Below are 56,167 nucleotides of genomic sequence, written 5' to 3' on the forward strand. Positions count from 1 at the left end.
AATTTTCGCGCCTTCGGTACCCGGATGTGCGTAACGCATGGTGTGTCTCCTGGCTCTAGCGTGTAGGGATTGCGAGTGTCGTGTCGTTGTGCGCCGCTCAACAGGCTTGCGGTGTTTCACCCCGGGCCAGACGCTGGTTGATGTCGTCGATCACCCCTGGCAAATCGGCGATGGTGTCGATCAGGTAGTGGGGACGGGACGGCTCGAACATCTTGACGATGCGCGCGCGCTCCTCGGCCAGTTTGTCCGCTGCCAGCGACTTGTAGGCCTGGTAAGACAGGCCCAGGGCATTGCCCGAGCAGGTAAGGGCCACGGTCCACATGCCGGCGCGACGACCTTCGAGGATGCCCGGCCAGGTGTCGTCGACCTTGACGCAGGCGGCGACGTCATCGATGCCCAAGGCAATCACGTTGGCAAGGGCCTGGGCCGGCCAAGGACGGCCGTTCGGGGTTTCGTCGGTGGCCACCACATGGTCGGCGACATACCCATTCTGCTTGGCCAGCTCCACCACCTTGTCCATCACCACTTTCGGGTAGCCGGAACAGGAGCCGACCTTGAGCCCTTTGTCACGCACCGTTGCGATGGCCTCCAGGGCACCCGGGATCAGCGCCGAATGCACGGCGATCTTCTCGATCTGCAGGGGCATGAAGCGCTCATAGATGGCAGTGACATCGTCGTCGGTCGGCGTACGACCGAACACCTTGCGGTAGCGCTCGGCAATTTCGGGCACATCGCACAGGGTACGGATGTGATCCCACTTGCCCATGCCCATCGGGCCGCGGGCTTCGTCCAGGGAAACACTCACACCGAACTCAGCGAAGGCTTCGACGAAGATCTGGGTCGGCGCGAACGAGCCGAAATCGACGACGGTACCGGCCCAGTCGAGAATCGCGGCTTGCAACGAGGAAGGCTGTTCGTAGTGCATCGTAGGGGCTCCGAAAATCGCTAAAAGGCACCTGCAATCCGCGCACGGATCCAGGTTCAACGGTAAGGGGAGTGTCGAGGCAGTAAGGCCTGGCGCCTCGACAGGGCCGGCTCAGGCAGTTGGACGTTGCATGTCCACGTCCATCGCCAGAAGGGTGTCGGCGATGGCACGCAGCAGTTGGTGAACGATGTGTTCGTCGATCTGGCCGATGCAGCCGATGCGGAAGCTTTCGGCCACGGTCAGCTTGCCGGGGTAGATGATGAACTGGCGGGCCTTGAGTTCGTCGTAGAAACGCTTGAAGTCGAAGTTCGGATGTTCAGGGCTGAAGAACGTGGTGATGATCGGCGACAACCAGCAATCTTCAAGCAACGTCTTGAAACCCAGTTCGCGCATGCCGGCCACCAGCACATCGCGATTGCGCGTGTAGCGCGCCTGCCGGCCCGCCACGCCACCTTCGGCACGGTGCTGCTCCAAAGCTTTGTGGAAGGCCACCACGCTGTGGGTCGGCGGGGTGAAGCGCCATTGTCCGGTGCGCTCCATGTAGGCCCACTGCTCGAACAAGTCCAGGCTCAGGGAGTTGGCGCGGCCCTTGGCGGCCTCCAGCACACTGCGACGGATGATCACGAAACCGAAGCCCGGGATGCCTTCGATGCATTTATTGGCAGACGAGACCAGCACATCGAAGGCGATGTCCTGAACGGTCAGGGGCACGGCGCCGAAGGAGCTCATGGCATCGACGATCAGGCTCTTGCCGTGGGCCTTGACCACGTCGGCAATGGCACGCAGCGGGTTGAGGATGCCAGAGCTGGTTTCGCAGTGGACGATGAAGACGTTGGTGACGTCCGGGTTGGCCTTGAGCAACGCATCGACTTCATCTGGCTGGGGCGGCAGGTAGTCGCCCTTGTCCAGGGTGATGTAGGCGCGATGGAGGTATTCGAGGGTCTTGCTGGCGCGCTGGCCGTAGGCGCCATTCATCAGTACCAGGGCCTTGCCGTCCTTGGGGATGGCCGTGGCCAGGGCCGCCTCGACCGAATAACTGCCGCTGCCTTGCAGCGGGACGCAGGCGAAGCTGTCATCCGTCACGCCGGCCATGCTCAGCAGTTGCTGGCGAACCTCGGCCGTGACCCGGTTGAAATCACCGTCCCATGAACCCCAGTCACGCAGCATGGCCTCCTTGGTGGCCTTGGAGGTGGTAAGCGGGCCTGGCGTCAGCAGGTAGGGCTCACCCTGGGCAGGTGGGGCGAGAGGGAGGGCTTCGGCTTTGGTCATGATCTTCTCCGGCGGTTTTGTTTTTGTGAAGGAGTGATGCATGAGCGCATGGAAGCAATTTGCACTGGATAAGAAAAATCGATTTATCGTATTTCACAAATAAGCTTTATTTATTCATCGCAGTTTCCAATGCCTTCAGCGCCTAGACCCATCGCATTTCACGATCATCGCCAGGCACATTCTCGATTGCTCGCAGCGCCAGCCTCCTGCAAGCTGCCCTGCCCGCCTTCGCAACGAGGAACCCGAACGTGTCCGCCTGGCTTCCGATGCCGCTACGTCATTTCAAGCAGCGCTTGCGCAACGAGTCGCCCGCTGACAACAGGCTCCTGGCGTTCTTTCAGGACAAGGCCGACAGCCGCGGCTACCAGCTGAGCGAGGGGCAACGTCGCGTCATCCAGGCCATGGCCGAACAACTGGCCCTGCTGGAACAGGGCCAGGCGCACAGCCTCTACCTGCATGGTTCGGTGGGGCGTGGCAAGAGCTGGCTGCTCGACGGGTTCTTCCAGGCCGTGCCGGTCGAGGCAAAGCGCCGCCTGCACTTTCATGATTTCTTCGCCCGCTTGCACCAGGGCATGCACCGCAACCGGGCGCTGAATGATGCCTTGGGCGCAACGCTGGACGAACTGCTCGATCACTGCCAAGTGCTGTGCTTCGATGAATTCCATGTCCATGACATCGGCGATGCCATGCTCCTCACCCGCCTGTTCAACGCGCTGTTCGACCGGGGCGTGTGCCTGCTGGTGACCTCCAACTATGCCCCCGAGGGGCTGCTGCCCAACCCGCTGTATCACGAGCGCTTCCTGCCGGTGATCCGCCTGATCCACAGCCGCATGCAGGTACTGGAAGTCGACGGCGACACAGACTTTCGCAGCCTGCCGGCGAACCGCGCGCATCAGCGCTTCACCCAAGGGCATTACCTGTGGCCAGGGGATGCCGACCAGCGCCAGGGCTTGGCGCTACCGGTCACGCAGCCAGTCCTGCTGGAGGTGAACAAACGCAACCTGCGCGCCCTGGCCAGCCAGGGGCGAACGGTGATGTTCGCCTTTGCTGACCTGTGCGAGCAGGCCACGGCGGTGATCGACTACCTGGCGTTGGCCGAGCATTTCGACGAGTGGATCATCGATGGGCTGGATGACCTGTCCGAATGCTCGCTGGCCGCGCAGCAACGCTTCGTCAATCTGGTGGATGTGCTGTACGACCAGGACAAGACCGTGACGGTGATCGGCAAGCGGCCGCTGGCAGAGAGCCTGGGCGGACCACTCGCCGACCTGATGCGTACCCGCAGCCGACTCGGGCAACTGCATCAGGTCGGGCCTGACTGAGCGCAACCTTCGGGCTGCCCAGTCAACTCGCCCTGGGCAGATCCGCCAACACCCCTTCGATTTCAATGAGCACCGCCGGATCGTCCAGCGTCGAAGGCGGCACGTAGTCCTGGCCATCGGCGATCTTGCGCAGCACCGCGCGCAGGATCTTGCCCGAACGGGTCTTGGGCAGGCGCTTGACCAGACGCACGCGATTGAAACACGCCAAGGCGCCAATCTGCTCGCGCACGCTGGCCACCAGCTCTGCCTGCAACTGCTGCTCGCCGATCCCATCGCCGTCCTTGAGCACTACCAGCGCCAGCGGTACCTGGCCCTTGATCTCGTCATGAACGCCGATCACTGCGCACTCGGCCACCGCCGGATGGCGGGCGACCAAGTCTTCCATTTCACCCGTGGACAGGCGATGGCCCGAGACGTTTATGACATCGTCAGTGCGCCCCATGATGTAGACGAAGCCGTCATCGTCCAGGTAGCCGCCGTCACCGGTGTGGTAGTAGCCCGGGTGGGGCTGCAGGTAGGCCTGCAGGTAACGCTCGTGATCCCCCCAAAGGGTCTGGCTGCAACCGGGCGGCAAGGGCAAGGCAATGACGATCGCGCCCTGCTCGTTCGGCCCCAAGAGCCGGCCTTCGTCATCGAGCACCTGCACGTTATACCCCGGCACTGCGCGGTTGCTCGAGCCTGGCCGCGCCGCGCTGCCCTCCAGGCCCACGCAGGGCGCGGTGACCGGCCAGCCCGTCTCGGTCTGCCACCAGTGGTCGTGCACGGGTTTTCCGCTGACACGCTCCAGCCATTGGTGGGTGCTCGAATCCAGTTTCTCCCCGGCCAGGAACAACTGGCGCAGCGAGCTCAAATCATGACGACGGATCAGCGCCCCGTCCGGGTCTTCCTTGCGGATCGCCCGCATGGCGGTGGGGGCGCAGAACAGGCCATTGACCTGGTACTGCTCAACCACGCGCCAATAGGCCGAGGCGTCCGGGGTGCGAATGGGCTTGCCCTCGTAGAAGACCGTGGTGCAGCCGTTCATCAACGGCCCGTAGACGATCAGCGAGTGCCCGACCACCCAGCCCACATCGGAGATGCCCCACCACACATCGCCGGCCTGCATGCCGTAGATATGCCGCATGGCATAGCACAGGGCGACTGCGTTACCGCCGTTCTCGCGCACGATGCCCTTGGGTTTTCCGGTGGTGCCGGAGGTGTACATGATGTAGAGCGGATCACCCGCCTCCAGCTCCACCGGGGGCACCGGGTCGACACCGGCCAGCGCCTGCTGCCAGTCCAGATCGCGCCCCGGCTGCAGGGTGGCATGGGCCTGCGGGCGTTGCAGCACCAGGACATGGCGCGGCTGGTGCCTGGCCAGTTGCAAGGCGCGATCGACCAGCGGCTTGTATTCGATCACCCGGTCGAACTCCAGGCCGCAGGAGGCGGTGAGCAGCAGCGTGGGTCGGGCGTCATCGATGCGCAGGGCCAGTTCGTTGGCGGCAAAGCCGCCGAACACCACCGAGTGCACGGCACCGATCCGCGCGCAGGCCAGCATGGCCATGGCGGCCTGGGGCACCATGGGCATGTAGATGATCACCCCATCGCCCTTGCCCACGCCCAACTGCCGCAGGAGGCCGGCCAGGCGGGCCACTTCATCTCGCAACTGGTGGTAGGTGAAGGTCTGTTGCACGCCGGTCACCGGCGAGTCGTAGATCAACGCCAGCTGGTCGCCGCGCCCCTGCTCGATCTGATGGTCCAGGGCCAGGTGGCAGCTGTTCAGGCGGCCATCGGCGAACCAGCGGTGGGTGCCGTCAGGGTTGTTCTGCAGGGTCAGGGAAGGCTTGCGATGCCAGGCCAGGTGTTCGGCCTGTTCGGCCCAAAAGGCGGCGGGGTCGGCGATGGAGCGGGCATAGCTGTGCTGGTAGGTCATGGCGATTTGCAACCCGGTACTTGTTGTTATTGAAGGGCGAACCCCGAGTATGGACCGGTACCCCGCGCCCGCCATCGGACTTAAGTCGCAACCGATATGCAAGATTGCACGGGGTTGTCGCCCCGCTACAGCGCGGGGCCTAGAATAGGGCTTCTCGTCAGCCAAAGAGCCGTTTCAATGGATATCGACCAGGCCCGTACCTTCCTGGAAATCGTGCGCTGCGGCAGCCTTGTCGCCGCCGCCGAACGCCTGTTCGTATCGCAGACGGCCATCACCGCGCGGGTACAACGCCTGGAGCAGCAACTGGGCTGCCAGTTGTTCATCCGCAGCCGCAACGGCGCAACCCTCACCAGCGACGGCGAGGCGTTCATCGTCTACGCCAACCAGATGGTGCAGACTTGGGAGGCTGCCCGCCGCGACCTGCCGCTGCCCCAAGGGTGCCAGCAAGTGCTGCATGTGGGGGGCGAGGTAAGCCTGGCCAACCCGATGATGCTCGACTGGGTCAGCGCCCTGCACCGTGAACTGCCCAGCCACGCCATCCGCAGCGAGGTGAGCGATGGCGAGTCGTTGCTGCGCAAGGTGGAAATGGGCCTGCTTGATGCCGCGCTGGTGTACCAGCCGACCTACGGCCCGGGGCTGCAGGTGGAGCAATTGATGGAGGAAAAGCTGATCCGCGTGCGCCGGGTCGGTCAACCCGAGCCCTATATCTACATCGACTGGGGCGAGGCCTTCCGCCGCCAGCATGATGCCGCCCTGCCCGATTGCGCGCGCCCGGCTTTGAGCTTCAACCTGGGCCCCTTGGCGTTGCAGTTCATTCTCGAGCAAGGGGGTAGTGGCTACTTCCGTACACGGGTGGTGCAGGCCTACCTGGAAAAAGGAGTGGTCGAGCGGGTGCCACAGGCGCCGGAATTCACCTACCCGACCTTCCTTATCTACGCCCGCAAGCGCGACAGCGAGGCCTTGCAGCAAGCCTTCAGCGTGCTGCGCCGGCTGGTGGCCGCCGGCGACAGCGATTGGTCACAGCGCTGGGACCCGATCCTCTGAGCGCTGCGCGCCGGCGTTGAGCAGGTGTCGCTTGAGGCCGGCGATAAGATCGGTCTGGGTGATCACACCGACCAACTTGTCATCCTCGAGCACCGGCAGGCAATGCAGGCCCTGCTCGCTGAGCAACGGCAACAGGCGATCGAGCGGATGCTGGCTGCTGACGCTGATGACCCGGCGGCTCATCACCTGCTCCAGGCGCACCACCGGGCGACCGAACAGCCCACGCCAGCTCAAGCGTGCTCGGGCCATGGCCGGGCCGAGCAAGTCGCTGAGGCTGACAATGCCCACCAAACGCCCCCCTTCCAGTACAGGCAAGGTCTTGAGCTGGTGGTTGGAAAGCATCTTCCAGGCCTGCTCCAAGGTGGTGGCCGGCGACGCGAACTGCACGTCACGGGACATCACCGAGGCCGCGGTGATACCGCCCAGGCTGCGTTGCAGGGCGTGCTGCTCGGTGGCCAGGATGATGCGTTCGAGTTCATCGCGCGTGACGTCGACGAACTCGCCCAATTCTTCCAGGGCGACATCCAGGTCGTCGCTGTTCACCCCGATCCGCTCGCTGGGCAGCGGATCGTGGGTGTGGTGCAGATCCTTGCGCGGCAGCAGGCCCTTGGGGTAGCGCACGCCGGTGAGACGGTTGTAGAGCACTGCCACGATAACCAGGATCAAGGCATCGAGCACAATCGGCTCGAGCAGATGATTGCCCAGCGCCGTCAGCCCCGGGTCCGCCAGCACGGCACCTGCTGCCACCCCGCCCCCAGGAGGGTGCAGGCAGCGCAACAGGCACATCATCACAATCGACAGGCCCAGGGCGCTGGCTGCGACCCACAGTTCAGTGCCCAGGTAATGCCGCATCACCAGGCCCACGATACAGGCCACGGCATAGCTGCCCAGCACCGGCCACGGCTGGGCCAACGGCCCGGAATGCACCGCGAACACCAGCACTGCCGAGGCGGCCAGGGGGCCGAGCAGGTGCAGGGCGACCGAGGGGCCATAGGCCAGGCTGACGAGGGTTCCGGCGAGCAATAGGCCAAGCAGCGCGCCAAGGCTGGCACGCAACCATTCTTTGGGAGGGATGTTCAGGGGCGCAGGCAGCAAGCGCTGCAGACGGCTTTCGAGACGCGAGGCAGACATCAGGGCAGTCGATCGTGTTCTTCTTGATTTGAAAAGAAAGCCCAGCCGAACTGGCATGGGCTGTATTGCCAATGCAATAGCTTAATGGCTCCGTCCTTGGAGATGGAAACACGAAGTTTCATGGCAGCGATTGTGCCGGGTGTGATAGCAAGCGGGCCAATTCAAAAAAGTGCCGCTGAACTGCACTTTTTTTGCAGTGCTGGGCGCTACGGTAACCTTGTGAAAGTGGATTTACCGGCGAATACAGGGCTGGCGGTGATCCTCGTGGAAGCTGGCGAAGCCTGCGATGGGCCGCAAGGCGGCCCCGAACCCCAGACGCCACGATGTGCCAATCGAGGTGCCGCCCCTTCAACGCCCCTTGCGCGGCAGCGCGATACTCACCCGCAAACCGCCCAACGGGCTTTCCAACAGCGCCAGCGTCCCGCCCCAGGCCTCGACGATATCGCGCACGATGCCCAGCCCCAGGCCATGACCATCGACCTGCTCGTCCAGCCGCGAGCCTCGCTCCAACACCTGCAATCGCGCAGGTTCCGGGATGCCGGGGCCGTCATCGTCCACCCACAGGTGGTACCCCTCGACCGTCGGCACGATGCCCAGGCGTACCTCGCTGTCAGCCCATTTGCAGGCGTTGTCCAGCAGGTTGCCGAGCAGCTCCAACAGGTCTTCGCGGTCCCATGGCAACAACAGTCCCTGTGGCACGTCGCGCTCGAGTAGCAGCCCTTCGCCATGGATCATGCCCAGGGTGCCGAGCAAGCCCGGCAGTTCGGCGTCGCAGTCGAACTGTGCACCGGGCAGCGCGTCGCCGGCCAGACGCGCGCGGTTGAGTTCACGGGCCAGGCGTTGCTGGATCTGCTCGAGTTGCTCGCGCAGTTGCTCACGTACGTCCGGCAAGTCCTTCAGGCGTTCACTGGCCGCCAGGCTCAGCAGGACCGCCAGCGGCGTCTTCAGGGCATGGCCGAGATTACCCAAGGCGTTACGCGAGCGGCGCAGGCTGTCCTCGGTGTGCGCCAGCAGGTGGTTGATCTGGTCCACCAAAGGTTGCAGCTCACTGGGTACCTGGGCATCGAGCTGGGAGCGCTGGCCTTGCTGCAACTGAGCGATCTGCTGGCGTGCCCGCTCCAGCGGGCGTAGCGAGCGGGTCACGGTCAGGCGCTGCAACACCAGCACCAGCACCAACGCCACCAGCCCCATGCCAAGACCGATCTGCTGCATGCGCCTGAAGCCCTCGCGCACCGGAGAGTAATCCTGGGCCACGCTGATCGAGATGTCCTGACCCAGGCGTCGGTAGTCCGCACGCAAGGTCAGCAGTTGCTGCCCCTCCGGCCCTAGCTCAAGGCCATCCTCGAGCCCTGGCGCCGCAGGCTTGGGCATTTCCAGGTCCCACAGCGAACGTGAGCGCCAGGTGCCCTGGTCGAAGTCGATGCGAAAGTAATAGCCCGAAAAAGGGCGCTGATAGGCCGCCGATATGCGTCGCTCGTCCAACTGCAGCCCTGACGGCCCGCGCACCAGGGCCACCAGCAGGTTTTCGCTCTCCTTGCGCAGGCCGGCCTCCAGGTAACGCTGCAAGCCGACTTCGAACAACCACAGGCTCAGCTGGGCCAGGACCAGGCCGACCACCACCAGCACAGCCACCAGCCCGAGGCTCAAGCGTGCCTGGATCGACCTCACGCCGCGCTCCCGGCATACACGTAACCCTGGCCGCGGCGAGTCTCGATCACGCTGCGACCGAGCTTGCGGCGCAGGTGGTTGACATGCACTTCCAGCACGTTGGAGTCCCGCTCGGTCTCGCCGTCATACAAGTGCTCGGCCAAGTGACTCTTGGACAACACCTGTTGCGGATGCAGCATGAAATAGCGCAACAAGCGAAACTCCGCAGCGGTCAGTTGAATGTCGACACCTTCACGGATCACGCATTGACGGCCTTCATCCAGGTGCAGGCCGGCGGCCTCCAGCGTCGGCTGGTTGGCCAGCCCTCGGGCGCGACGCAACAGCGACTGGATACGCAGTTGCAGCTCCTCGGGGTGGAAAGGTTTGGTCAGATAGTCATCGGCGCCGGCCTTGAGCCCTTCGATCCGCTCGGCCCAGGAGCCGCGCGCGGTGAGGATCAGCACCGGCGTGGCTAGATTGGCGGCGCGCCACTGGCTCAATACCTCAAGCCCTGGCAGGCCGGGCAGCCCCAGGTCGAGGATGATCAGATCGTAAGGTTCGCTCTGGCCCTGGTACACCGCGTCACGGCCATCGGCCAGCCAGTCCACGGCATACCCCTGGCGCTGCAGGCCGGCGATCAATTCGTCGGCCAGGGGGACATTGTCCTCGACAAGCAGCAGGCGCATTCAGTCGTCTTCCTCGTCTTTGAGCAACTCACCGGTGCGGGCGTCGAGCTTGATCTCGCGGACCACGCCAGCCGGAGTCAGTAATTCGACCTCGTAGGCGTAGCGGTCGTGCTTTTCTTCCAGCTCCGCCTCCAGCAGGCGCGCCCCGGGATAACGTCCCAGGGCGATGTCGAGCAGGTGTTCCAATGGCAGGATGATGCCCTTCTGGCGCAGCTCGAGGGCTTCATCCTGGTCCAAGTCACGGGCACCGGCCAGCGAACAGGCGGCCATCAGGACCAGGGCCAGGTAGCGCGCCGTTCGCCGTAGATCACGCATCAGTTGTCTCGTTCGTCCTTGAGGACTTCACCGGTCTTGGCGTCCAGGTCCACGTCCCATTCGACGTTCTGGGTGTCGCGCAGCTCGACCTTGTAGATGTAGCGACCGTACTCGTTCTCAAGCTCGGAGTCGGTCACGGTGGCGCCCGGGTGCTTGGCCACGGCGGCAGCCTTGAGCTCGTCCAGGGACTTGATGGTCTTGGCATTGACCAGCTTCACCACTTCATCGGGCTGAACGTCCTTGGCGAAGGCAGCATTGGCACCGAAAGCGAGGGCGGCGGCAGTGAACAGGGCAGTCAAAGTTTTCATGGATTCTCTCTCCATCGAGATCAGTAAGTTGTCTACGGGGTTAAGATTACCCCGCGGTCCTTAATCCAACCTGAAAACAGCTGGCGGCATGATAGCGCAGCTTCACCTCCCGCTCGCGGGTAAACCCGTTCCCGCCTACCACACCTGTAGGCGCGTGCTTACCCGCGAAAAGGCCGACACAGACAATCCCCTCTATAATGACCCGCTTGTTGCCTGCGAGATCTGTCATGAGCGCCATCCACATCAAGTACCCCGCCCTGACCTTCAAGGCAGGCCAACGCGCCTTGCGCCAGATCCGCGAACGCGGCCTGCGGGCAGCCGATGTGGGCGTACTGCCAGGTGCCGCCGGCGGGCCCAAGCCGCTGGGCATCCAAGGGCTGGACCTGGCGCTGTTTGGTGAGTGGCTGCCCTCGGCACCGCGTCAACGGGCACTGATCGGCGCCTCGATCGGTGCCTGGCGCTTCGCCAGTGCCTGCCTGAACGACCCCGTCGATGGACTGCGCCGCCTGGGTGAGTTGTACACCGAACAGGATTTTGCCAAAGGCGTGACGCCGACCGAGATCAGCCAGAGCTGTACGCGCATGCTCGATGAACTGCTGCAAGGCCGCGATGGGCAGATTCTCGCTAACCCGCACTACCGCTTGAACATCATGGTGGTCAAAAGCCACGGCCTACTGGCCGACGACCATCGCGGTCGCCTGGGCATGGGGTTGTCCTCGGTGATCGCCAACAACCTGCTGGGCCGCTCGCGCCTGGCGCGGCACTTCGAGCGGGTCATCCTGCACGACGGGCGTGCCGCGCCGCCACTGGACGCCCTGACCGACTTCCCGTCGCGCTGCCTGCCACTGGACCTGGCCAACTTGCGCCAAGCCCTGCTCGCCTCGGGCTCGATCCCCATGGTGATGGAAGGCGTACGTGACATTCCCGGCGCAGGTGCCGGCACCTACCGCGACGGCGGCCTGCTCGACTATCACCTGGACCTGCCGTATCAAGGCGACGACCTGGTGCTCTACCCGCACTTCACCGACAAAGTGGTGCCCGGCTGGTTCGACAAAGCCCTGCCTTGGCGCCGCGGCGATGCCACACGCTTGCAGAACGTGCTGCTGATGACGCCATCCCCCCAGTACCTGGCCGCCCTGCCCTACGGCAAGCTGCCGGACCGCAACGACTTCAAGCGCTTCATGGGCGATGCGCCCGCGCGCAAACGCTACTGGTACAAGGCCATTGCCGAGAGCCAGCGCCTGGGCGATGAACTGCTGGAACTGATCACCACCGGGCGGCTGCACGAACAGCTGCAAGCCTTGTAACGGGCATGCTGATAAACTGCACGCCAGCATTGTTTTCAAGAGTCTCTACAGCGTGGAAATCTTCAAGGAATTTACTTTCGAATCGGCCCACCGCCTGCCCAACGTTCCCGCCGGGCATAAATGCGGTCGCCTGCACGGCCACTCGTTCAAGGTCGGTCTGCACCTGACCGGCCCACTTGACCCTCACACCGGCTGGATCCGCGACTTCGCCGAGATCAAGGCGATCTTCAAGCCGATCTACGAACAGTTGGATCACAACTACCTGAACGACATTCCGGGCCTGGAGAACCCCACCAGCGAAGTGATCGCCAAGTGGATCTGGGACCAGGTCAAGCCCCTGCTGCCGGAGCTGTCGAAGGTCCGCATCCACGAAACCTGCACCAGCGGCTGCGAGTACAGCGGCGACTGAGTTCGCTGAACGGGCGCCTGCGCGGCGCCCCTGGGCGAAGCCGACGGGCTAGCCCAGGGCCTGCTTGAGGAAGGACGGCGCGATGTAGCGTTGATAGTGCGCTTCGGAAAGCAGGAAGAACTCCCGATCGATGGCATCGCGCAACTGCGGCAGCTCCCAGTCGCGAAACTCCGGCAGCAAGGCCATGCCGTAGGCTTCCAGGTCCCGGATCATGCGCGCGCCGCGGGCGATCAACTGATAGGCCCAGCAATACTCGGACTGGTGCGCCAGAAAACGAATCGAACGTTGCTCCAGTTGCTGGCGCAGACGTTGTTTGTCGAACACTTCCAGCTTGGCCATCATCACCTGCACCAGCAGTTGCTCCAGGCGCTGCCAGACGGCACGTTTTTCGTCCTCGTCGTAGCTGTTCCAGTGGATCACTTCATGATGGAAGCGCTTGCAGCCTCGGCACACCAGGTCGCCATAGACCGTGGAGCAGAGCCCTACGCAAGGGGTTTTGATGGACTGGTTGGACATGTACAGACAACGGCCTGGCGGTGGAACACTCGGCAATGTTAGCCCTTTGTCTAACCAGGGTCACTCGTTAAAGTCGTGTGTGCCGCCTTACGTTCGCCCTTTTTTTGCCGTAGAATCACACCGCCTTTTCAAGGCACCAATGTCCGTTGGAAGCTGTTTTCAAAGCGTCACGAGCACAGTTCATCCGGTAGAACGGCGTTGGCCGGGGCATGCCACCGTGCATGGCCCGCGCCAGCCCTCATCAGCTCACCGTTCTACAGGCGTAAAACTTTGAAAGCAGCTTCTGTAAGGATTCTCTGCGACCCTGGCTGGGCGGCCCAAAAAGCCGTCATTGCGCATGGGTGCAAAGAATGCTGGATGAGCGTCCCGGACTCCCCTTTAGGGACCACTGATGAGGGTAATAACTGTGCTTGAAGCCTACCGCAAACACATCGAAGAGCGTGCCGCCCTGGGCATCGTGCCCCAGCCGCTTAACGCCGAACAAACTGCAGGCCTGGTCGAGCTGCTGAAAAACCCGCCGGCCGGCGAAGAAGCCTTCCTCGTAGACCTGATCACCCACCGCGTTCCCCCAGGAGTCGACGAAGCCGCCTATGTCAAGGCCGCTTTCCTCTCCGCCATCGCCAAGGGCGAAGCCAAATCCCCGCTGATCGACCGCAAGCACGCCACCGAGCTGCTGGGCACCATGCAGGGCGGCTACAACATCGAGACGCTGGTCGCGCTGCTGGATGACGCCGAACTGGGCGCCGTCGCGGCCGAACAGCTCAAGCACACCCTGCTGATGTTCGATGCCTTCCACGACGTGGCTGAAAAAGCCAAGGCTGGCAACGCTCACGCCAAGGCCGTCCTGGAATCCTGGGCTGCCGGCGAGTGGTTCACCGCCCGCCCGGCCATCGCCGACAAGTACACCCTGACCGTGTTCAAGGTGCCTGGCGAAACCAACACCGACGACCTGTCCCCTGCCCCGGACGCCTGGTCGCGCCCTGACATCCCATTGCACGCCTTGGCCATGCTGAAAATGGCCCGTGACGGCATCGAGCCGCAGCAGCCTGGCTCGGTCGGCCCACTGGCCCAGATCGAAGCGGTCAAAGCCAAGGGCTTCCCGGTCGCCTACGTCGGTGACGTGGTCGGTACCGGTTCCTCGCGTAAATCGGCCACCAACTCGGTGCTGTGGTTCTTTGGCGACGACATCCCGTACGTGCCGAACAAGCGCGCCGGTGGCTTCTGCTTCGGCACCAAGATCGCCCCGATCTTCTACAACACCATGGAAGACGCCGGCGCCCTGCCGATCGAATTCGACTGCACCAACCTGGCCATGGGCGACGTCATCGACGTCTATCCATTCAAAGGTGAAGTGCGCCGCCATGGCAGCGACGAGCTGGTCACCACCTTCGAGCTGAAAACCGAAGTCCTGCTGGATGAAGTCCGCGCTGGCGGCCGTATTCCGCTGATCGTCGGCCGTGGCCTGACCGAGAAAGCACGTGCCGAACTGGGCCTGGGTGCTTCGGATCTGTTCAAGAAGCCAGAGCAGCCTGCCGACACCGGCAAGGGCTTCACCCTGGCGCAGAAGATGGTCGGCCGCGCTTGCGGTCTGCCAGAAGGCCAGGGCGTGCGCCCAGGTGCCTACTGCGAGCCGAAGATGACCACCGTCGGTTCCCAGGACACCACCGGCCCGATGACCCGCGACGAGCTCAAAGACCTCGCCTGCCTGGGCTTCTCCGCCGATCTGGTCATGCAGTCGTTCTGCCACACCGCGGCCTATCCGAAGCCGATCGACGTCAACACCCACCACACCCTGCCGGATTTCATCCGCACCCGTGGCGGCGTATCCCTGCGTCCGGGCGACGGCATCATCCACAGCTGGCTGAACCGCATGCTGCTGCCTGACACCGTCGGCACCGGTGGCGACTCGCACACCCGCTTCCCGATCGGCATTTCCTTCCCGGCCGGTTCCGGCCTGGTCGCCTTCGCCGCTGCCACCGGCGTCATGCCACTGGACATGCCGGAGTCGGTACTGGTTCGCTTCAAGGGCAAGCTGCAGCCTGGCATCACCCTGCGTGACCTGGTCCACGCCATCCCTTACTACGCCATCCAGCAGGGCCTGCTGACTGTCGAGAAGAAGGGCAAGAAGAACATCTTCTCCGGCCGCATCCTGGAGATCGAAGGCCTCAACGAGCTGACCGTCGAACAAGCCTTCGAGCTGTCCGACGCCTCGGCCGAGCGTTCCGCCGCCGGCTGCACCATCAAGCTGCCGGAAGAGTCGATCGCCGAGTACCTGAAGTCCAACATCACCCTGCTGCGCTGGATGATCAGCGAAGGCTACGGTGACGCCCGTACCCTGGAGCGCCGCGCCCAGGCGATGGAAGCCTGGCTGGCCAAGCCTCAGCTGCTGTCCGCCGATGCCGACGCCGAGTACGCTGCGGTCATCGAGATCGACCTGGCCGACGTCAAGGAGCCTGTGCTCTGTGCGCCGAACGACCCGGACGACGCCCGTCTGCTGTCGACCGTTGCCGGCGACAAGATCGACGAAGTGTTCATCGGTTCGTGCATGACCAACATCGGTCACTTCCGCGCTGCCGGCAAGCTGCTGGACAAGGTCAAGGGTGGCATTCCAACCCGTCTGTGGCTGGCCCCGCCAACCAAGATGGACGCCCACCAGCTGACCGAGGAAGGCTACTACGGCATCTACGGCAAAGCCGGTGCGCGCATGGAAATGCCAGGCTGCTCGCTGTGCATGGGTAACCAGGCTCGCGTACAGACCGGTTCGACCGTGGTCTCCACCTCGACCCGTAACTTCCCGAACCGCCTGGGCGACGCCACCAACGTCTACCTGGCTTCGGCCGAACTGGCCGCAGTTGCCTCGATCATCGGCAAGCTGCCGACCGTCGAAGAGTACCTGCAGTACGCCAAGGACATCGACAGCATGGCTGCCGACGTCTACCGCTACCTGAGCTTCGACCAGATCGCCGAGTTCCGCGAAGCGGCGGCCAACGCCAAGATCCCAGTGGTCCAGGCGTAATAAGCGGCAAGCTGTAAGAAGAAGCCCCGGCAGAGATGCCGGGGCTTTTTTGTGGGCCTTGCATTGACGGCCCTGGATACTTGGCAGGTACAGGGCGATGAAACATCGTCTCTGCGGGAACGGGTTTACCCGCGAAGAGGCCGGCAAAGCACGTTCAAATCACAAAGAGATCGACAAACCGCTGCACCGCCGTGCCTTCCAGCCTCGCCTGATCCTTGCACAAGGCAAAGATCTCATCACAGCGCTGACGCACGAACCGCGTCGCCAGGTTCTCCCTGAACTTGGCCTCCAACAGCGGTATGCCCTCCCCGCGCCGCCGCCGATGACCGATCGGGTACTCCACCACCACCTGGGCGGTATGGGTTCCGTCCTTGAAAAACACCTGCAACCCATTGGCAATGGAGCGCTTGTCCGCCTCCAGGTATTCCCGGCTGAAGCGCGGCTCCTCGACCACTTCCATCTTCTCGCGCAAGCGATCGATGCTGGGATGGGCCGCATGGAACGCATCCTCGTAGTGCTCGGCCACCAGGTTGCCGAAGATCAGCGGCACTGCGGTCATGTACTGCAGGCAGTGGTCACGATCGGCCGCATTGGCCAGGGGGCCGACCTTGGAGATGATGCGAATCGCCGACTCATTGGTGGCGATGACGATGCGATCGACCTCGTGCAGCCGATTGCGCACCTGCGGGTGCAGCGTCACAGCAGCCTCACAGGCCGTCTGCGCATGGAACTCCGCCGGGAAGCTGATCTTGAACAGCACGTTCTCCATGACATAGCTGCCGAACGCTTGAGGCAGGCGCAACGTGCGCTGGTCGGCGGGCTTGAGCGCCAAGTCCTTGTTGGTATGGCTGAACGATACGTCGTAGAAACCCCACTGCGGCGCCGTGAGCACGCCCGGTACGCCCATCTCGCCACGCAGCGCGATATCGGCCAGGCGCACCCCCCGACTGGAAGCGTCGCCCGCCGCCCAGGACTTGCGCGAGCCGGCATTGGGTGCATGACGGTACGTACGCAGCGCCTGGCCATCGACGAAGGCATGGGACAAGGCCGAGAGCAATTGCGCCCGATTGGCACCCATCAGTTTGGCGCACACTGCCGTGGAGGCAACCTTGACCAGTGCCACGTGATCAAGGCCGACGCGGTTGAAGGCGTTTTCCAGGGCAAGCACCCCTTGGATCTCGTGGGCCATGACCATGGCTTCGAGCACGGTGCGCATAGTCAGCGGCGACTCGCCGTTGGCCACGCGTTTTTGCGAAAGGTGGTCGGCAATCGCAAGGATGCCGCCCAGGTTATCGGAGGGATGGGCCCATTCGGCGGCCAACCAGGTGTCGTTGTAGTCCAGCCAACGCACGATACAGCCGATGTCCCAGGCAGCCTTTACGGGGTCCAACCGGTAGGCGGTACCGGGCACCCTTGCGCCATAAGGGACCACTGTACCCTCCACCAACGGGCCAAGGTGCTTGGTGCATTCGGGAAAGCGCAACGCCAGCAAGCCACAGCCCAAGGTATCCATCAGGCAGTTGCGGGCGGTATCCAGGGCTTCGGCCGACTCGACTTGGTAATCGAGTACATAGTCGGCGATGGTCTGCAGGACCTGGTCGTAGTCCGGGCGTTCGTTGAGGTCTACGTTGGCGCTCATTGTCTGCTCCCTTGAATAGGGGACCCGCATTGAGGTCTACCGCAGGCTTCGCCAATTCCTACAGATGTATCGTGACAAGTCTGTAGGAGCTGGCGAAGCCTGCGATGAGCTGCAACCCAGGCCCTCTCAACAAGCCGAGCGCCGACTGCGTGTCAGAAGCTGTCGCCAGGCACGCGCACCCAGCCTTCCATCAACACGCGAGCACTGCGGCTCATGATCGCTTTGGTCACGGTCCATTCTCCCTCCACCTTGCGCGCCTCGGCACCAACCCGCAAGGTGCCGGAGGGATGACCGAACCGCACGGCGCTGCGCTCACCGCCGCCAGCGGCGAGATTGACCAGCGTGCCCGGGATGGCCGCGGCAGTGCCAATCGCCACCGCGGCGGTCCCCATCATGGCGTGGTGCAGCTTGCCCATCGACAGCGCACGCACCAGCAGGTCGACATCGCCCGCCTCGACGGCCTTGCCACTGGAGGCGGTGTACGACACCGGCGGCGCGACGAAGGCGACCTTCGGCGTGTGCTGGCGCCCCGCCGCCTGGTCGACATGCTCGATCAGCCCCATGCGCACTGCGCCATAGGCGCGGAGGGTCTCGAAGCGCGTCAGCGCGGCAGGATCGCCGTTGATCGCATCCTGCAGCTCGGTGCCGGTGTAACCGATGTCGCCAGCATTGACGAAGATGGTCGGGATCCCGGCATTGATCAAGGTCGCCTTGAAGGTCCCGACACCCGGCACCTCCAGATCATCCACCAGATTACCGGTGGGGAACATCGAACCACCGCCACCCTCCTCGTCGGCAGCCGGATCGAGGAACTCCAGCTGCACCTCGGCGGCCGGGAAGGTCACGCCGTCGAGCTCGAAATCACCGGTCTCCTGCACCTCGCCGTCAGTGATCGGCACATGGGCGATGATGGTCTTGCCGATGTTGGCCTGCCAGATGCGCACGGTGGCGATGCCGTTGCGCGGAATGCGCGCCGCATCCACCAGGCCAGCGCTGATGGCGAAGGAACCCACGGCGGCTGACAGGTTGCCGCAATTGCCGCTCCAGTCGACGAACGCCTTGTCGATGGAGACCTGGCCGAACAGGTAGTCGACGTCATGCTCAGGGCGAGTGCTACGCGCGAGGATCACGGTCTTGCTGGTGCTGGAGGTGGCGCCGCCCATGCCATCGATCTGCTTGCCGTAGGGGTCGGGGCTACCGATCACCCGCAGCAGCAGCGCATCGCGCGCCGGGCCCGGTTGCTGGGCACGCTCGGGCAGGTCCTGCAGACGGAAGAACACGCCTTTGCTGGTGCCGCCACGGATGTACGTGGCGGGAATCTTGACTTGCGGTACATGTGCCATATTCGAATTCCTGTTTGCACGCCGCCGTAGGAGCACGTTTACTCGCGAAAGCATGAGCACAAGCAACAGTGTTGCCTGATCGAACGCATTCGCGGGTAAACCCGCCCCCACAAGGGCCGTGCTGCTCCTGTTTAGGCGGTCGCTTCCAGGAAGTCCTGGGCAAAGCGCTGCAACACACCACCGGCCTCGTAGATCGACACTTCCTCGGCAGTATCCAGACGGCAGGTCACCGGCACCTCGAGGCGCTCGCCGTTACGACGGGTCACCACCAGGGTCAGGGTCGCACGCGGGGTACGCGCGCCAAGCACGTCATAGGTCTCGCTGCCATCCAGGTCCAGGGTCTTGCGGTTGGTGCCCGGCAGGAACTCCAGCGGCAACACGCCCATACCCACCAGGTTGGTGCGGTGGATGCGCTCGAAGCCTTCGGCGACGATCGCCTCGACCCCGGCCAGTCGCACGCCCTTGGCCGCCCAGTCACGGGATGAGCCCTGGCCGTAGTCGGCGCCAGCGACGATGATCAACGGCTGCTTGCGCTCCATGTAGGTTTCGATGGCTTCCCACATACGGGTCACCTTGCCTTCCGGCTCGATGCGCGCCAGCGAACCCTGCTTCACGCTGCCGTCTTCCTTGCGCACCATCTCGTTGAACAGCTTGGGGTTGGCGAAGGTGGCGCGCTGGGCGGTCAGGTGGTCACCGCGGTGGGTGGCGTAGGAGTTGAAGTCCTCTTCCGGCAGGCCCATTTTCGCCAGGTACTCACCCGCAGCACTGTCGAGCATGATGGCGTTGGACGGCGACAGGTGGTCGGTGGTGATGTTGTCCGGCAGCAGCGCCAGCGGACGCATGCCACGCAGCGTACGCTCGCCAGCCAGGGCACCTTCCCAGTACGGCGGGCGACGGATGTAGGTGCTCATCGGACGCCAGTCGTACAGCGGCGCAACCTTCGGCCCGGTGTCCTGCTCGATGGCGAACATCGGGATATAGACCTTGCGGAACTGCTCCGGCTTGACCGCCGCCTGGACCACGGCGTCGATTTCCGCATCGCTCGGCCAGATATCCTTCAGGCGGATTTCCTTGCCATCGACCACACCCAGCACGTCCTTCTCGATGTCGAAGCGGATGGTGCCGGCGATGGCATAGGCCACGACCAGGGGCGGCGAAGCCAGGAACGCCTGCTTGGCATACGGGTGGATGCGCCCGTCGAAGTTGCGGTTGCCGGACAGCACGGCAGTGGCATACAGGTCGCGGTCGATGATTTCCTGCTGGATCTTCGGGTCCAGCGCACCGGACATGCCGTTGCAGGTGGTGCAAGCGAAGGCGACGATGCCAAAGCCCAGTTGCTCCAGCTCTTTCTCGAGCCCGGCTTCTTCCAGGTACAGCTGCACGGCCTTGGAGCCTGGCGCCAGGGAGGACTTGACCCACGGCTTGCGGGCCAGGCCCAGCTTGTTGGCATTGCGCGCCAGCAGACCTGCAGCGATCACGTTGCGTGGGTTGCTGGTGTTGGTGCAACTGGTGATGGCAGCGATGATCACTGCACCGTCAGGCATCTGCCCGGGGACTTGCTCCCAGGCACCGGCGATCCCCTTGGCGGCCAGGTCGCTGGTCGCGACGCGGGCGTGGGGGTTGGACGGGCCAGCCATGTTGCGCACCACGCTCGAGAGATCAAAGCTCAGGACACGCTCGTATTCGGCCTTGGCCAGGCTGTCGGCCCAAAGGCCGGCGGTCTTGGCATAGGTTTCCACCAGCTTGACCTGTTGCTCTTCACGGCCGGTCAACTTCAGGTAGTCGATGGTCTGTTGGTCGATGGCGAACATCGCTGCCGTCGCGCCATACTCCGGCGCCATGTTGGAAATGGTGGCGCGATCACCCAGGGTCAGGGCGCGGGCACCTTCACCATGGAACTCCAGGTAGGCACCGACCACCTTCTGCTTGCGCAGGAACTCGGTCAGCGCCAGGACCAGGTCGGTAGCAGTGATGTTCGGTTGCAGCTTGCCGGTCAGCTCGACACCGACGATTTCCGGCAAACGCATCCAGGAGGCGCGGCCGAGCATGACGTTCTCGGCTTCCAGGCCACCGACACCGATGGCGATCACACCCAGCGCATCGACGTGCGGGGTGTGGCTGTCGGTACCGACACAGGTGTCCGGGTAGGCCACGCCATGGTCGTTGTGGATGACCGGGGACATCTTCTCCAGGTTGATCTGGTGCATGATGCCGTTGCCCGGCTGGATCACATCGACGTTCTTGAACGCCTTCTTGGTCCAGTTGATGAAGTGGAAACGGTCTTCGTTGCGGCGATCTTCGATGGCGCGGTTCTTTTCGAACGCCTGCGGGTCGAAGCCACCGCATTCCACCGCCAGGGAGTGGTCGACGATCAATTGCACCGGCACCACCGGATTGACCTGGGCCGGGTCACCACCTTTTTCGGCGATGGCATCACGCAGGCCCGCCAGGTCGACCAGGGCGGTCTGTCCGAGAATGTCGTGGCAGACCACGCGCGCCGGGAACCACGGGAAGTCCAGATCGCGCTTGCGCTCGATCAGCTGTTCCAGGGAAGCATTCAGGGTGGCCGGATCGCAACGGCGTACCAAGTTCTCGGCGAGCACGCGGGAAGTGTATGGCAGGCCATCGTAGGCGCCGGGCTTGATCGCCTCGACTGCCGCGCGGGCGTCGAAGTAGTCCAGGTCGGTGCCTGGCAGGTTCTTGCGAAATGCGGTGTTCATATCGTTATCAGGCTCGGTCACGGTTTACCTAAGCGGGCACCACCCCTGCAGGAGTGGGTTTGCCCCTCTCCTACAGGGAACGCGGAGCGCGCTGTTTCAACGCTGCTCGATCGGCACGAACTTGCGCTGCTCGACGCCAACGTACTCGGCGCTCGGGCGGATGATGCGGTTGTTGGCGCGCTGTTCGAAGACGTGCGCGGCCCAGCCGGTCAGGCGCGAGCAAACGAAGATCGGAGTGAACAGCTTGGTCGGGATGCCCATGAAGTGGTACGCCGAGGCATGGTAGAAGTCGGCGTTCGGGAACAGGCGCTTCTGCTCCCACATGGTCTTGTCGATCGCTTCGGAGACCGGGTACAGCACGGTGTCACCCACTTCGTCGGCCAACTGCTTCGACCAGCCTTTGATGACCTCGTTGCGCGGATCGGACTCTTTGTAGATCGCATGGCCAAAGCCCATGATCTTGTCCTTGCGCTCAAGCATACGCAGCAGCTCGGCAACGGCATCCTGCGGGCTCTGGAAGCGCTCGATCAGCTCCATGGCCGCTTCGTTGGCGCCGCCATGCAGCGGGCCGCGCAGCGAACCGATGGCCGCAGTGATGCACGAATACAGGTCCGACAGAGTCGAGGCGCAGACACGGGCGGTGAAGGTCGAGGCGTTGAACTCGTGCTCGGCGTAGAGGATCAGCGAGACATTCATCACCTTGACGTGCAGCTCGCTCGGCTTCTTGCCGTGCAGCAGGTGCAGGAAGTGGCCGCCCAGGGTGTCTTCGTCGCTGGTGCAGTCGATGCGCACGCCCTGGTGGGTGAAGCGGTACCAGTAGCACATGATCGCCGGGAAGACAGCCAGCAGGCGGTCGGTCTTCTCGCGCTGGGCCTCGAAGGTCAGCTCAGGCTCCAGGGTGCCCAGCACCGAGCAGCCGGTGCGCATCACATCCATCGGGTGGGCGTCGCGCGGAATGCGTTCGAGCACTTCCTTGAGGGCTTGGGGCAGGTCGCGCAGGCCTTTGAGCTTGCGTTTGTAATCAGCCAGCTCCGCCTTGCTCGGCAGCTCGCCGTACAGCAGCAGGTAGGCGACCTCTTCGAATTCGGCACCGGCCGCCAGATCGCGGACATCGTAGCCACGGTAGGTCAGGCCGGCACCGGCCTGGCCAACGGTCGACAGCGCGGTCTGGCCGGCCACCTGGCCACGCAGGCCTGCGCCACTGAGTACTTTTGCTTCGGCCATGGTGTGTTCTCCTTTCTTGAATTTGTTATCGAAATTTTGCTGGCTAGTTCGGTTGCCTGTGCCGGCCTCATTCGCGGGGTAAAACCCGCTCCTACAAGTCCGGCGCATCATTGAGCATCAGCGAAAACCCTGTGGGAGCGGGTTTACCTGCGAACAGGCCACTCGCTCCTGCACAGACTCGAACCTTCAACCTTTCTTCTGGGCGAACAGCGCATCGAGGCTTTGCTCGAAGGCGTGATAGCCGATGGCATCGTAGAGCTCCATGCGCGTTTGCATGGTGTCGACAACGTTCTTCTGGGTACCGTCGCGGCGCAGCGCGGTATAGACGTTCTCGGCCGCCTTGTTCATGGCGCGGAAGGCCGACAGCGGATACAGCACCAGCGAGACATCGACCGAGGCCAACTCTTCGGTGGTGTACAGCGGCGTGGCGCCGAATTCGGTGATGTTGGCCAGGATCGGCGCCTTCACACGGTCAGCGAAGGTCTTGTACATCGAAAGCTCGGTGATCGCCTCGGGGAAGATCATGTCGGCACCGGCCTCGATGCAGGCGGCGGCGCGGTCCAGGGCGGCGTTCAGACCTTCGACGGCCAGGGCGTCGGTACGGGCCATGATCACGAAGCTGTCATCGGTGCGGGCATCCACCGCGGCCTTGATGCGGTCGACCATCTCCTGCTGGGTGACGATTTCCTTGTTCGGGCGGTGGCCGCAGCGCTTGGCACCGACCTGGTCCTCGATATGAATGGCCGCCGCGCCGAACTTGATCATCGAGCGCACGGTACGGGCCACGTTGAAGGCCGAGGCACCGAAACCGGTGTCGACATCCACCAGCAGCGGCAGGTCGCACACATCGGTGATTCGGCGTACGTCGGTCAGCACATCATCCAGGCCGCTGATGCCCAGGTCAGGCAGGCCCAGGGAGCCTGCCGCGACACCGCCGCCGGAGAGGTAGATGGCCTTGAAGCCGGCACGCTTGGCCAGCAGGGCATGGTTGGCATTGATGGTCCCGACCACCTGCAACGGATGTTCGGCGGCGACCGCGTCACGGAAACGCTGGCCGGGCGTGCTCTTCAAAGTCATGACTCACCTCGTGGGCTATTGTTGTCGGCGCCTTGGTAGTGACGCTCGATGTTGCGCTTGGATGCGCCGATGTGGCGACGCATCAGGAGTTCGGCCAGCTCGCCGTCACGGTCGGCAATGGCATCGAGAATGCGGTGGTGTTCGGCAAACGCCTGGCGTGGGCGATTGGGCGTGGCGGAGAACTGGATGCGGTACATGCGCACCAGTTGGTACAGCTCGCCGCAAAGCATCTTGACCAGGGTCTGGTTGCCGCTGCCCTGGATGATCCGGTAGTGGAAGTCGAAGTCGCCTTCCTGCTGGTAGTAGCCCACCCCGGCCTGGAACGCCGCGTCGCGCTCGTGGGTATCCAGTACCCGGCGCAACTCATCGATCTCGGCTAGGCTCATACGCTCGGCAGCCAGGCGACAGGCCATGCCTTCAAGCGATTCGCGGATTTCGTACAGCTCGATGAGTTCAGCGTGGTTGAGCGACACCACCCGGGCGCCGACATGGGGAACCCGAACCAGCAGACGCTGGCCTTCCAGACGGTGGATGGCCTCGCGCAACGGGCCACGGCTGATCCCGTAGGTGCGCGCCAGTTCCGGTTCGGAGATCTTGCTGCCCGGGGCGATCTCGCCTTTGACGATGGCCGCCTGGATACGCCGGAAGACGTTCTCCGAGAGCGTTTCCGACTCATCCGACACAGATAGGAGCGCTTGGCTTGCATCCAACATATTGTCGACACCTTGCGTTTCAATAGCGCCAAAGCTAGCTAAACAGCGCAATGGAGTCAAAGACAAAATCAATATTGTCGACAATTGTCTAAGAACGAACTTACCCGACACACCCGCTGTCAGATCGCGGCGCGCTGGCGTCCAACTGTCGGCGTGATAGAATGCCGCGCCTCCCAAGGGAGTATGGATAGTGTGTCTGCCAACCTTTTCAGCGTGTTGACAGATGAACGAGGAAGCTTGCGCAGTACTTGCCAGTCGCCTTGCCCCGAACCCGCACAGCACCGCGCCAGGATTTATGAGACTTACACCTGCTTCATTGCTGTTCTGCCTCGCCCTGCTGCCGGCCCTTGGCCAGGCGGGAGAAAAGACCGTGTACGGCCTGAACGAGTATGCCCGCCTTTCCGATCTTGACCTCGAGGTGGCGGCCAAACTCGACACCGGCGCCAAGACCGCGTCCCTGAGTGCCCGTGACATCAAACGTTTCAAGCGCAACGGCGAAAGCTGGGTACGTTTCTACCTGGCCATCGATGCTGCCCATTCGCATCCTATCGAGCGCCCCTTGGCCCGCGTCAGCAAGATCAAGCGCCGGGCCGGCGACTACAACCCCGACGAAGGCAAGGCCTACACCGCCCGCCCGGTCATCGAACTGGACATTTGCATGGGTAAAGCCAGGCGCACCATCGAGGTGAACCTCACTGACCGCAGTGCCTTCCAGTTCCCGTTGCTCATTGGTTCCGAGGCGCTCAAGCACTTTGACGCGCTGGTCGACCCAAGCCTTAAATACGCGGCCGGCAAACCTGCCTGCGCCACCAAAGCTCCCACCGCAGAGTAATTCCGATGCGCTCTCTTACCCTTCACCTGAAAGTCCTGATCACCGTCCTGGTGCTCCTGGGCGTGCTGGTCACGGCCTATCAGATCTTCATCCTTGGCATCCCGGTGACCGAGGATGAAACCGACGATTTGTGGAACATCGACGCCAAGGTCGAGTTCGTCGCCAACCCGAAGGACCCGGTCAAGGTGCAGATGTTCGTGCCCCCCCTGAACCGTGACTATGTCAGCCTCAACGAGAGCTTCATCTCCAACAACTATGGGGTAAGCGTCAACCGCGCCGACGGCAACCGCAAGGTGACCTGGTCGGCCCGCCGCGCCAGCGGCAACCAGACCCTCTACTACCGCCTGGTGCTGACCAAGCGCTACAGCAACGAGAAGACCACGGTCAAAGGCCCGACCTTCCGTGACAGCCTGGCGGTCGAAGGCCCTGAGAAGATCGCCGCCGAAGCGCTGATGGCGCCGATCCGCCAGCATTCGGCCGATGTCGAGACCTTCGTCAGCGAGACCATCAAGCGGGTCAACAACCTCAACGACGACAACGTCAAGCTGCTGCTGGCAGGCGATACCTCGTCGATGAAGAAAGCCCAGGTCATCGACCTGCTGCTGTCCATCGCCCACGTGCCGATGGAGAAGGTCCACACCATCCGCCTGGTTGCCGACACCCCGCAAACGCCCGAACTGTGGCTGCGCAGCTTCAACGGCAACGACTGGCTGTACTTCAATCCCGATACCGGCGAACAGGGCCTGCCTAGCGATCGCCTACTGTGGTGGACCGGTGACGACAACCTGATCACCGTCGATGGCGGCAAGAAGGCCAACGTCACCTTCAGCATGAACAACAGCGAGATGAACGCCATCCGCCTGGCCAAGCTGACCGACGAGAACACCGACGCCGACTTCCTGGAATATTCCCTGTACGGCCTGCCGCTGCAGACCCAGCAGACCTTCATGATCATGGTGATGATCCCGATCGGCGTGCTGGTGATCTTGGTGCTGCGCAACCTGATCGGCATCCAGACCCTCGGCACCTTCACCCCGGTGCTGATCGCCCTGGCCTTCCGCGAAACCCAGCTGGGCTTTGGCATCATGCTGTTCACGGTGATCACCGCCCTGGGCCTGTCGCTGCGCTCGTACCTCGAACACCTGAAGCTGCAGATGCTGCCGCGCCTGTCGGTGGTGCTGACCTTCGTCGTGGTCCTGATCGCCGCCATCAGCCTGTTCAGCCACAAGCTGGGTCTGGAACGCGGCCTCTCGGTGGCCCTGTTCCCGATGGTGATCCTGACCATGACCATCGAACGCCTGTCGATCACCTGGGAAGAGCGTGGCGGCGGCCATGCCATGAAGGTGGCCATCGGCACCCTGTTCGCCGCTTCGCTGGCGCACCTGTTGATGATGGTGCCGGAGTTGGTGTACTTCGTCTTCACCTTCCCGGCCGTACTGCTGATCCTGGTGGGCTTCATGCTGGCAATGGGTCGCTACCGCGGCTACCGCCTGACGGAGCTCGTTCGCTTCAAGGCTTTCGTGAAGGCTGACGCCTGATGTTCGGACTGATCAAGACCTGGAAAGCCCTGGAGGCACGGGGCATCATGGGTATCAACCGGCGCAACGCGGACTACGTCCTGAAGTACAACAAGCGCCACCTGTACCCGATCGTCGACGACAAGATCATCACCAAGGAGCGTGCGATCAAGGCCGGTATCCATGTGCCGGAGATGTACGGCATCATCGAGACCGAAAAGCAGATCGAAAAACTCGACCAGATCATCGGCAACCGCAACGATTTCGTCATCAAGCCGGCCCAAGGGGCCGGTGGTGACGGCATCATGGTCATCGCCGACCGCTTCGAGGACCGTTACCGCACGGTGTCGGGCAAGATCATCAGCCACGAGGAGATCGAGCATCAGATCTCCAGCATCCTCACCGGGCTCTATTCGCTCGGTGGGCACCGCGACCGCGCACTGATCGAGTATCGGGTCACCCCGGACCAGATCTTCAAGAGCATCAGCTATGAAGGGGTGCCGGACATCCGCATCATCGTGCTGATGGGCTACCCGGTGATGGCCATGCTGCGCCTGCCGACCCGCCAGTCCGGCGGCAAGGCCAACCTGCACCAGGGCGCCATCGGTGTGGGCGTGGACCTGGCCACCGGCCTGACCCTGCGCGGCACCTGGCTGAACAAGATCATCAGCAAGCACCCGGACACCACCAACGCGGTGGACGGCGTGCAATTGCCGAACTGGGATGGTTTCATGAAGCTGGCAGCCAGCTGCTACGAACTGTGCGGCCTGGGCTACATCGGGGTCGACATGGTTCTGGACCAGGACAAAGGCCCGCTGATTCTCGAGCTCAACGCCCGCCCGGGCCTGAACATCCAGATCGCCAACGACTGCGGCCTGACCCAGCGCACACACGCCATCGAGGCGCACCTGGAAGCGCTGGCCAAAGACGGCGTGAAGGAAACTGCCGAGCAGCGTGTGCGCGTGTCCCAAGGCCTGTTCGGGCACGTTAACCCGCAATAACCCTCAGGGGCTGCCTTGCAGCCCATCGCAGGCTTCGCCGGCCCCACAGTGCAAGTTGTGGGAACCGGCTCAGCCGCGAACGAGCCCAGCCTCGCCATCTGCCATCTTCTCGGCCCGACAGCTTTGCGCTTCTCCCACAGGCGAATACAATCCCCCTCCTCGCTTTGTCATCGCCGTCCACTCTGATGCCAACCTGTACGCTCCACCCCCTGCCCTACCAGATCGACCCCGCCGTCCATTTCGCCCGCCTGCGTCAGGCGCCGGGCGCGATCCTGCTCGACAGCGCTCGCCCCGGCGCCGAGCGTGGTCGCTTCGACCTGCTCAGCGCCTGGCCAGTCCAGCACCTGCAAGCCAAGGCAGGAGAAGATGGCCGAGCCTATCTGCAACGCCTGCGCGATGCCCTGGGCCACCTGGGTCACGCGACGTTGCCCGACGGCATCGAACTGCCGTTCGCCGGCGGCCTGATCGGCTACCTGAGCTACGATTTTGGTCGACGCCTGGAGCACCTGCCCAGCTTGGCCCAGGATGATCTTGGCCTGCCGGACGCGCAGCTGGGCCTGTATGCCTGGGCCATGGTCAGCGATCATTTGCGCTGCACCACACAACTGGTGTTCCACCCGAGCCTCGAGGCCACCGAACGCACCCGCCTGATCGAGCTGTTCGAAACGCCTGAGGCCAACGAAGCAGGCGATTTCACCTTGCTCGCGCCGATGCGCGGCGACCTGCACCCTGCGCAATACCGTGACGCGTTCGACAAGGTCCAGCAGTATATCCAAGCCGGCGACTGCTACCAGATCAACCTGACTCAGCGCTTCCGCGCTCCCTGCCAAGGCGACCCATGGCGGGCGTATCAGGCGCTGCGCAAGGCCTGCCCGACGCCATTCTCCGGCTATCAGCAACTGGCCGACGGCAGCGCCTTGCTGAGCTTCTCGCCGGAGCGCTTCATCCAGGTCAGCCAGGGCCAGGTGGAGACCCGACCGATCAAGGGCACCCGCCCTCGTTCCAGCGATCCGCAGGAGGACGCGCGCAACGCCGCCGAGCTACAGAACAGCCCCAAGGACCGCTCGGAAAACCTGATGATCGTCGACTTGCTACGCAACGACCTGGGGCGCACCTGCCAGATCGGCTCGGTCAAGGTGCCCGAGCTGTTCAGCCTGGAAAGCTACCCCAACGTCCACCACCTGGTCAGCAGCATCACCGGGCGCCTGGCCGCCGGCAAGGATGCCCTGGACCTGATCGGCGACAGCTTCCCCGGTGGCTCGATCACCGGCGCCCCAAAGATCCGCGCCATGCAGATCATCGACGAGCTGGAGCCGACGCGCCGTGCGCTGTACTGCGGCTCGCTGCTGTACGTGGACGTACGGGGCGAGATGGACAGTTCCATCGCCATCCGCAGCCTGCTGGTCAAGGAAGGCCAGGTCTGCTGCTGGGGCGGTGGCGCAGTGGTGGCCGACTCCGAATGGCAGGCCGAGTACGAAGAGTCCATCGCCAAGGTAAGGGTATTGATGGAGACCCTGCAAAGCTTGTGATCGACGGCGCTTTCGTCACAGGCAAACCCGCTCCCACCGGCTTGCAACGCACCTGAGGGAGCGGGGTTTATCCGCGAAGAGGCGCCTCAAGGCAAACGTCTACCCTGCCATTTTTTGTTACCATCGACTCACTACGAGCGCACAGCGCCACACACACGATGGAAACCGCCTGATGAGCCAACCCTTCGACGTCGCCGCCCTGGCCGCGACCTATGCCAGCAAGTCCCCCCAGGACATCCTCAAGCTTGCCTTCGAGCATTTCGGCGACGACCTGTGGATTTCCTTCAGTGGCGCCGAGGATGTGGTGCTGGTCGACATGGCCTGGAAGCTGAACAAACAGGTCAAGGTATTCAGCCTCGACACCGGCCGCCTGCACCCGGAGACCTACCGCTTCATCGACCAGGTCCGCGAGCAGTACAACCTGCCGATCGAGATCCTCAGCCCCGACCGCGCCCTGCTCGACCCCTTCGTCAAGGAAAAGGGCCTGTTCAGCTTCTACAAGGACGGCCATGGCGAATGCTGCGGCATCCGCAAGATCGAGCCACTGCGCCGCAAGCTGGCCACCGTGAGCGCCTGGGCAACCGGCCAGCGTCGAGACCAAAGCCCCGGCACTCGCAGCCAGGTGGCAGCATTGGAAATCGACACGGCGTTTTCCACACCCGAGCGTACCCTGTACAAGTTCAATCCGCTGGCACAGATGACCAGCGAGGAAGTCTGGGGCTACATCCGCATGCTCGAGCTGCCCTACAACAGCCTGCATGAGCGTGGCTTCATCAGCATCGGCTGCGAGCCGTGCACACGCCCTGTGCTGCCCAACCAGCACGAGCGTGAAGGCCGCTGGTGGTGGGAAGAGTCGACCCAGAAGGAATGCGGCCTGCACGCCGGCAATCTGATCACCAAGGCCTGAACCTCCAAGCTCCAAGCCACAAGAAAAAAGCGGCCCTCATGAGGACCGCTTTTACTTGAAGCTTACAGCTTGAGACTTGCAGCTCAATGCACCGGCAGCTCGACCCCTTCGAACAGTTCTTCCAGCTCCTGCTTGTTATGGCACTGGATGGCCTTGGCCATCACTTCGCGGGTCAGGTGTGGCGCGAATTTCTCGATGAAGTCGCACATGAAACCACGCAGGAAGGTGCCACGACGGAAGCCGATCTTGGTGATGCTGGCCTCGAACAGCTCGCTGGCATCCAGGGCCACAAGGTCGCTGTCGAGCTTGGTGTCCACAGCCATCTTGGCCACGATGCCCACGCCCAGGCCCAAGCGCACGTATGTCTTGATGACGTCGGCGTCGGCGGCGGTAAATACCACTTTCGGCGTCAAGCCACGGTGGTTGAACGCCTCGTCCAGCTTGGAGCGCCCGGTGAAACCGAACACGTAGGTCACGATTGGGTACTCGGCGACCGCTTCGAGGGTCAGCTTCGGCAGTTTGGTCAGCGGATGCCCCTGAGGCACCACCACGCAGCGGTTCCACTTGTAGCACGGCATCATGATCAAGTCGCCGAACAGCTCCAGCGCCTCGGTGGCGATGGCAAAATCGACGGTGCCGTCGGCGGCCATCTCGGCGATCTGCATGGGCGAGCCCTGGTGCATGTGCAGGGCGACTTCCGGGTACTGCTTGATGAAACTGCTGATCACCGGCGGCAGCGCGTAGCGTGCCTGGGTATGGGTGGTGGCGATGGACAGGGTGCCCTTCTTCTCGTTGGAGAACTCCTGGGCGATCTGCTTGATGCTCTCCACCTTGCGCAGGATCTCGCCGGCGGTATTGATGATGCGCTCACCGGCGGGGGTGACACGTGTCAGATGCTTGCCGCTGCGGGCGAAGACCTCGACGCCGAGCTCGTCCTCGAGCAGGCGGATCTGTTTGCTGATCCCGGGTTGGGAGGTATAGAGGCTCTGCGCTGTCGCGGAGACGTTGAGGTCATGGTGCGCCACTTCCCAGATGTAGCGCAGTTGTTGAAGCTTCATAGGTTTCCCTCGGATCAGCGGTAGGTCACCGGCAGCAGGCAGCGATGAGATATAACTATATTAGTGGTTCTCGAAATAAAACTAGAACTATTTTGTTACATGCCCTCGTTTTGACCTACCCCCGGTTTCAACCTTTCCTACGCCCCAAGTGCTGTGCCAACGGCACCATGTAAACCGGAACCGGGGACAGCTGCAGCAACCGCGCCGCAGTGCGGCCGATCGGCACATCCACCCCTGCTCCCTGGCTGTGACTGCCGAAAATCAGCAGATCGACACCCAAGCGCTTAGCCTGCTCGATGATCACCTGGGCCGGGTCTCCCTGACGCACCCTCACCGCCCGGATCAACGCCAGGTCCGCTTCTTCACCTAGTTCGTCACGAAAGTTTTCCAACACCCGCTGTTCGATGTTGGCCATGACCGTATTCACACCCTCGCTGTGCAGCTCGTCCAGGGTCTGCTCGTCGAGGTAACTTTGCAGCAGGGACTCGGCGAACTGGCCCATGGGCTCCACCGCGTGGATCACGTACAGCTCTGCGTTGAATGTCCGAGCCAGGGCCAAGGCGTGCTGCATGACAAAAGGCGCGTATACACCGAGGTCGGTGGCATACAGCATGGAATGAATCATTCGACCTCCTCGACTGCCGTTACGACAGAGCAAGGTTCAGCTTAGCAGCGCCGCGTACGGCCGCTTGGCCGTCCGGCGCGCTCTGACCCAGCCTGGAGGGGTCAGCCACTGCGACTGCGACGGTCTATGAAGGCCAGGGCCTGATACAGCATCTGCAGCTGCGGCAAAGGGCACCCGGCCGCTTGTGCACGTGCCAGCGGTTCGGCATAGATCGCCTGCAGCTCAAGCGGTCGCCGCTGGACATGGTCGTGATACATGCTTGGCCAGTAGTCAGGCATCTTTTCGGTCAGGCGAAACAGTTGCTCGGCGTAACCATCCGGCAATACATGGCCACAGGCCCGGGCTCCCTGCACCACTTCGGCCATCAGCGCGCGCACCAGATCACGGCTGTCGGGGTCCGTCATCAGCGCCGTGGTGCTGGCCCGAAGCAGCACCGAAAGTCCGTTGTAAGGCATATTCCATACAAGCTTCTGCCAACGGGCCTGAGCAAGGTCACCCATGGCCTGGGAGTCGATGCCCGCCGCCTGGAACAGCGCCGTTCCTTGGGCCACGATAGCGACACCGCCATCCTCGGCCGGACCGCTGTGGTAACCCAGATTGACCGTACCCAGCGCCTGGTGGCACACCACTCCAGGCGCCTGGCGGTTGACGCAGATGAAGCACAGACCGCCAAGCAGGTGCATATCGGCGCGCAGTGACGGCTGCAACTGCTCCTCCACGCCCAGGCCATTTTGTAACAACACCACCTTGGCCCCAGGGGCTGCGGCCTGGAGGATGAGCGGTGCAAGCTCCCGGTTGCTCGTGGCCTTGGCACCTATCAGCAACCAGTCGCAGGGGGGCATGTCGGCGGCCGAGGCGTAGGCTTGCACCTTCATGTGCAATTGACCGTGGACCGCGCTGTCCACGGCCATGCCATGCGCGTGCACGATGCGGTATTCACTGCGCAACAGAAAATGCACATCGAAACCGGCACGCGCAAGCATGAGCCCGTAGAAACCGCCGATGGCGCCGCTGCCGATAATGCCGATACGTGGGTTGCGAGTGTCCACACGCGCTCCTTGTCCGAAATCTGGGTACTTGGTTTTACACCTAAACCTTTCGGTTTTCGAACACAGAAGCATCCGCTCGCCCCTTACCTGGCCGTACCACCCTGCAAATAAATCGCGCCTTGGTCGTAAAAACCCAGTACCGGCGGGGGCAGCCCATTGTCGAGCCACCTTGTAACGCGCTAAGGTTCGGCTCCCCGTTGCGAACAATCTTGCTGCTGGGCCGCACGGGGATTGCTGGCGGCCGGCACCCGTGACCTGACGAGTAACACGATGGCTGATTTACCGATCGACGACCTTAACGTTGCCTCCAACGAGACTTTGATCACCCCCGATCAGCTCAAGAAGGAACTCCCCCTCAGCGCCAAGGCCCTGCAGACCGTGACTGCCGGCCGAGAAGTGGTGCGCAACATCCTCGACGGCAAGGACCATCGACTCTTCGTCGTGGTGGGCCCCTGCTCCATCCACGACATCAAAGCCGCCCACGAGTATGCCGAGCGCCTGAAGGTGCTGGCCGAAGAAGTTTCCGACACCCTTTACCTGGTGATGCGCGTGTACTTCGAGAAGCCGCGTACCACCGTCGGCTGGAAAGGCCTGATCAACGACCCTTACCTGGATGACTCCTTCAAGATCCAGGACGGTCTGCACATTGGTCGCAAGCTGCTGCTGGACCTGGCCGAAATGGGCCTGCCCACTGCCACCGAGGCACTCGACCCGATCTCCCCGCAGTACCTGCAGGACCTGATCAGTTGGTCGGCCATCGGCGCCCGCACCACCGAATCCCAGACGCACCGGGAAATGGCCTCGGGCCTGTCCTCGGCGGTCGGTTTCAAGAATGGCACTGACGGCGGCCTGACCGTGGCTATCAATGCCCTTCAGTCGGTCTCCAAGCCGCACCGCTTCCTGGGCATCAACCAGGAAGGTGGCGTATCCATCGTCACCACCAAGGGCAACGCCTATGGTCACGTGGTGCTGCGCGGTGGCAACGGCAAGCCCAACTATGATTCGGTCAGCGTTGCCCTGTGCGAGCAGGATCTGGCCAAGGCCAAGATCAAGGCCAACATCATGGTCGATTGCAGCCATGCCAACTCCAACAAGGATCCGGCCCTGCAGCCGCTGGTAATGGAGAACGTCGCCAACCAGATCCTCGAAGGCAACCAGTCGATCATCGGCCTGATGGTCGAGAGTCACCTGAACTGGGGTTGCCAGGCTATTCCGAAGGACCTGAGCGAACTGCAATACGGTGTGTCCATTACCGATGCCTGCATCGACTGGAGCGCTACCGAGAAGGCGCTGCGCAGCATGCGCGCCAAACTCAAGGATGTCCTGCCTCAGCGTCAGCGCGGCTGACAATCGGGCACCAAACGAAAACGCCGGGCATTGCCCGGCGTTTTCATGTTCGGTGTTCGGCGGTGCCGCTCAGGCCTTGCTCGACTGACGCTGCTGACGCTCCATGTAGCGTTCGACGTAGGAGCAGGAGGGGATCACCGTGTAGCCCATCTCCTCGGCGTATTCCAGCGCCTTCTCGGTCAACGCTGCAGCGATGCCTCGCCCCCGCAGGGCATTGGGCACGAAGGTACGGTAGATATCCAGCGTCTGCTTGCCCAAGTCCATGTACGCCAGGTAGGCACGGTGACCGTCCACATTGGTCTCGAACTGATGACCGGCCTGGTCATGGTGGATGGTCAACGCTTCGCTCATCACTACTCCTCGCAGGTCTGTCGGCAGACCCTTACCTTAACCGATGGTGTTTCCGGCGGAGGAACCTCTACGCCACCCCTGCCCCTTGGACCGTAAAGCGATCCGAATCGTTCTGCTGCGCGGGCACCCTACAAATAGTAGGCGCCGTAAGCGGGATTGCTCAAGGTGGGACGGGGAAAAAGTACGAGATAACCCCTGCCTGTCGCTTCGCGCCCACGAACACAGTGTTCTAGGCCTATGACGCTGACGGACAGTTAAAGTCACCGTTAGTTCACCAAAAAGTTCCCGCCCTACAAATGCTTGCAGCCGCTGTGCAAAATTTTCACAAATGCCATACAAAGGTTGTCACCTTTTGGGGTCGGCAACATTTTTTTTGCAGTTCTTGCGCTTAGTCAGTTTACTTACTACAAGTAATGGGTACTATGTACGCCGGCCAGTTTCTCTTTTCCGAGAGATGGCTCTTTAATAGAAAGTCCTTGAAGGGGAACACGATGAACAACGTTCTGAAATTCTCTGCTCTGGCTCTGGCCGCAGTTCTGGCTACCGGTTGCAGCAGCGTATCCAAAGAAACCGAAGCTCGTCTGACTGCGACTGAAGACGCAGCAGCTCGCGCTCAAGCTCGTGCTGATGAAGCCTACCGTAAGGCTGATGACGCTCTGGCTGCCGCTCAGAAAGCTCAGCAGACCGCTGACGAAGCCAATGAGCGCGCTCTGCGCATGCTGGACAAAGCCAGCCGCAAGTAATAATCCTCACGGATTGTTATGGAGCCGACCCACTAGTGGGTCGGCTTTTTTATTGCCACCTGAAAAGCAAACGGCAAAAACGAAAAAGGCCTGCACTAAGGCAGGCCTCGATTCGGGACTCGGGTTAACGGGAGCACCTCCCGTAAGAGTCATCCCGCTTACTGCAGCTCCGGCGGAATGCTCGAAACCATCGGCGCGCCCCCGCCATTGACCGGCACCGCGATTTCCACCGGCATGCCATCTTCGGCAGCCACCACGTCGCGCACCATGTCCCAGTTCATGCGCAAGTTGTTGGCCAGGTCTTCGCGCTTGAGCAAGGCATTGATGACCGCGGTATGTTTATCCACCACCGACGGATTGCCGTGATCATCGAGCGGCGTGTGAGCCTCGAGATAGACCTTACCGCCACTGATGCCGAACTTGTAGGGCTCGTTGATGATACGTACTGGCGTACCCACCGGCACCATCTTGGAAAGTTCCAGCACGTTGTTGTTGAGCATGCGGAAGCAGCCATGGCTGGTACGCATCCCGATACCGAACTTCTTGTTCGAACCGTGGATCAGGTAACCCGGCACACCCAAGGTGAACTTGAAAGGCCCCAGCGGGTTGTCCGGACCGGCCGGCACCACTGCAGGCAGGATGTCACCGTCGGCGGCGTGTTCGGCACGGATCGAGGCAGGTGGCGTCCAGGTCGGATTAGGGGTCTTGGCAGTGATCTTGGTGTTGGCGATGGGCGAGCCCCACCCTTCGCGACCGATACCCAGCGGGAAGGTGTGCACCACGTTCTGCCCTTTCGGGTAGTAGTACATGCGGTACTCGGCCAGGTTGATGACGATGCCTTCGCGCGGACCTGGCGGCAGAATGTAGCGGGTCGGCAGGATGATCTCGGTACCCGCGCCCGGCAGCCATGGGTCAACGCCCGGGTTGGCCGCGATCATCTCGAGGTAGCCCAGGTCATTGGCGGTGCCGATGTCGGCAAAGGTGTCTTCGTACTTGGCCTTGATCACCTGGACCTGGCCGACGATATCTTCACCGGCAGGTGGCAACGGCAATTCCAGCGCAACGGTTGGACCGGCCACCAACAGGGCGGCCAGGGACAAGCTACGGGTGACGGCGGGAAGGCGCGGCAACATCCGGTAAATCCTTCGAAAGATGGGTCAAGAGGATCGATTGTACACCTACCCCGGGACAAGCGGGAGGCATCGGGTTCATGCTGGCACTTCAGATGATGAAAGGTGCTCAGAGTTCCGGCCACACCGGGCGCATGCCGCGGCGCTGGGCATCGAGAATCGCCCGGCACAACGCACAAAGGCGGCCATCACGGTAAACCGAGCGCTCCACTGCGGACCAGCGCGGTTGCGCCGGCAACAGTCCACCGCACAGAGTTCGATCGACAGGCACGCCAAGCTCGAGCTGGCGAGCCACCAGGTGAACGCGAACCTCCTGGCAGGCGAACAGGTCGAGCTGTTCATCGGGCTCGATCAGTTGATAGGCGTACAAGGACCAGGCAGGGCGCGGCATTGGGGGCTCTCGAAGCGGGGGGCGCAACATTAGCCGAAAGCCGGCCCCGATAAAAGCGTCACAGCAAGGGTTTTATCGCCGGCCAGGCATTTTCCAGCAAGCGCGGCTGGGCCCCCACGCTCGGGTGAATGCCATCGGCCTGCATCATCTGCGGTACACCGCCGACACCCTCAAGGAAAAACGGCACCAAGGGGACCTTTTTCTGGGTCGACAGACGCTCATAGACCTGAGCGAAGGCGCTGGTATAACGCACACCATAGTTGGGCGGCAGTCGCATACCCAACAGCACCACCCTGGCGCCCGCCTCGCGCGCCTGATCGACCATCGAAGCAAGATTTTGTTGCAATTGCTCGGGTGGCAACCCCCGCAGCCCGTCGTTGCCGCCAAGCTCCAGCACCACCAGGCTCGGCTTGTGCGCCGCAAGCAGCGCCGGCAGCCGCGCCTGGCCGCCGGCGCTGGTGTCTCCACTGATCGAGGCATTGACTACCTGGTCGGCATAACCCTCGTCCTTCAGGCGCTGCTGCAGCAGGGAAACCCATCCTTGGCGGCTATCCAGGCCAAAACCGGCGCTGATACTATCCCCGACGACCAGCAGTGTACCCGCCGCCGCGCTTTGGGCCAGGCAATACAGGGCCAGACCGGCACTCAACCACCACACTCGCATCGGATTCTCCATGGGCCCCAGCATTCTCGTTGCGCAGAACCTTAGCAAAGTGGTCCCCAGCGCGGAAGGCGACCTGACTATCCTCCACACCCTGTCATTGTCCCTTGCGCAAGGCGACAGCCTGGCCATCGTAGGCGCCTCGGGCTCGGGTAAATCGACCCTGCTCGGCCTGCTCGCCGGCCTCGACCGCCCCAGCGCGGGCAAGGTCATGCTCGCCGGCCACGACCTGGGCCCTCTCGATGAGGATCAGCGCGCCCGGGTCCGTGCCGAACATGTGGGCTTCGTGTTCCAGTCGTTCCAGTTGCTCGACAGCCTCAACGCTCTGGAAAACGTCATGCTTCCCCTGGAGCTCGATGGCCGCCGCGATGCACGCGAGCAGGCCCGGACCCTGCTGGAGCGAGTCGGCCTGGGCAAACGCCTGAGCCATACCCCACGCCAACTCTCCGGCGGCGAACAACAACGGGTGGCGATCGCCCGCGCCTTTGCAGCCCAGCCCTCGGTGCTGTTTGCCGACGAGCCAACTGGCAATCTGGACAGCCATACCGGCGAACGCATCAGCGACCTGTTGTTCGAATTGAACAAGGAACGTGGGACGACCCTGGTTCTGGTCACCCATGACGAGCGCCTGGCTCAACGCTGCCGACGCCTGATCCGCCTGGATGCCGGCCGTCTGGTGGCGTCCTGATGAGCCGCCTGCCCTTCCCACTCCTCTGTGGCCTGGCCCTGCGCCAGTTACTGCGCGATGCCCGCACCGGGGAAGTTCGGGTGCTGTTTTTTGCCCTGCTGGTGGCAGTGGCAGCCAGCACTGCCATCGGCTACTTCGGCGCACGCCTGAACGGCGCCATGCAACTGCGCGCCAGCGAATTCCTCGGTGCTGACTTAGTGCTGCAAGGCAGCTCGCCGGCACGAGACGTGCAAATCAGCGCAGGCAAGACGGCCGGCCTGCACCATGCTCACGTGGTGGAGTTCACCAGCGTGGTCGGTGGCGACAGCGGCATCCAGTTATCGAGCATCAAGGCCACCGACGCCGCCTACCCTCTTCGCGGCCAACTGCGCAGTGCCGCCACGCCCTATGCCGAGGAAACCCCTGGCGGCGGCCCCGCACCTGGCGAAGCCTGGGTCGAGGCACGTCTACTGGTGGCGCTGGGGCTGTCGATTGGCGACAGCATCGACGTCGGCATGAAGACCTTGCGTATGAGCCGTGTGCTCACCTACGAACCCGATCGCGCCAACAACTTCTATAGCCTCACACCACGTGTGCTGATGAACATAGCGGACCTGCAGTCCACCGGCGTGATCCAGCCGGGAAGCCGGGTCAGCTACCGCGACCTGTGGCGCGGTACGCCCGAGGCGCTGGCGCAGTACCGCGGGGAGGTGAAAAGGACCTTGGCCGCCAACCAGCGCCTGCTCGACACACGCGATGGTAACCAGCAGGTCGGTGGCGCGCTGGGCAAGGCCGAGCGCTACCTGAACATGGCCAGTCTGGTGGCGGTATTGCTGGCTGGGGTTGCCGTCGCGCTTTCGGCCAGTCGCTATGCGGCCCGCCGCCTGGATGCCAGTGCCTTGTTGCGTTGCCTGGGGCTTTCCCGACACCAGGCACTGGGCATGTACTGCCTGCAACTGGCCGCGCTCGGCCTGATTGCCGCGGCCACCGGTGCCTTGCTCGGCTGGCTGGCACAGCTGGGGCTGTTTCGTTTGTTACAAGGCCTGATGCCGAGCGAAGTGCCTGCTGGTGGCATGACCCCCGCCCTGGCCGGCATTGGCACTGGTCTGGTGGCCTTGGCCGGGTTCGCCCTGCCGCCGCTGGCAGCCCTTGGCCGCGTCCCCCCTTTGCGTGTGCTACGCCGCGATTTGTTGCCCGTGCCGCCGAGCAGCTGGCTGGTATACGGCACAGCACTGCTTGCCCTGGGGCTGATCATGTGGCGTTTGAGCCTGGACCTTCTACTCACTTTTGCCTTGCTCGCCGGGGGAGGGCTCGCCGCCTTGCTACTTGGTGGCCTGCTACTGCTGGGCCTGCGCAGCCTGCGACAAGTGCTGGCCAGTGCTCCCTTGGCCTGGCGTCTGGGCCTGGGTCAACTGCTGCGCCATCCTCTGGCTGCCGCCGGCCAGACCCTTGCCTTCGGCCTGATCCTGCTGGCCATGGCCCTGGTCGCCCTGCTGCGAGGCGAATTGCTCGATAGCTGGCAAGCGCAGTTGCCCAAGGACGCCCCCAACCACTTCGCCCTCAATATCCTGCCTGACGAGCGAGACCCTTTCGCCCAACGGCTGCAGGCGATCAACGCCAGCTCAGCCCCCTTGTATCCAGTGATACCGGGACGCCTGACGCACATCAACGGTCAGCCCGTGCGGCAATTGGTGAGCAAGGAGTCCACCGCCGAGCGCGCCGTGCAGCGTGACCTCAGCCTCACCTGGGCCGCCGAACTGCCTCCGGGCAACACCCTGAGCGCGGGCCACTGGTGGCAAGCACCACCTGCTGCGGACGAGTTGCCTGGGGTTTCGGTGGAAGCCCAGCTTGCCGACAGCCTGAAACTCAAGCTCGGAGATCGGCTTGACTTCGATATCGGCGGCCAGCAACGCCAGGCGCGGGTGGCCAGCTTGCGTGCTGTGCACTGGGACAGCTTCCAGCCCAATTTCTACATGATCTTCCAGCCAGGGACCTTGCAAGGGCTGCCGACGACCTACCTGACCAGCTTCTATCTGGCACCGGGGCACGACCCAGAAGTGGTCGCCCTGTCGCGGGCGTTTCCGGCGGTGACCATTCTCCAGGTCGATGCGCTGCTGGCGCAGTTGCGCAGCATCCTGGCCCAGGTGACGTGGGCGGTCGAATACGTGCTGTTGTTCGTGCTGGCGGCGGGGCTGGCGGTACTGTTCGCCGGGCTCCAGGCGACATTGGACGAGCGTATTCGCCAGGGGGCGCTGTTGCGTGCGCTGGGCGCCGCCAGGCCGTTGCTGGTCAAGGCGAGGCGGATCGAGTTCGGGTTGCTTGGCGCGGTGAGTGGGTTGTTGGCTGCTGTGGGGTGCGAGCTGATTACCTGGGTGTTGTACCGGTATGCGTTTGATCTGGCGTGGGGGCCGCATCCCTGGTTGCTGGTGGTGCCGGTGGTGGGGGCTGTCGTGGTGGGCGGGGCTGGGGTTGTGGGGACGCGACGGGCCTTGAATGCGAGTCCGTTGGTGGTGTTGCGGGAGGGGTAGGCTTGGGCTTTCAGAGGGTGTGACAATCTGGTTTTAGCGGGGGCGCCACCGGCGCTTTTCGCCTTTACGGCGACCTACTTTGCTCTCGGGCAAAATAGGCAAAACTACTGGCTCCCACCTCCGGCCTCCTGAGGTCGAAATCGGTGGTGCCTGAACCATCGCGTATCAACCCGCGCAGGACCTGTAGGCGCTGGCGAAGCCTGCGATGGGCCGCGCAGCGGCCCTCTGGGTGAATGCCCTCAGTCGAGGGTCTGTATGAAATGTGTTCGCGCGAAGGCTCTCGCAAGCCGCACAACCCGACTACCCATCCATCCCATAACAAATACGATTGACGTACCAGGTCGCCTCCCCCGTAGGTGTCTTCACCACCACCTCATCCCCCTCTTCCTTCTTAAGCAGTGCCCGCGCCATGGGTGAGTCGATGGAGATATAGTCGTTACGCCCGTAGATCTCGTCATACCCCACGATCCGAAACTTGAGCACCTCGCCTTCATCGTTCTCGATCTCCACCCAGGCACCAAAGAACACCTTGCCCTCTTGCTGCGGCGAATAGGCAACCACCTTGACGTCTTCAAGCCGCTTGCGCAGGTACCGGACCCGGCGGTCGATCTCTCGCAAGAGCTTCTTGTTGTACTGGTAGTCCGCGTTCTCGCTGCGGTCGCCCAGGGAAGCGGCCCAGGTGACCTTCTGGGTAATCTCGGGACGATAGACCCGCCACAGGTGATCGAGCTCCTTCTTCAGAGCCTCATGACCTTCAGTGGTGATGATGTTGGTGCTCAAGCGGTATTCTCCTCAGTGCATCCTCCGCTGACGCACGCCAGCGGAGGGCACCGAGCTTAGCGAAAAATCCCGTGGCCGACACGCCGCTCAGCGGCGAGTGATCAGTCCCTGGCGCGCAATACGTGTCAGCTGACCGATGACTTCGGCAGCGTCGGCCGCTAAAGGCGCCTGGATCACGGCAAGGTCGAAACGGTCATTGCCAAATTGGGCAAAGCCATCGCAGGTTTCGGCAAATTGCACCAGAAATGCACGCGCTTGCCCCTTGCGCCGCGACAAGCCATCAAGGTTGCGTAAAAGTGTGGGTTGATGCTGACCACCGAGCAGGATACGCGGTGTACGGGAAGCCTGGCTGGCAGGCAATGGACTCAAGCAGACACTGGTACGTGGACAACTCATGGAGATATCTCTGCGCCTCGCAAATCCCGCTGGGCAGCGGTGGGAGGCGTCACCGAACCAGCGCTTTAGCGGTATTTCGGATGCCCCAAACGAGTTATCCCGCGCCCCGCAAGTAGCTGTTTAAATCGGCGCAGTCGGTATGCTAGAGCGTGACGCGATAAGTTACAAGATATCGATGACCGCTAAACGCTAAGACTTTCGCAGACCTGCCCCGTCAAATGAAAAAACCCGCTTACCAGCACACCTGGAAAGCGGGTTTGATGTCAGCCGGGTAGATCAGTTGCGAGCGATCAGGCGGTCCAAGGAGAAGCGGCCCGCGCCCTCGATCAATACCGCGACCGTACCGGCCAACAACGCCAGGGCGAACTCGTAGCCATTGTTCGACATGAACAAGCCATTGTTGATGTGCACCGAGAAGATCGCCACCACCAGGGTCACGGACAGGGCCAACGCCGCAGGCCGTGCCAGCAAGCCCACCACGAGGGCCAGGCCGCCGAAGAACTCGGCGCTGCCTGACAACAGAGCCATCAGGTAGCCCGGGGCCAGGCCGATGCTTTCCATCCATTGGCCGGTGCCTTCCAGCCCATAGCCGCCAAACAGGCCGAACAGCTTCTGGGCGCCGTGGGCCACGAAGATGATGCCTACCAGGATACGAATGACGCTCAGACCAGTACCGGCGCGGGTAACGAACAGGGCGTTGAGGGTGTTGTTCATTTCGATGCTTCCTGAATCAAAGGGATGTTGTGTGGAGATGGCGCCATTCTAATCATCAAAATAGATATAAAAAGCGCAAAAATCGGCATTTATATATCAATTTTTTAGATTAACTAGCGATTCGCAATACGCTCCAGCGATTCCCGCTGCCGATTGAAAGCCAGGAAGTACTTATTGACGCTATTGACGAAGTTGACCGGTCCCATGCCTACCTGCTCCATGGCGATGCGCTCGGTCTGGAAGAACCACTGATTGCCATTGAGCCCGCGGCGCCGCGCCTCGGCGCGCATGGCCTGGACTCGTTCCGGTCCAAGGTTGTAGGCCGCGAGGATAAACGCCATGCGCTCACGCTCGTTGAGCTGGGGACTGGCGAAGAACTTGCGGCGGATCAATGCCAGATACCGGGCGCTCGCCTGCACATTGCCCTCGACCGAGGCGATGTCATTCACCCCCACACGGCGAGCCGCCGCCGGCGTGATCTGCATCAGCCCATGCGCGCCACCACCACCGCGAGCCGCCGAGTTGAAAGTGGATTCCTTGAACGCCAGCGCCGCCAGGTTCAGCCAGTCGATCTGCTGCGCAGCGCCATGCTTCTGCAGGACCGTGCGCAACGACTCCAGACGCTTGCGGTCCTTTCTCGCCAGCGGGTCATGCACGCGGTACTGACGTCGGTAGATACGCTCGAAGGCTGCGTCCTGGTTCGCCGGTGCTCGGTAGCCCTCCAGAAAGCGGTCCACCGTGGCGAGCAACATGCTAGCGTCACGTCGCACATACCAGCGCATCGCCTGGGGCTGGCCCAGGCTCACGCGCGAATCCAGCCGCAAGCGCGGCATCACCCGAGCCCACCGCTCGGCAATCGGGCGCTCCACCACGGTCAGGTGATAAATGCCTGCCTGGACCATCTCCAGCACATCTTCCACCGCCAGGCTGGCGTCGACCCACTCCACCTTGATCGGTGCACGCTTGCGCAGCGCCAGTTGCTGGTTGATCTGGGTGATCACCGCACCGGCGGCGCTGGCAGTGGTCAACGCGACAGTACGTCCGGACAACTGATCCACACGGCTGAAACCGCGCTCCCCTTTGCGCCCGACCAACATCAGTTGCACCTGGTCCCGGACCGCGACGCTGCCACTGACCCCACGCACCCGCGCAGGATCGAGCAGCTCGCCAGGGGCAGCCAGGTCACCCTCGCCACGCTGCAGGGCGGCGAGCAACTGCTCCTTGGCGCGGGGAATAAGCTTGAGGCGGATTTGCTGACCGTCCTGGGACCGGGCATTGAGGTAGTGTTCGAGACCTCGCAAGCGGTGGTACTCCACGCCCACCGGCTCGCCTTTGACTTCACCCGAGCTGTTGCGACTCTGGTTGACCAGAACCCTCAGGACTTTGCTGCTGCGAATCTGTGCCAGGTCGCGAACTTGGCTGGTCGGCACATGCTGCTGGGGCCCTGGCAACCGGGCATTGGCCGGTGGGGGCAGGGTCAAGCCGACAAACAGCAGCGGTATCAGCAGTGATCGCAGCATGCGAGAACCTGTCCGAGGGCTGGGAGCGGGTGTCATACAGCGAGGTCCGCCCATGACAAATGACGCTAAAAGACCACGACAACCACTTGAAGTTCTGGGATTTCTTTCGAATTACCCGTTTTTTGCTATGCTGGCCGGCCCGCGGCACGAGGTAGAAAGATGCAACTGATCGATATTGGCGTCAACCTGACCAACAGCAGTTTCCATGACCAGCAGGCCGCCGTCGTCGAGCGGGCCGTGCAAGCGGGCGTGGTCCAAATGGTGCTTACCGGGACCAGCCTCCAGGTCAGCGAACAGGCCCTGACGCTCGCTTCGCAGCTCGATCCCGAAAGCCTGCGCCTGTTCACCACGGCCGGCATCCATCCCCACGATGCCAGCCATTGGGACAACGCCAGCGAGCGCCAACTGCGTGCACTGCTGGCCCAGCCACGGGTGCGCGCCGTGGGTGAGTGCGGGCTCGATTTCAACCGCGACTTCTCCCCTCGCCCACTACAGGAGAAAGCCCTGGAGGCTCAATTGGCGCTGGCCGCCGAGCTGCGCCTGCCCGTGTTTCTCCATGAGCGTGAAGCCAGCGCGCGACTTCTGGCGATCCTCAAAAACTATCGTGACCACCTACCAGCGGCCGTGGTGCACTGCTTCACCGGCGAGCGCCAAGCCTTGTTCGCCTACCTGGACCTGGACTTGCACATCGGTATCACCGGCTGGATCTGCGACGAGCGCCGCGGCACCCATCTTCACCCGCTGGTGGGCAACATTCCCGAAGGCCGCTTGATGCTCGAAAGCGACGCGCCCTACCTGCTGCCGCGCAGCCTTCGTCCCAAGCCAAAGAAGGGCCTCAACGAACCGGCTTTCCTGCCCGAAGTACTGCGAGAGGTTGCGCTGCACCGGAGGGAATCCCTGGAGCAGACCGCCGCGCACACCACGGCCACCGCCAAGGCATTCTTCCAGTTGCCCTGAAACCGGGCCGGGGTTTGTTGACGCATATCAAGGCGGGCGCTGAGACGAGCGGACACAATGATGGCACCTTGCCAATAATGTTTCCGCTCAACTCAGAGAAGACCTATCCATGGGTGCCTGGCTTAGCAATATTTCCCTGAAGTACAAGTTCTGGGCCGTCAACGCGGTGGCCTTCGTCACGACCCTGCTCCTGGTGCTCTATGCGGTATACCTGGAACAGCAAGCCCGCGCAGAAGGCGCGCGCAACCAGGCGATTGCCCAGGCCGAGCTGATCGCGGCCTGGCCTTCGGGTCAGCCCCTGCCCCTACCGGCGCAGGCCGTGATCTGGCAGGCCGGGCAGACACCGGTCATCGCCAACCAGCCGCGTGAGGCCCTGGCCGATGCCCGAGGCTGGGTCGCCCTGCCCAATGCCTGGATCCTGGGCAACAATCCTTTGCAGGGCGCTCAAGTGATCCACCACGCAGAGCAGCGCATCGCTGTGCTGGCCGAATCCCCCAGCCTGCGCCAGGTGTTCTTCGAGCGCTTCACCCAATACGCGGTCTGCGTGCTGATTCTGATGCTGGCGATGCTCTGCGCTTCGCAGTTGCTGATCCGCTTCCTGCTCAGCCAACTCAATACGCTCAAAGACGTGATGCTGCATGTGGAGAAAACTGGTGACTTGTCAGCCCGTGTCCCGCTGTCCTGTGGCGATGAAGTCGGCCAGATGGCAGGCGCCTTCAATGCGATGCAAGCCACCTACCACCGGGTGGTCAGCACGGTGGCTCGCACCGCTGCGCAACTGGATAGCGGCGCAGCACGCCTGGCAGCGAGCATGGACGAGGTGCGCCACGGCATGATCGGCCAGCAGAGCGAGACCGACCAGGCTGCCACAGCCATCAACGAGATGTCCGCCACGGTCCATCACATCGCCCAGCACGCCGGCGCCACCCGTGACCTGTCGCAGACCGCCGACACCCTGGCCGGCAGCGGCCAAGCGGTGGTCACGCGTGTGCAGGACTCTATTGCTGGCCTGTCCAGCGGCGTACAGCAAACCGCCGAAATGATTCACCAGCTCGCCGAAGACAGCCAGCGCATCAACGGCGTGGTCAGCGTCATCCACAGCATCGCTGAACAAACCAATCTACTGGCCCTCAATGCCGCTATCGAGGCGGCCCGAGCAGGCGAACTGGGACGTGGTTTTGCCGTGGTGGCGGACGAGGTGCGCAACCTGGCCAAACGCGTGCAGACCTCCACCGATGAAATCACCGGCATGGTGTCCGCCCTACAGGCCGGCACCCGTGATGCCGTGGACTTCATGCAGGAGAGCTCCTACAAGGCAGACGATTGTGTCAAACAGGCTCAGGAGGCAGGTGAGGCGTTGCTCGAGATCACCAGTGCCGTGGCGCAGATGCGCGAAAGCAACACGCAGATCGCCGTCGCCGCCGAACAGCAAAGCCAGGTGGCCGAAGAGATGAACCGGGCGGTGGTGAGCATCCGTGATGTCACCGAGGAAACAGTCCAGCAAACCGTCGGTTCGGCCACCACCAGCAACGAGCTGGCGACCCTGGCGGCCGAGCTGAACAAAGCCATCGGCCAGCTCAAGCTATAAGGCCGATAACCTGCCTCGATTGGCCCTCGCCCGAGGGCCACACTAAGCTTTGGGCATGACCGAGAGGAAATGCCCATGAGCAAACGACTGCCCAACCTGCACGCCTGGCAATGGCGTGGTTACCATCACAATCACCGGCATCCGACCAACCTGGTGCTGCATCTGATCGCCGTCCCGTTATTCATCCTGGGCGCATTGTTGGTGCTCGGCGGGGTGTTTGGCCTGGACCTCAGCCAGCTGGCCATCGGCCTGATCGCCCTGGCCGCCGGACTGGGCCTGCAGCGCCACGGCCATCGTCTGGAAACCGAGCAACCCGAACCCTTCGCCAGTCGCAAGGATGCCGTTCAGCGTCTGCTGACCGAGCAATTCATCACCTTTCCGCGCTTTCTGCTGAGCGGTGCTTGGTGGCGTGCCTGGCGCGAGCGCCACAAGCATCGCCGTTAGCTGCCCAGACCTAGGCGAACACCGTCACGGTCTGTCGGCTCAAGGCAATCAGCTCATTCTCGGCTGTCCACAGGGCGGCCGAGGCATGCCCGTAGCCATCGCGGGCGTGCTCGGTCTCGACACAGTAACGACACCAGTCCAAGGTCGACAGCTTGGGCGCTGGCTGAATGAACTCGATCGTCCAGGTCAGGGTGCTGCCTGCAGCAGGTTGCTTAAGATGGGGGAGCAGACTGGGCGGCCAGGCATCGACCATCGCCAGCAGGTGCGCTTCGTTTACCGGCCCATCGGCCATATCGCGCAGACGCACCCAACCGCCCATCCGTCGTTCGTTGTTGCCGCTGAACGGCAGACCACCAATGGCCCAACGCAAAGCCACATGACGCATGAACTCGGGCGTCACGCCTTTGATACAGGGCAATTCGGAGGCCGACTGCTCGAGCGGCTTCATGTCCACGGCAGGCTGCGCCGTGACCTCGATCGCCGAAGGACGGCCATCCCCGAAGCTGCCCTGTACCAGGGTCACCACCTGTCCTTCCTGTACCGCGCGTCCCAGCAGCGTGCTGACGGCTTTGCCCTCACGCAACACCTCGACCTCGAAACTGATCGGCACCTCCGGCGTCGCTGGCCCGACAAAGGTGATGGCCAACGACCGCACCGGACGTCCCTCACCGAGCTTGGCACGCATCGCCTCATGCATCAGCGCGACCATCAGCCCACCAAATACCGCGCGTCCCTGGCCCCAACTGGCCGGCACGCTGACAGATTCGGGACACTCGCGCACCGCGCTGAGCAATTGCGTGAAATTCATGTTCGGCTCCTGCACCTGGGCTTGATTGGCTGCCACGGAACGTGCCCGCGTCAAAACGTGCCCCGGATATTAGCCAGCGAGTGCCTGGCTGGCAGCCCGCATAATGGCCATTCCCTGTGGCTATCGACGCGCCACGGCTGCCCGCAAGGCCTCCAGGGTGGCATCGGCCTTCTGCTCGGCCTCATGCAGCTCGCGTTCCCAGGCTTTCTTGAAGGGCGCCAGATCGGCGTGATCACGCGCCAGCAAAAGCCATTGCACACGGTCGTGCCAATCGCCCAAGTCCGCCTGGGTGCGCTTGAGTAGACGTTGCAGTTTGTTTCCGGCGTGCTCCAGCTGTGGGTACGCCTCGTCGCCATAACGCACCCGCTTGATCAGCAGGCGCAGGCGATGACGGTCGTGGCTGGGATCGTCAAGCGCCTTTTCGAGCTTGCGCCATTGCTTGTCCAGGCGCTTGTCGATGCGCTTGCCCAAGCCTCTGGCTAAGCCTTCTCGCGCACAGGCCCGGAGGAACAACGGAAAGGTGTCGATGATCGCCAACACCCGGGTGAGTTGGCGGCTCACGGCCACACTGGCGAAGATGCCCGCCCTGCCCTCCAGGCGACGGGCCCCAGCCTGCTCGTGTCCTTGGCTGATCAGGTGGGCCGCCAGCACCTCGCGGTCCCGCAAGGGGGTCGTGAGCGCGCCCAGCGAGCGCGCCGCGTCCTCCAACTGCGTGACACCAGGCAAACCCCGCAAAGGCCGCAGCAGGCTGCGCAAGCGTCTCAGGCTGGTACGCAGGTCGTGCAATGCTTCACTGTCGACATCGCCCGCCAGCCGCTCCCGACACGCCAGCAGACGGACCTGCAGGGACAGCACTTGGGCGATGACATGATCGAGCATGGCGGCCATACAGCCCTCCTGGATCAACGACCCGCGCGAGACTCACGGATGTAGAAACGCGCCTTCTCGGCCTTGCGGCTACAGCCTTCGAAGGCCTCGAACTGCTGCTGCGTCTTGGCACCAGTCAACAGCGACAGCGCCTTGGAATAGCTGACGGTTCCGGCAAACCCTTCGGCCTTGGCCAGGTCCAGCTCCTTCCACGCAGCATCGAGCTGAGTTGCACAGCTGTCACGGTACGCCGTCTTGCCCGCGCAACCTGTGAGGACAAGGGCGATCAGGGGAAGGCAGATCCAGGCTTTCATCAGTCAGTAACCTCAAGTTTGAACAAAAAAGAGTGGCCGTTCGACGCTCAAACAATCGAAAAGTGCCCTGCTCAGCGTAGCCCAGCGCGGTCTACATTGAAGCACAGGCAACAATGGGTGCATTGTTGGACCATGGTTGCACAGCAGTAGGGGACAGTCATGAGCAAACGCGTGGCATTGGTACTGGGATCAGGGGGCGCACGCGGGTATGCGCATATCGGTGTGATCGAGGAGATAGAGCGACGCGGCTACGAGATCGCCTGCATCGCCGGCTGTTCGATGGGCGCGGTGATCGGCGGCATCTACGCTGCCGGAAAGCTGGATGAATACCGCCGTTGGATCGAGAGCCTGGACTACCTCGATGTGCTGCGCCTGGTGGATGTGAGCTTTCGCCTGGGCGCGATCCGTGGCGACAAGGTGTTTGGCCAGATCCGCAAGATCGTCGGCGAGGTGAACATCGAACAACTGTCCATTCCCTACACGGCAGTGGCGGCGGACCTCACCAACCAGCAGGAAATCTGGTTCCAGGAAGGCTGCCTGCACCAGGCCATGCGAGCCTCGGCGGCGATCCCCAGCCTGTTCACGCCAGTGATGCAGGGTAACCGCATGCTGGTCGATGGCGGCATTCTCAATCCGCTGCCGATCGTGCCGGTGGTGTCCAGCCATTGCGATCTGATCATCGCCGTCAACCTCAACGCCACCAACCAGAAACAATATCAATTGCCGGTGATTGAGCGGCCTGCGGCGTTCAAGATGCGCTTCGATGCCGTCATCAGCTCGTTGGGCTCACGCCTGCCCTTTCGCCGCAAACCAGCCGAACAATTGATGCGCATCGAACAGGAAATCGTCGCAGAGGGGCTGAGCGCAAGCGACCCCTGGCTTGGCGAATCTGCCGACCCAGAAGGCCAGCAACCGGCAGCGGCACCCGAACGTGGCGGCGCACCCAAGTCCGCCACCGGTTCGTTCATCATCGATAACGTGGGGCCTGCGTCCTTGCTCGACCTGATCAACCAGAGCTTCGAAGTCATGCAGACCTCCCTCGCCCAGTACAAAATCGCCGGCTATCCACCAGACGTGCTGATCAACGTGCCCAAGCGGGTCTGCCGCTTCTTCGAGTTCTACAAGGCGCCGGAACTGATCGCCCTGGGACGGGAAATTGCCCGGGACACGTTGGACACTTACGAAGGTGAGCGGCGTTAGCCCACCAAAAACAAGAAAGGCCGCATGAGCGGCCAGTCTTGTTGCGCGATTGCACTCAGTAGCGAGTGACGTCAGCCGCGGCTTCCAGTTGCTTGCGGTAGGACGCGAAGTCCTGCTGGCCTGCACGCGAAGCGAGGTAACGGCGGATCTGCGCTTTCTCCTCGTCAGTGGCCGCAGCGCCTTCGTTGACGCCCTTGAGCTGCAGCACCACCAGGCTGCCATCGCCGAGGACCACACTGCCGTAGACCGGCTTGTCCTTGGACGCAGGCTTGGCCAGGCGGAATACCGCTTGCAGTTCGGCCGGGTCGATACCGTCCTGACCACGCGTAACGGCTTCCTGGGTCTTCCACTTCTGGCCTTCCTGCTCGGCGGTCAGAGGGATGGAGCCATCGCGAAGACCCGCGATCAGCTTGTCGGCCTTGGCCTTGAGCTCGGCAGTCGCCTTCTCCTTGGCCAGATGCTCGCGGATGTTCTTGGCCACGGCCTCCAGCGGCAGTTGCTCAGGCTTGCGGTGTTCCTTGACACGCAGCACGACCACGGTCTCCGGATCCAGCTCGATGGCATTGCTGTTGGCACCCTCTTCCAGCACTTCTTCGCTGAAGGCGGCCTGGACGACCGAACGGTTGGCCGTGATGCCATCACCACCTTCCCGACCGAATGCGGCCGAAGTCTGCACCTTCAGGCCCAGGTCCTGGGCCGGCTGGGCCAGGTCAGAGGCCTCGAACGCCGCATCTTCCAGTTGCTTGGTCACTTCCACGAAGCGCTGCTCGACCTGTTGGGTCTTGAGTTCGCGGGTCAGCTTGTCCTTGAGGCTTGCGAAGGTCGGAACTTCCGGCGCCTGCACACCCAACAGCTTGATCAGGTGGTAACCGTACTCGGTGCGTACCGGTGCCGATACCTGGTCCTTGTTCAGCTTGTACAGGGCATCCTCGAAGGCTGGGTCGTAGACGCCTGGGCCTGCGAAGCCGAGATCCCCCCCATTGCTGGCCGAACCTGGGTCCTTGGAGAATTCCTTGGCCAGCGCGGCAAAGTCCTCGCCTTTGGCCAGACGCTGCTGGATCTCTTCGATACGGGCCTTGGCCTGTGCATCGGAAACCTTGTCGTCGACCTCGATGAGGATATGCGCGGCATGACGCTGTTCGGCCAGGTTGGCGATTTCCTTCTCGTACAGGGCCTTGAGTTCGTCCTCGTTGACCTGTACCTGATCGAAGAAGGCCGACTTCTTCAGCTCGATGTAATCGATGACCACCTGGTCAGGCGTCATGAATTCCTTGGCGTGCTGGTCGTAGTGCGCCTTGATCTCGTCGTCACTCACCTTGACGGCGGCCGGATCGGCCTTGAAGGTCAGCGAAGCGAAATCGCGGGTCTGCTTCTCCAGGCGAGCGAAGGCTTCGACCTGTTTGTCGGTGACGAAGCTGCTGCCAGCAAGGCCGGTGCGCAGCTGCCCGATGAGCATTTCCTCGGCGAGCATCTCGCGGAACTGCATGCGCCCATAGCCCATCTGGCGAATGACCGCATCGAAACGTTCGGCGCTGAACTTGCCATCGACCTGAAACTCCGGTGTTTGCAGGATCAGCTGATCCAGCGCGGCCTCGGAGAAGGCGAACTTGGCGTCTTCGGCCCCCTGCAACAGCAGCTTGCGCTCGATCAGCCCTTTGAGCGCGGCTTCGCGCAGCATCTTTTCATCCAGCAGTGCTGGGTCGAAATCCTTGCCCAGCTGTTGCATCAGCTGGCGGCGCTGCATGTCGACGGCCTGGCTCAGCTCGTTCTGACTGATGGTCTGGCCGTTCACCTTGGCGGCGTCCTGGCTATGGCTGGCGGCCTGGAAAATGGCCTCGAAGCCGGTCAGCGCCATCAGCACGACGATAAGGCCGATGATGGTCTTGGCAATCCAACCTTGTGAATTGTCCCTGATATTCTGCAGCATGCGTCCCCCAGAAACGGTTGTACCACTGCGTCGACAACCGTGGAGCGTGGGTAGAGTCCTGATAGAAGAAAGGCGCATCCTGTGGGATGCGCCTTTTCAAAGCGAGCGTGCCAACGGGAACGTTTGCGACCCCGCCGTCACGCGGTCGGACCTGGTGTGCACCAGGTCCGGCTGAAAGAGACGACTTAGTTGACGGCGTCTTTCAGGCCTTTGCCAGCCTTGAAGCCTGGAACCTTGGCAGCAGCGATCTTGATCGCCTTGCCGGTTTGCGGGTTACGGCCGGTGCGCTCAGCGCGCTCCTTGACCGAGAAGGTACCGAAGCCAACCAGTACAACATCGTCACCTTGCTTCAGGGCGCCGGTGACGGATTCGATGACTGCGTCCAGCGCACGGCCAGCTACAGCTTTCGGAATGTCAGCGGATGCGGCGATAGCGTCAATCAGTTCCGACTTGTTCACTCTAAGTCCCCTTATATCTCTATTGAGTTTGTTTCTAAGTATGTAATGAAAAGCTTATGAAACGAGCACTGGGCGGCCTATTGACACTGGCGTGCCGTTTTATAGCAAGGCCCCGAAAAAACTGTCAAGGAAAGCCCCCCAGCGAAATACGTACTAGTGCGTGCTGATTCTTTCCTTAGCATCGCCGTCGCGCTTTTCATCTTTCGCGACAATCTCCGGAGCCACATCTGGCAAGGGCTCCGGGGCGTATTGCAGCGCAATTTGGAGGACTTCGTCAATCCATTTGACCGGTTTGATCTGAAGATCCTGTTTGATATTTTCCGGAATCTCCTTCAGATCACGAACGTTTTCCTCTGGAATGATCACCGTCTTGATCCCACCGCGGTGTGCCGCGAGGAGTTTTTCCTTCAAGCCACCGATGGCCAGAACCTGGCCACGCAGGGTGATTTCACCGGTCATGGCCACATCAGCGCGCACCGGAATCTGGGTAAGCGCCGAGACCAGCGCGGTGCACATGCCGATACCCGCACTTGGGCCGTCCTTGGGCGTAGCGCCCTCGGGCATATGGATATGCACATCGTGCTTCTCGTGGAAATCGGCGGCAATGCCCAGGCTGCGGGCACGGCTGCGTACCACGGTCTGCGCGGCGGTGATCGATTCGACCATGACGTCGCCCAGGGAGCCGGTCTTGATCAATTGCCCCTTGCCAGGGATGACCACGGCTTCGATGGTCAGCAGTTCGCCACCCACCTGAGTCCAGGCGAGGCCGGTGACCTGGCCAATCTGATCCTGCTGCTCTGCCAGGCCGTAGCGGAACTTGCGCACCCCCAACAGATGCTCGAGTTGCTCGCCGGTTACCTTGACCTTGAGCTGCTTCTCGCCGGTGTGCTCCTTGACCACCTTGCGGCAGACCTTGGCGATCTGGCGCTCCAGACCACGCACGCCGGCTTCGCGAGTGTAATAACGAATGATGTCGCGAATCGCCGTGACATCGATCTCCAGTTCACCCTTCTTCAGGCCATTGGCCTTCACTTGCTTGGGCGTCAGGTACTTGACCGCGATGTTGATCTTCTCGTCCTCGGTATAGCCCGGCAGGCGGATGACCTCCATCCGGTCGAGCAGCGCCGGCGGAATGTTCATCGAGTTCGAGGTGCACAGGAACATCACGTCCGAAAGATCGTAGTCGACCTCCAGGTAGTGGTCGTTGAAGTTGTGGTTCTGCTCGGGGTCGAGCACTTCCAGCAATGCCGAGGCCGGATCGCCACGCATGTCGCTGCCCATCTTGTCGATCTCGTCGAGCAGGAACAGCGGGTTGCGTACGCCCACCTTGGTCATCTTCTGGATCAAACGACCCGGCATGGAGCCGATGTAGGTGCGACGATGGCCCCGGATCTCGGCTTCGTCGCGCACGCCGCCCAAGGCCATGCGCACGAACTTGCGGTTGGTGGCAGCCGCGATCGATTCGGCGAGGGAGGTTTTACCAACGCCAGGTGGGCCTACGAGGCACAACACAGGACCGCGAATCTTCTTCACGCGCTTCTGCACTGCGAGATATTCAAGGATGCGTTCCTTGACCTCTTCCAGGCCATAGTGATCGGCATCGAGGATTTCCTCGGCCTTGGCCAGGTCCAGACGCACTTTGCTCTGGGCTTTCCAAGGCACCTGCACGAGCCAGTCCAGGTAGGAGCGAACCACAGTGGCCTCCGCGGACATCGGAGACATCTGCTTGAGCTTGTTCAGCTCGGCCTGGGCTTTGGCCAAGGCATCCTTGGGCAGGCCAGCAGCTTCGATACGCTTCTTCAGTTCCTCGACTTCATTGTGGCCCTCGTCGCCATCGCCGAGCTCCTTTTGAATGGCCTTCATCTGCTCATTCAGGTAGTACTCGCGCTGGCTGCGCTCCATCTGCTTCTTGACCCGGCCACGGATACGCTTCTCGACCTGCAGCAGGTCGATTTCCGCGTCCAGCAATGCCAGGACATGCTCGACCCGAGTCGGCAGGTCGACGATTTCGAGGATTTCCTGCTTCTGCTCGATCTTCAGGGCCATATGGGCGGCCATGGTGTCGACCAGGCGGCCAGGCTCTTCGATGCTATTGAGCGAGGACAGGACTTCAGCCGGGACCTTCTTGCCCAACTGAACGTACTGCTCGAACTGCGACAGCAACGTGCGCACGAAGACTTCCGACTCGCGCTCGGCGGCCTCGACTTCATCGATCAGGGTGACTTCGGCACGGACATGCCCTTCCACTTCCGTGAAACGCTCGACGGCGCCGCGCTGCTCGCCCTCGACCAGCACCTTGACGGTACCGTCGGGTAGCTTCAGCAATTGCAGGACAGTAGCAATGGTACCGACGCGGTAAAGGGCATCTTCGCCCGGATCATCGTCGGCAGGATTCTTCTGGGCCAGCAGGAGGATCTGCTTCTCGCCCGTCATCGCCGCCTCAAGGGCTTCGATGGACTTCTCGCGTCCCACGAACAGCGGGATGACCATGTGCGGATAAACGACGACATCGCGCAATGGCAAAAGAGGCAAGTCGAGGGTGGTCTTCATGATTTCGCCTCTACAGCGGCCTTATGGCCGGAAACCGGTGGAAATGATGCTTGGACCTAATGTGGGGGCAGGTCCATAAAATTACAAGCGTTGAGATCGGAAAAGCAGAAAGGGGCCCATAGGCCCCTTTCTTGCTCGACTTGGCTTACCCGACTCAGGCGTCAGGTGCGGCCTTGGCTTGCGGCTCGCTGTTCTCGTAGATCAGCAAAGGCTGCGAAGTGCCCTCGATGACGCTCTCGTCGATCACCACCTTGCTGACATCCTTCTGCGAAGGAATCTCGTACATGGTGTCAAGCAGCACGCCTTCGAGGATCGAACGCAGGCCACGGGCGCCGGTCTTGCGCTCGAGCGCCTTGCGAGCAACCGCCTTGAGCGCATCGCTGCGGAACTCGAGGTCCACATCTTCCATCTCGAACAGCTTGGCATACTGTTTGGTCAAGGCGTTCTTCGGCTCGGTGAGGATCTGCATCAGTGCAGCCTCGTCCAGCTCGTCGAGGGTTGCCAGCACCGGCAGACGGCCGACGAATTCCGGAATCAGGCCAAACTTGACCAGATCGTCCGGCTCGACCTCACGCAGGGACTCGCCGACTTTCTTGCCTTCCTGCTTGCTGCGCACTTCGGCGCCAAAACCGATGCCACCTTTGGTGGAGCGGTTCTGAATGACCTTCTCCAGGCCCGAGAACGCACCGCCGCAGATGAACAGGATATTGCGGGTATCGACCTGCAGGAATTCCTGTTGCGGATGCTTGCGACCACCCTGAGGCGGCACGGAAGCCACGGTCCCT

General features: G+C 62.6%; 51 protein-coding genes (1 of these 51 cut by a window edge). 18 read left to right on the forward strand and 33 right to left on the reverse strand.

The features are described from left to right. Positions 1–97: 97 nt before the first annotated feature. Both phnX and ABOA88_RS20690 read right to left on the reverse strand, forming a co-directional pair. Positions 98–925: a phosphonoacetaldehyde hydrolase gene (phnX, locus tag ABOA88_RS20685; RefSeq protein WP_367852075.1), complete on the reverse strand. Its 828-nt coding sequence runs from the start codon at positions 923–925 to the stop codon at positions 98–100. A 111-nt stretch (positions 926–1,036) separates the two neighbouring features. Further along, positions 1,037–2,194 (reverse strand): 2-aminoethylphosphonate--pyruvate transaminase, encoded by a 1,158-nt coding sequence (locus tag ABOA88_RS20690; RefSeq protein WP_196171008.1) that lies wholly within the window; start codon positions 2,192–2,194, stop codon positions 1,037–1,039. Between the two features lie 248 nt (positions 2,195–2,442). Here ABOA88_RS20690 and zapE point away from each other — a divergent pair, with 248 nt between their 5' ends. Next, positions 2,443–3,516: a cell division protein ZapE gene (zapE, locus tag ABOA88_RS20695; protein WP_367852076.1), complete on the forward strand. Its 1,074-nt coding sequence runs from the start codon at positions 2,443–2,445 to the stop codon at positions 3,514–3,516. Between the two features lie 22 nt (positions 3,517–3,538). Here the strand turns inward: zapE and ABOA88_RS20700 are convergent, their stop codons facing one another. After that, positions 3,539–5,428 carry a propionyl-CoA synthetase gene (locus tag ABOA88_RS20700; RefSeq protein WP_367852077.1) on the reverse strand — a complete coding sequence of 630 codons (1,890 nt, stop codon included), beginning with the start codon at positions 5,426–5,428 and terminating at the stop codon, positions 3,539–3,541. Positions 5,429–5,605: 177 nt separating this feature from the next. On the opposite strand from ABOA88_RS20700, the gene ABOA88_RS20705 reads away from it, so the two are divergent. Then, positions 5,606–6,472, forward strand: a complete 867-nt coding sequence (locus ABOA88_RS20705) for a LysR family transcriptional regulator (RefSeq protein ID WP_196171005.1) — start codon at positions 5,606–5,608, stop codon at positions 6,470–6,472. On the opposite strand, the gene ABOA88_RS20710 is transcribed toward ABOA88_RS20705, so the two are convergent. The 5 genes from ABOA88_RS20710 to ABOA88_RS20730 form a co-directional block, all read right to left on the reverse strand. Next, the gene (locus ABOA88_RS20710) at positions 6,446–7,603 is read right to left on the reverse strand and encodes an HPP family protein (RefSeq protein ID WP_367852078.1); all 1,158 of its coding nucleotides are present in this window, start codon (positions 7,601–7,603) and stop codon (positions 6,446–6,448) included. The two genes, ABOA88_RS20705 and ABOA88_RS20710, sit on opposite strands and share 27 nt — an antisense overlap. A 348-nt stretch (positions 7,604–7,951) precedes the next feature. Beyond that, positions 7,952–9,271: a sensor histidine kinase gene (locus ABOA88_RS20715; RefSeq protein WP_196171003.1), complete on the reverse strand. Its 1,320-nt coding sequence runs from the start codon at positions 9,269–9,271 to the stop codon at positions 7,952–7,954. Continuing rightward, positions 9,268–9,936 (reverse strand): response regulator transcription factor, encoded by a 669-nt coding sequence (locus tag ABOA88_RS20720; protein WP_196171002.1) that lies wholly within the window; start codon positions 9,934–9,936, stop codon positions 9,268–9,270. The genes ABOA88_RS20715 and ABOA88_RS20720 overlap by 4 nt, the downstream gene beginning before the upstream one ends. Then, on the reverse strand, positions 9,937–10,251 hold the full coding sequence (locus ABOA88_RS20725; protein ID WP_367852079.1) for a PepSY domain-containing protein: 315 nt from the start codon (positions 10,249–10,251) through the stop codon (positions 9,937–9,939). Beyond that, positions 10,251–10,559 carry a PepSY domain-containing protein gene (locus ABOA88_RS20730; RefSeq protein ID WP_043213984.1) on the reverse strand — a complete coding sequence of 103 codons (309 nt, stop codon included), beginning with the start codon at positions 10,557–10,559 and terminating at the stop codon, positions 10,251–10,253. Before ABOA88_RS20730 ends, ABOA88_RS20725 begins: the two co-directional genes overlap by 1 nt. A gap of 227 nt (positions 10,560–10,786) precedes the next feature. Between ABOA88_RS20730 and ABOA88_RS20735 the strand changes: the two genes are divergently transcribed. Both ABOA88_RS20735 and queD read left to right on the forward strand, forming a co-directional pair. After that, on the forward strand, positions 10,787–11,866 hold the full coding sequence (locus ABOA88_RS20735) for a patatin-like phospholipase family protein (protein ID WP_367852080.1): 1,080 nt from the start codon (positions 10,787–10,789) through the stop codon (positions 11,864–11,866). Positions 11,867–11,918: 52 nt separating this feature from the next. Next, the gene (gene queD, locus ABOA88_RS20740; protein ID WP_043213989.1) at positions 11,919–12,275 is read left to right on the forward strand and encodes a 6-carboxytetrahydropterin synthase QueD; all 357 of its coding nucleotides are present in this window, start codon (positions 11,919–11,921) and stop codon (positions 12,273–12,275) included. Between the two features lie 48 nt (positions 12,276–12,323). Here the strand turns inward: queD and ABOA88_RS20745 are convergent, their stop codons facing one another. Next, positions 12,324–12,791: a DUF1289 domain-containing protein gene (locus ABOA88_RS20745; protein ID WP_196170999.1), complete on the reverse strand. Its 468-nt coding sequence runs from the start codon at positions 12,789–12,791 to the stop codon at positions 12,324–12,326. Between the two features lie 406 nt (positions 12,792–13,197). On the opposite strand from ABOA88_RS20745, the gene acnB reads away from it, so the two are divergent. After that, entirely contained in the window at positions 13,198–15,807 is a 2,610-nt protein-coding gene (acnB, locus tag ABOA88_RS20750) for a bifunctional aconitate hydratase 2/2-methylisocitrate dehydratase (RefSeq protein WP_196171010.1), read from the forward strand. Between the two features lie 154 nt (positions 15,808–15,961). On the opposite strand, the gene prpD is transcribed toward acnB, so the two are convergent. The 6 genes from prpD to ABOA88_RS20780 all read right to left on the reverse strand — a co-directional run bounded on the left by prpD (position 15,962) and on the right by ABOA88_RS20780 (position 24,523). After that, positions 15,962–17,446: a 2-methylcitrate dehydratase gene (gene prpD / locus ABOA88_RS20755; protein WP_367852081.1), complete on the reverse strand. Its 1,485-nt coding sequence runs from the start codon at positions 17,444–17,446 to the stop codon at positions 15,962–15,964. 152 nt (positions 17,447–17,598) lie between these two features. Further along, positions 17,599–18,789, reverse strand: coding sequence for a 2-methylaconitate cis-trans isomerase PrpF (gene prpF / locus ABOA88_RS20760; RefSeq protein ID WP_367852082.1), 1,191 nt, complete (start codon positions 18,787–18,789; stop codon positions 17,599–17,601). 131 nt (positions 18,790–18,920) lie between these two features. Further along, positions 18,921–21,509 carry a Fe/S-dependent 2-methylisocitrate dehydratase AcnD gene (acnD, locus tag ABOA88_RS20765; protein ID WP_367852083.1) on the reverse strand — a complete coding sequence of 863 codons (2,589 nt, stop codon included), beginning with the start codon at positions 21,507–21,509 and terminating at the stop codon, positions 18,921–18,923. Between the two features lie 96 nt (positions 21,510–21,605). Next, positions 21,606–22,733 (reverse strand): bifunctional 2-methylcitrate synthase/citrate synthase, encoded by a 1,128-nt coding sequence (prpC, locus tag ABOA88_RS20770; RefSeq protein WP_367852084.1) that lies wholly within the window; start codon positions 22,731–22,733, stop codon positions 21,606–21,608. 186 nt (positions 22,734–22,919) lie between these two features. Beyond that, the gene (gene prpB / locus ABOA88_RS20775; protein ID WP_043214002.1) at positions 22,920–23,810 is read right to left on the reverse strand and encodes a methylisocitrate lyase; all 891 of its coding nucleotides are present in this window, start codon (positions 23,808–23,810) and stop codon (positions 22,920–22,922) included. After that, positions 23,807–24,523, reverse strand: coding sequence for a GntR family transcriptional regulator (locus tag ABOA88_RS20780; protein ID WP_196170994.1), 717 nt, complete (start codon positions 24,521–24,523; stop codon positions 23,807–23,809). The genes prpB and ABOA88_RS20780 overlap by 4 nt, the downstream gene beginning before the upstream one ends. A 295-nt stretch (positions 24,524–24,818) precedes the next feature. On the opposite strand from ABOA88_RS20780, the gene rloA reads away from it, so the two are divergent. The 5 genes from rloA (at position 24,819) to ABOA88_RS20805 (ending at position 30,309) form a co-directional block, all read left to right on the forward strand. Then, the gene (gene rloA / locus ABOA88_RS20785; RefSeq protein ID WP_196170993.1) at positions 24,819–25,355 is read left to right on the forward strand and encodes a retropepsin-like aspartic peptidase RloA; all 537 of its coding nucleotides are present in this window, start codon (positions 24,819–24,821) and stop codon (positions 25,353–25,355) included. A gap of 5 nt (positions 25,356–25,360) precedes the next feature. After that, a complete protein-coding gene (rloB, locus tag ABOA88_RS20790; RefSeq protein WP_070574016.1) occupies positions 25,361–26,893 on the forward strand; it encodes an osmotic stress tolerance membrane protein RloB in 1,533 nt (510 codons plus the stop codon). Then, positions 26,893–27,873 (forward strand): alpha-L-glutamate ligase-like protein, encoded by a 981-nt coding sequence (locus ABOA88_RS20795; RefSeq protein ID WP_196170992.1) that lies wholly within the window; start codon positions 26,893–26,895, stop codon positions 27,871–27,873. The genes rloB and ABOA88_RS20795 overlap by 1 nt, the downstream gene beginning before the upstream one ends. A 185-nt stretch (positions 27,874–28,058) precedes the next feature. Then, on the forward strand, positions 28,059–29,402 hold the full coding sequence (gene pabB / locus ABOA88_RS20800; RefSeq protein WP_196170991.1) for an aminodeoxychorismate synthase component I: 1,344 nt from the start codon (positions 28,059–28,061) through the stop codon (positions 29,400–29,402). 172 nt (positions 29,403–29,574) lie between these two features. Next, entirely contained in the window at positions 29,575–30,309 is a 735-nt protein-coding gene (locus ABOA88_RS20805) for a phosphoadenylyl-sulfate reductase (RefSeq protein ID WP_196170990.1), read from the forward strand. A gap of 83 nt (positions 30,310–30,392) precedes the next feature. Here the strand turns inward: ABOA88_RS20805 and cysB are convergent, their stop codons facing one another. From cysB to ABOA88_RS20820, 3 genes are all read right to left on the reverse strand, one after another. Continuing rightward, complete coding sequence (cysB, locus tag ABOA88_RS20810; protein ID WP_027593928.1) at positions 30,393–31,367, reverse strand: HTH-type transcriptional regulator CysB; 975 nt, start codon at positions 31,365–31,367, stop codon at positions 30,393–30,395. A 127-nt stretch (positions 31,368–31,494) separates the two neighbouring features. Further along, a complete protein-coding gene (locus ABOA88_RS20815; RefSeq protein ID WP_196170989.1) occupies positions 31,495–31,992 on the reverse strand; it encodes a universal stress protein in 498 nt (165 codons plus the stop codon). A gap of 101 nt (positions 31,993–32,093) precedes the next feature. Then, entirely contained in the window at positions 32,094–33,041 is a 948-nt protein-coding gene (locus tag ABOA88_RS20820; RefSeq protein ID WP_367852085.1) for a putative 2-dehydropantoate 2-reductase, read from the reverse strand. Positions 33,042–33,311: 270 nt separating this feature from the next. Here ABOA88_RS20820 and ABOA88_RS20825 point away from each other — a divergent pair, with 270 nt between their 5' ends. After that, positions 33,312–34,388 carry a 3-deoxy-7-phosphoheptulonate synthase gene (locus ABOA88_RS20825; protein ID WP_196170987.1) on the forward strand — a complete coding sequence of 359 codons (1,077 nt, stop codon included), beginning with the start codon at positions 33,312–33,314 and terminating at the stop codon, positions 34,386–34,388. A gap of 69 nt (positions 34,389–34,457) precedes the next feature. On the opposite strand, the gene ABOA88_RS20830 is transcribed toward ABOA88_RS20825, so the two are convergent. Then, on the reverse strand, positions 34,458–34,739 hold the full coding sequence (locus ABOA88_RS20830) for a GNAT family N-acetyltransferase (protein ID WP_367852086.1): 282 nt from the start codon (positions 34,737–34,739) through the stop codon (positions 34,458–34,460). Positions 34,740–35,230: 491 nt separating this feature from the next. On the opposite strand from ABOA88_RS20830, the gene oprI reads away from it, so the two are divergent. Then, on the forward strand, positions 35,231–35,482 hold the full coding sequence (gene oprI, locus ABOA88_RS20835) for an outer membrane lipoprotei OprI (RefSeq protein WP_003259780.1): 252 nt from the start codon (positions 35,231–35,233) through the stop codon (positions 35,480–35,482). Positions 35,483–35,640: 158 nt separating this feature from the next. Here the strand turns inward: oprI and ABOA88_RS20840 are convergent, their stop codons facing one another. The 3 genes from ABOA88_RS20840 to ABOA88_RS20850 all read right to left on the reverse strand — a co-directional run bounded on the left by ABOA88_RS20840 (position 35,641) and on the right by ABOA88_RS20850 (position 37,667). Continuing rightward, positions 35,641–36,615: a L,D-transpeptidase family protein gene (locus tag ABOA88_RS20840; protein ID WP_367852087.1), complete on the reverse strand. Its 975-nt coding sequence runs from the start codon at positions 36,613–36,615 to the stop codon at positions 35,641–35,643. Between the two features lie 106 nt (positions 36,616–36,721). Continuing rightward, positions 36,722–37,003 (reverse strand): hypothetical protein, encoded by a 282-nt coding sequence (locus ABOA88_RS20845; protein ID WP_043215816.1) that lies wholly within the window; start codon positions 37,001–37,003, stop codon positions 36,722–36,724. A 58-nt stretch (positions 37,004–37,061) separates the two neighbouring features. After that, the gene (locus tag ABOA88_RS20850) at positions 37,062–37,667 is read right to left on the reverse strand and encodes an arylesterase (RefSeq protein ID WP_196170986.1); all 606 of its coding nucleotides are present in this window, start codon (positions 37,665–37,667) and stop codon (positions 37,062–37,064) included. Positions 37,668–37,677: 10 nt separating this feature from the next. On the opposite strand from ABOA88_RS20850, the gene ABOA88_RS20855 reads away from it, so the two are divergent. Together ABOA88_RS20855 and ABOA88_RS20860 are read left to right on the forward strand one after the other, a co-directional pair. Beyond that, positions 37,678–38,352, forward strand: a complete 675-nt coding sequence (locus ABOA88_RS20855) for an ABC transporter ATP-binding protein (protein WP_196170985.1) — start codon at positions 37,678–37,680, stop codon at positions 38,350–38,352. After that, complete coding sequence (locus tag ABOA88_RS20860) at positions 38,352–40,859, forward strand: ABC transporter permease (RefSeq protein ID WP_367852088.1); 2,508 nt, start codon at positions 38,352–38,354, stop codon at positions 40,857–40,859. Before ABOA88_RS20855 ends, ABOA88_RS20860 begins: the two co-directional genes overlap by 1 nt. 300 nt (positions 40,860–41,159) lie before the next feature. Here ABOA88_RS20860 and greB read toward each other — a convergent pair whose 3' ends face one another. The 4 genes from greB to ABOA88_RS20880 form a co-directional block, all read right to left on the reverse strand. Further along, complete coding sequence (gene greB / locus ABOA88_RS20865) at positions 41,160–41,639, reverse strand: transcription elongation factor GreB (protein ID WP_196170983.1); 480 nt, start codon at positions 41,637–41,639, stop codon at positions 41,160–41,162. Positions 41,640–41,726: 87 nt separating this feature from the next. Continuing rightward, complete coding sequence (locus tag ABOA88_RS20870) at positions 41,727–42,035, reverse strand: hypothetical protein (RefSeq protein WP_043213510.1); 309 nt, start codon at positions 42,033–42,035, stop codon at positions 41,727–41,729. Between the two features lie 276 nt (positions 42,036–42,311). Continuing rightward, the gene (locus ABOA88_RS20875; protein WP_196170982.1) at positions 42,312–42,749 is read right to left on the reverse strand and encodes a DoxX family protein; all 438 of its coding nucleotides are present in this window, start codon (positions 42,747–42,749) and stop codon (positions 42,312–42,314) included. Positions 42,750–42,862: 113 nt separating this feature from the next. Further along, positions 42,863–44,269, reverse strand: coding sequence for a transglycosylase SLT domain-containing protein (locus ABOA88_RS20880; protein ID WP_367852089.1), 1,407 nt, complete (start codon positions 44,267–44,269; stop codon positions 42,863–42,865). Between the two features lie 159 nt (positions 44,270–44,428). Here ABOA88_RS20880 and ABOA88_RS20885 point away from each other — a divergent pair, with 159 nt between their 5' ends. The 3 genes from ABOA88_RS20885 to ABOA88_RS20895 all read left to right on the forward strand — a co-directional run bounded on the left by ABOA88_RS20885 (position 44,429) and on the right by ABOA88_RS20895 (position 47,258). Continuing rightward, complete coding sequence (locus ABOA88_RS20885) at positions 44,429–45,226, forward strand: TatD family hydrolase (protein ID WP_367852090.1); 798 nt, start codon at positions 44,429–44,431, stop codon at positions 45,224–45,226. 109 nt (positions 45,227–45,335) lie between these two features. Next, complete coding sequence (locus ABOA88_RS20890) at positions 45,336–46,814, forward strand: methyl-accepting chemotaxis protein (RefSeq protein WP_196170979.1); 1,479 nt, start codon at positions 45,336–45,338, stop codon at positions 46,812–46,814. A 75-nt stretch (positions 46,815–46,889) separates the two neighbouring features. Continuing rightward, positions 46,890–47,258, forward strand: coding sequence for an Mpo1-like protein (locus tag ABOA88_RS20895; RefSeq protein WP_196170978.1), 369 nt, complete (start codon positions 46,890–46,892; stop codon positions 47,256–47,258). Between the two features lie 10 nt (positions 47,259–47,268). Here ABOA88_RS20895 and ABOA88_RS20900 read toward each other — a convergent pair whose 3' ends face one another. The 3 genes from ABOA88_RS20900 to ABOA88_RS20910 form a co-directional block, all read right to left on the reverse strand. Further along, positions 47,269–48,066 carry an acyl-CoA thioesterase gene (locus tag ABOA88_RS20900; RefSeq protein WP_196170977.1) on the reverse strand — a complete coding sequence of 266 codons (798 nt, stop codon included), beginning with the start codon at positions 48,064–48,066 and terminating at the stop codon, positions 47,269–47,271. Positions 48,067–48,186: 120 nt separating this feature from the next. Then, a complete protein-coding gene (locus ABOA88_RS20905) occupies positions 48,187–48,954 on the reverse strand; it encodes a CHAD domain-containing protein (protein ID WP_367852091.1) in 768 nt (255 codons plus the stop codon). A gap of 14 nt (positions 48,955–48,968) precedes the next feature. Then, a complete protein-coding gene (locus tag ABOA88_RS20910; RefSeq protein WP_070093988.1) occupies positions 48,969–49,247 on the reverse strand; it encodes a hypothetical protein in 279 nt (92 codons plus the stop codon). A 159-nt stretch (positions 49,248–49,406) separates the two neighbouring features. Between ABOA88_RS20910 and ABOA88_RS20915 the strand changes: the two genes are divergently transcribed. Further along, entirely contained in the window at positions 49,407–50,447 is a 1,041-nt protein-coding gene (locus ABOA88_RS20915) for a patatin-like phospholipase family protein (RefSeq protein ID WP_070573991.1), read from the forward strand. Positions 50,448–50,502: 55 nt separating this feature from the next. On the opposite strand, the gene ABOA88_RS20920 is transcribed toward ABOA88_RS20915, so the two are convergent. The 4 genes from ABOA88_RS20920 to clpX all read right to left on the reverse strand — a co-directional run. Beyond that, complete coding sequence (locus ABOA88_RS20920) at positions 50,503–52,374, reverse strand: SurA N-terminal domain-containing protein (RefSeq protein WP_367852092.1); 1,872 nt, start codon at positions 52,372–52,374, stop codon at positions 50,503–50,505. Positions 52,375–52,559: 185 nt separating this feature from the next. Beyond that, on the reverse strand, positions 52,560–52,832 hold the full coding sequence (hupB, locus tag ABOA88_RS20925) for a nucleoid-associated protein HU-beta (protein ID WP_011533117.1): 273 nt from the start codon (positions 52,830–52,832) through the stop codon (positions 52,560–52,562). Positions 52,833–52,985: 153 nt separating this feature from the next. Then, complete coding sequence (gene lon, locus ABOA88_RS20930; protein ID WP_070573988.1) at positions 52,986–55,382, reverse strand: endopeptidase La; 2,397 nt, start codon at positions 55,380–55,382, stop codon at positions 52,986–52,988. Between the two features lie 154 nt (positions 55,383–55,536). Then, positions 55,537–56,167, reverse strand: the final stretch of a protein-coding gene (gene clpX / locus ABOA88_RS20935; RefSeq protein WP_196170974.1) for an ATP-dependent Clp protease ATP-binding subunit ClpX. It continues 653 nt past the right edge of the window; only the last 631 of its 1,284 coding nucleotides appear in the window; its start codon lies beyond the right edge, outside the window; the stop codon is at positions 55,537–55,539.

This window comes from Pseudomonas sp. PKS, from assembly GCF_051913525.1.
In the GTDB taxonomy this organism is placed as follows: domain Bacteria; phylum Pseudomonadota; class Gammaproteobacteria; order Pseudomonadales; family Pseudomonadaceae; genus Aquipseudomonas; species Aquipseudomonas guariconensis_D.

What these genes read in the sequence shown, in the direction of transcription:
- ABOA88_RS20705 (WP_196171005.1), top strand. Translation starts at nt 5,606, where the DNA reads ATGGATATCGACCAGGCCCGTACCTTCCTGGAAATCGTGCGCTGCGGC.
- ABOA88_RS20875 (WP_196170982.1), bottom strand. Translation starts at nt 42,749, where the DNA reads ATGAACAACACCCTCAACGCCCTGTTCGTTACCCGCGCCGGTACTGGT.
- ABOA88_RS20905 (WP_367852091.1), bottom strand. Translation starts at nt 48,954, where the DNA reads ATGGCCGCCATGCTCGATCATGTCATCGCCCAAGTGCTGTCCCTGCAG.
- ABOA88_RS20870 (WP_043213510.1), bottom strand. Translation starts at nt 42,035, where the DNA reads ATGAGTTGTCCACGTACCAGTGTCTGCTTGAGTCCATTGCCTGCCAGC.
- ABOA88_RS20855 (WP_196170985.1), top strand. Translation starts at nt 37,678, where the DNA reads ATGGGCCCCAGCATTCTCGTTGCGCAGAACCTTAGCAAAGTGGTCCCC.
- pabB (WP_196170991.1), top strand. Translation starts at nt 28,059, where the DNA reads ATGCCAACCTGTACGCTCCACCCCCTGCCCTACCAGATCGACCCCGCC.
- ABOA88_RS20795 (WP_196170992.1), top strand. Translation starts at nt 26,893, where the DNA reads ATGTTCGGACTGATCAAGACCTGGAAAGCCCTGGAGGCACGGGGCATC.
- ABOA88_RS20840 (WP_367852087.1), bottom strand. Translation starts at nt 36,615, where the DNA reads ATGTTGCCGCGCCTTCCCGCCGTCACCCGTAGCTTGTCCCTGGCCGCC.
- ABOA88_RS20895 (WP_196170978.1), top strand. Translation starts at nt 46,890, where the DNA reads ATGAGCAAACGACTGCCCAACCTGCACGCCTGGCAATGGCGTGGTTAC.
- ABOA88_RS20815 (WP_196170989.1), bottom strand. Translation starts at nt 31,992, where the DNA reads ATGATTCATTCCATGCTGTATGCCACCGACCTCGGTGTATACGCGCCT.
- ABOA88_RS20730 (WP_043213984.1), bottom strand. Translation starts at nt 10,559, where the DNA reads ATGAAAACTTTGACTGCCCTGTTCACTGCCGCCGCCCTCGCTTTCGGT.
- ABOA88_RS20825 (WP_196170987.1), top strand. Translation starts at nt 33,312, where the DNA reads ATGGCTGATTTACCGATCGACGACCTTAACGTTGCCTCCAACGAGACT.
- ABOA88_RS20745 (WP_196170999.1), bottom strand. Translation starts at nt 12,791, where the DNA reads ATGTCCAACCAGTCCATCAAAACCCCTTGCGTAGGGCTCTGCTCCACG.
- ABOA88_RS20860 (WP_367852088.1), top strand. Translation starts at nt 38,352, where the DNA reads ATGAGCCGCCTGCCCTTCCCACTCCTCTGTGGCCTGGCCCTGCGCCAG.
- ABOA88_RS20720 (WP_196171002.1), bottom strand. Translation starts at nt 9,936, where the DNA reads ATGCGCCTGCTGCTTGTCGAGGACAATGTCCCCCTGGCCGACGAATTG.
- rloA (WP_196170993.1), top strand. Translation starts at nt 24,819, where the DNA reads ATGAGACTTACACCTGCTTCATTGCTGTTCTGCCTCGCCCTGCTGCCG.
- prpC (WP_367852084.1), bottom strand. Translation starts at nt 22,733, where the DNA reads ATGGCCGAAGCAAAAGTACTCAGTGGCGCAGGCCTGCGTGGCCAGGTG.
- ABOA88_RS20920 (WP_367852092.1), bottom strand. Translation starts at nt 52,374, where the DNA reads ATGCTGCAGAATATCAGGGACAATTCACAAGGTTGGATTGCCAAGACC.
- ABOA88_RS20830 (WP_367852086.1), bottom strand. Translation starts at nt 34,739, where the DNA reads ATGAGCGAAGCGTTGACCATCCACCATGACCAGGCCGGTCATCAGTTC.
- ABOA88_RS20900 (WP_196170977.1), bottom strand. Translation starts at nt 48,066, where the DNA reads ATGAATTTCACGCAATTGCTCAGCGCGGTGCGCGAGTGTCCCGAATCT.
- ABOA88_RS20850 (WP_196170986.1), bottom strand. Translation starts at nt 37,667, where the DNA reads ATGCGAGTGTGGTGGTTGAGTGCCGGTCTGGCCCTGTATTGCCTGGCC.
- oprI (WP_003259780.1), top strand. Translation starts at nt 35,231, where the DNA reads ATGAACAACGTTCTGAAATTCTCTGCTCTGGCTCTGGCCGCAGTTCTG.
- prpF (WP_367852082.1), bottom strand. Translation starts at nt 18,789, where the DNA reads ATGGCACATGTACCGCAAGTCAAGATTCCCGCCACGTACATCCGTGGC.
- prpD (WP_367852081.1), bottom strand. Translation starts at nt 17,446, where the DNA reads ATGAGCGCCAACGTAGACCTCAACGAACGCCCGGACTACGACCAGGTC.
- ABOA88_RS20735 (WP_367852080.1), top strand. Translation starts at nt 10,787, where the DNA reads ATGAGCGCCATCCACATCAAGTACCCCGCCCTGACCTTCAAGGCAGGC.
- prpB (WP_043214002.1), bottom strand. Translation starts at nt 23,810, where the DNA reads ATGACTTTGAAGAGCACGCCCGGCCAGCGTTTCCGTGACGCGGTCGCC.
- ABOA88_RS20690 (WP_196171008.1), bottom strand. Translation starts at nt 2,194, where the DNA reads ATGACCAAAGCCGAAGCCCTCCCTCTCGCCCCACCTGCCCAGGGTGAG.
- ABOA88_RS20710 (WP_367852078.1), bottom strand. Translation starts at nt 7,603, where the DNA reads ATGTCTGCCTCGCGTCTCGAAAGCCGTCTGCAGCGCTTGCTGCCTGCG.
- ABOA88_RS20880 (WP_367852089.1), bottom strand. Translation starts at nt 44,269, where the DNA reads ATGCTGCGATCACTGCTGATACCGCTGCTGTTTGTCGGCTTGACCCTG.
- ABOA88_RS20885 (WP_367852090.1), top strand. Translation starts at nt 44,429, where the DNA reads ATGCAACTGATCGATATTGGCGTCAACCTGACCAACAGCAGTTTCCAT.
- ABOA88_RS20780 (WP_196170994.1), bottom strand. Translation starts at nt 24,523, where the DNA reads ATGTTGGATGCAAGCCAAGCGCTCCTATCTGTGTCGGATGAGTCGGAA.
- ABOA88_RS20890 (WP_196170979.1), top strand. Translation starts at nt 45,336, where the DNA reads ATGGGTGCCTGGCTTAGCAATATTTCCCTGAAGTACAAGTTCTGGGCC.
- ABOA88_RS20915 (WP_070573991.1), top strand. Translation starts at nt 49,407, where the DNA reads ATGAGCAAACGCGTGGCATTGGTACTGGGATCAGGGGGCGCACGCGGG.
- cysB (WP_027593928.1), bottom strand. Translation starts at nt 31,367, where the DNA reads ATGAAGCTTCAACAACTGCGCTACATCTGGGAAGTGGCGCACCATGAC.
- acnD (WP_367852083.1), bottom strand. Translation starts at nt 21,509, where the DNA reads ATGAACACCGCATTTCGCAAGAACCTGCCAGGCACCGACCTGGACTAC.
- ABOA88_RS20845 (WP_043215816.1), bottom strand. Translation starts at nt 37,003, where the DNA reads ATGCCGCGCCCTGCCTGGTCCTTGTACGCCTATCAACTGATCGAGCCC.
- ABOA88_RS20910 (WP_070093988.1), bottom strand. Translation starts at nt 49,247, where the DNA reads ATGAAAGCCTGGATCTGCCTTCCCCTGATCGCCCTTGTCCTCACAGGT.
- phnX (WP_367852075.1), bottom strand. Translation starts at nt 925, where the DNA reads ATGCACTACGAACAGCCTTCCTCGTTGCAAGCCGCGATTCTCGACTGG.
- ABOA88_RS20805 (WP_196170990.1), top strand. Translation starts at nt 29,575, where the DNA reads ATGAGCCAACCCTTCGACGTCGCCGCCCTGGCCGCGACCTATGCCAGC.
- rloB (WP_070574016.1), top strand. Translation starts at nt 25,361, where the DNA reads ATGCGCTCTCTTACCCTTCACCTGAAAGTCCTGATCACCGTCCTGGTG.
- lon (WP_070573988.1), bottom strand. Translation starts at nt 55,382, where the DNA reads ATGAAGACCACCCTCGACTTGCCTCTTTTGCCATTGCGCGATGTCGTC.
- ABOA88_RS20700 (WP_367852077.1), bottom strand. Translation starts at nt 5,428, where the DNA reads ATGACCTACCAGCACAGCTATGCCCGCTCCATCGCCGACCCCGCCGCC.
- ABOA88_RS20725 (WP_367852079.1), bottom strand. Translation starts at nt 10,251, where the DNA reads ATGCGTGATCTACGGCGAACGGCGCGCTACCTGGCCCTGGTCCTGATG.